This window comes from Synechococcus sp. WH 5701 (genome assembly GCF_000153045.1).
In the GTDB taxonomy this organism is placed as follows: domain Bacteria; phylum Cyanobacteriota; class Cyanobacteriia; order PCC-6307; family Cyanobiaceae; genus Regnicoccus_A; species Regnicoccus_A antarcticus.
In genome coordinates this window covers 662,216-717,824 of record NZ_CH724159.1, presented here as the reverse complement: position 1 = coordinate 717,824, position 55,609 = coordinate 662,216, and the positions used below count along the sequence as shown (strand labels likewise).

Below are 55,609 nucleotides of genomic sequence, written 5' to 3'. Positions count from 1 at the left end.
CTCGATGTCCCAGTCCTGGTGCTGCGACTCGAAGATCAGTTGGTGCTCATCCACCTGGCGGATCTGTGAGCGCATCGGATGGTCCGCGAGAGACCCACGGCTGCGCCGCAGCTGGTGACCGCAGAGGTAGGCCTCAAGGCTGCCCTCACGCTGGTACTGGGGCTTGCGGGCATAGAAGCCGAAATCCTGCTCGGGCGTCCAGCTGAAGCGGTAGGCCGCCTCTCCCTCCACCGGCTGCTCGTACGTTTCGATCCGCAGCAGGAGGTCGAGGCGCAAAGGCTCATCCTCGCCACGGAAAAAATAGAGGCGTCGTGAGCGCCAGAGGCCGAGGTTGCGCGAGAACCAGCGGCGCAGGTTGCTGTCCAGCTGGATGCGGCTTCCCTGGGGGTCCCGCTGCGACGGCCCTGACGGATCCAGCGGCACCCGTTCCGTGGATGGGGTCATGGGGGGAGGGAGGCTTTCAGTGGGACGGTTCACAGTCACGTCATAGCCAGCTCTCGGCCCAGCGTTCGACGCCATAGGGTGATGCCCACGATCTCGCCTGCCGCCAAGGTGCCTGAAGCGGGGAAAACCGACCCCGGCACGACTGCTCCCGGGCCCCTACCGGCCAGGAGACGGGCGCTCAAGCTGCTGCTGGTGGCGGCCCCGCACCATCTCGCTTCCGCAGATCTGGGTGGGGTGCTCAACTACCTCGAAACCTGTGACTGCGGTTTCGATGTGGCCCTGGAGCTGGCGAATCCGGCCCTGCGCCCTGAGCTGCTGGAGCTTCACCGGCTGGTGGCCACCCCGGCCCTGGTGAAACTGGAGCCACCCCCTCGCCAGGTGCTGGCGGGGAATGCGGTGCTGGATCAGCTGAAGGGCTGGCTTCCGCGCTGGCAGCAGCTGGAGATGGTCAGCGATCTGGGCATGAGCCTGCGGCCCGCCGAAATGGATGGCAGCCGCTCCCAACGGGAACTGCAGCTGGAAGATCAGGTGCTGGTGCTGCGTCAGGAGAACGAAACCCTGATCGAGCGCCTGAGGGTGCAGGAGCGGCTGCTGCGCATGGTGGCCCATGAACTGCGCACCCCCCTCACCGCCGCCAAGCTGGCCTTGCAGAGCCTGCAGCTCGGGCACATCAACAACACCCGCTGCCGGGATGTGCTCGACCGCCGCCTCGACGACATCGAGCATCTCTCCAAAGATCTGCTGGAGGTGGGCACCACCCGTTGGGAAGCGCTCTTCAACCCCCAGCGGCTGGACCTGGCGCCGGTGGCCGCGGAGGCGATCCTGGAGCTGGAGAAATTGTGGGTGGGGCGGACGCTGCGCCTGATCACCGACATCCCCGCCGACCTGCCGGATGTGTTCGCCGATCAGCGGCGCATGCGCCAGGTGCTTCTGAACCTGCTGGAGAACGCGTTGAAATACACCCCGGATAGTGGCGAGGTGACCCTCTCGCTGTTGCACCGCACCAGCCAATGGGTGCAGGTGAGTGTCTGCGATACAGGTCCGGGAATTCCCCGCGGCGAGCAGGAGCGGATCTTCCTGGAGCGGGTACGGCTTCCTCAGACCTCGGGAACCACCTCTGGCTTTGGGGTGGGCCTCTCCGTCTGTCGCCGCATCGTTGAAGTGCATGGTGGACGAATCTGGGTGGTCTCCGAGCCCGGTGAAGGAGCCTGCTTCCACTTCACCGTTCCGGTGTGGTCTGGGCAGAACTCCCCAAGCCAGGCTTCGCCTTGACGAAGGGACACTCCGACCCGTAGCGTCCAAGGATCGGAAGCGGCGCCTGAAAACGTTCCTATTCCGTGGCCTCGCCCCCATCGTCTAGAGGCCTAGGACACCTCCCTTTCACGGAGGCGACAGGGGTTCGAATCCCCTTGGGGGTATCACGACCAACCACAAGAACGCCAAGTTTCGCCACTTAAAGCTTGAGCAAGTCATACCCGTACAGCCAGACCTAACTAGCCAGATTTTCCGGGATTGCCTGATCCTGATAGCCTCTCTTTAAAATCACAATATCAAATAGTTGCAAAATCAATATCGAGTAAATGATTCTCACAATAATTTATTCAAAACGGTAATTTTGAAATTAATTGCATATTTATTTTGATTAGGCCCTCACCCTAGAGGCATGACAGGGATCAAGTATCGGCTGAATGGGGCGATCGACCCGGCCTTTGAGTGCCTGCAGAGGATCCAGTGAATGAACCCTGGCCTTCTGCGCTCAGGCCTGGCTGGCGCGGCGCAGAGCTTCCCGTTGCACGGCGCGCAGGTTGGCGGCCAGGTCTTCGCGCAGCCGCTGCTCAATCAGCCCGATCGGCATACCCTGGCGCCCCTGCACGGTGAGCTCGTAGAGCAGCCGGGACCCACCGGGTTCGCCGCTGACCTGCCAGGCCCCCTCAAAACGACGGAAATCTCCCTGGCGCATGCTGAAGCTGAGCAGGCCGTCGTCGTGATGCTCCCGCAGCTCCAGCTCGACGCGGGCACTGAAGCGCAGGCCGCAGAACTGCTGACAGCCCACCTGCTCGAGGCCCACGGTGCTCCCCCGGCGCCAGAGCAGGCGGGAGATGGAGAGGTTGGGGATGAAGCGGCTGAGGTTCTCGTAATCGGTGAGCACGGCCCAGATCTGCTGGGGGGGAAGCTCGAGACGCAGCTGAACTGCCAGGCGGCGCGCTCCCTGAGGCAGTCGCTCCATGTCCTGCTGGATCGTGTCCAGTGAACAGGCGTCCTGGCTGCTGAGCAGGCCCTGGATGGAAGGGGTCGTCAGAACCGAAAGTTGCGCCAAGTGAGGGGAAACGCCGGATTCGTGGCAAGCCGGATCAAACCAGCTGCGACCAAACCTAACCGCAACAATCGGTTGCCGGTGCGGAAAGGCCCACGGTCATGGGAGGGCAGAGCGTAGACATTGCCTATGATCGGCCCGGTTTTCCGGAGTTTGAGGGTTCATGCGCATCTCGACCGCAGCGCTTCGTCAGTCCGATGCCCGCATGTTCACCCTTGTGGTGCAGGGCCTCAAAGCGGCTGGCACGCGCACGGCCGAGCGTTGCTTCAGCATCCCTCTCTCTCAGATGCAGACCACCCTGCGCATGATCAATCAACAGGGTGGACGCCTTCTCTCGGTCACCCCAGCTGACCAGGCCTCGGCCGCCCCCACTCCCGCGCCCGCCCCGACCGCTGCCAACGCCGCCCCTGCTCCCGTGACCACCCCCGTCAAGCACGAAGCCCCTCCCGTCAATCTCTACAAGCCGAAGGATCCCTACGTCGGCACCGTGCTCGGAAACTATTCCCTGCTATCGGAAGGGGCGATTGGCCGCGTCAATCACATCACCTTCGATCTCTCCGAGGGCAACCTTCACTACGTGGAAGGTCAGAGCATCGGCATCATTCCCGACGGCGTTGATGCCAACGGCAAGCCCCACAAGCTCCGCCTCTATTCGATTGCCAGCACCCGCCATGGTGACAACCTCGAAGATAAGACCGTCTCTCTGTGCGTGCGTCAGCTCCAGTACGAGAAGGACGGGGAGACCATCAACGGGGTCTGCTCCACCTTCCTCTGCGACATTGAACCTGGCGCCAAGGTGAAGATCACCGGCCCGGTGGGCAAGGAAATGCTGCTTCCCCCCGACGAGGACGCCAATGTGATCATGCTGGCCACCGGCACCGGGATCGCGCCGATGCGGGCCTATCTGCGCCGCATGTTCGATCCAGGCGAGCGGGCCAAGAACCCCGGCTATCAGTTCCGGGGCAAGGCGTGGCTGATCATGGGTGTGCCCACCACCCCGAACCTTCTCTATGAGGAGGATTTACAGGGCTACCTGGCCGAATTCCCCGACAACTTCCGCTACACCAAGGCGATCAGCCGTGAACAGCAGAATCCCAGCGGCGGCCGGATGTACATCCAAGACCGTGTTGCCGAGCACGGCGATGAGATCTTCACCATGATCGAAGATTCGAAAACCCACGTGTACATGTGTGGCCTGCGGGGTATGGAGCCCGGCATCGATGAAGCCATGAGCAAGGCCGCCGAAAGCAAGGGCCTCAACTGGTCCGAACTTCGTCCCCAGCTCAAGAAAGCTGATCGCTGGCACGTGGAAACCTACTGAGCAGAGGTCCCAGGCCTGGGCCTGTTCCATTCCGCTTCAGCCCGCCTCCATGGCGGGCTTTTTTTTGCCGAAATCAGCACAGAGGGGACCCTCCCATGCCCTTTGCTGGGTGTTCCCCGCTTTCGTGGGTAAACCAGTGTCATCAGCCGCAACTCCATGACCGTCACGCTCACCAATCCTCTGAGGGTCGGACTGCGCCAGGAGCGCGTGGTTTCGCCCCAGTGCCTGGTGATTTTCGGAGCAAGCGGAGATCTCACCCACCGCAAGCTGGTGCCTGCACTCTTCGAGCTCTTCCGTCAACGGCGGCTCCCCACCGAGTTCGCCGTGCTGGGCTGTGCCCGGCGCCCGTGGAGCGATGAGGACTTCCGGGGCCACATGGCTGAAGGCCTCGGCGACCTGGTCAATGAGCACCGTGGGGCCTGGGAGCAATTCGCCTCCAGCCTGTTCTACGAGCCGGTGGATCTGCAGCAACCCGAGCACCTGGTGCGACTGGCCCAGCGGCTCGAGGTGATCGACTGCCAGCGGGCCACGCGCAGCAACCGCACCTTCTACCTCTCGGTGTCGCCCAAGTTCTACGGCAGTGGCTGCAGCGCCCTTGCCGCGGCCGGGCTGCTGAACGACCCCGAGCGCAGCCGGGTGGTGATCGAAAAGCCCTTCGGCCGAGACTACGGCAGTGCCCAGGAGCTCAACCGGATCGTGCAGGCCAGCGCCAAGGAGAGCCAGGTCTTCCGCATCGATCACTACCTCGGCAAGGAAACGGTTCAGAACATCCTCGTTCTCCGCTTCGCCAACACGATTTTCGAACCGATCTGGAACCGGAACTACATCGCCAGCGTCGAGATCACCGCGGCAGAAACCGTGGGTGTGGAGGAGCGGGCGGGTTACTACGAAAGCTCCGGCGCCCTGCGGGACATGGTGCAGAACCACCTCACCCAGATGCTGGCCCTCACCACGATGGAAGCCCCGGGGCACTTCGATCCGGAGGCGATCCGCAATGAGAAGGCCAAGGTGCTGCAATCGGCGCGGCTGGCCGATGAGCTGGAACCCTGGAACTGCTGTGTCCGCGGCCAGTACGGCCCCGGTGGCACCGCCAGCAGCCCCCTGGCCGGTTACCGCCAGGAACCCGGTGTGAATCCCAACAGCACCACGGAAACCTATGTAGCCATGAAGCTGTTCATCGACAACTGGCGCTGGCAGGGCGTGCCCTTCTATCTGCGTACCGGCAAACGCCTGCCCAAGCGCATGAGCGAGGTGGTGCTCACCTTCCGCGAGGCCCCGGTGCACCTGTTCGACGCCGCCGGCGGCAGTCCCACCGCCAACCAGCTGATCCTGCGCATCCAGCCCGATGAAGGGGCCGGTTTCCGCTTCGAAGTGAAGTCCCCGGGGTCGGGGATGCGCAGCCGTCCGGTCGACATGCACTTCTCCTACGACGAATCCTTCGGGGAACCGTCCGACGAGGGCTACGTGCGCCTGCTCGCCGACGCCATGCTGGGGGATCCCACTCTCTTCACCCGCGGAGATGAGGTGGAGGCCGCCTGGCGGCTGTACACCCCGTTGCTGGAGCTGATCGAGGACAGCCCCTGGCAGCTGCCCGTCCACCCCTACGAAGCCCGCACCTGGGGCCCCGCCGCCGCCGACAACCTCCTGGGCCGCGATGGCCTGATGTGGCGCCGTCCCTGAAGCGACCACCACTCCGATCTCCGCCCCGGGCATCGCCCCTCCCCTGACGCTCCAACCCCATGTCCCCTCAGCTCACACTTCAGGCCCCCGTAGCCCTGCCACCGCCTGAGCTCACCGACTACCTCGAGAAGCTCTGGAGCCAGGACCTCGAATCCTCCAGCGGGGCTTCCACGTTCACCCTGCTGGTGTGGCAACCGGCCTGGGTGGAGCAGCATCTGGTACGCACCGGCCGCCTCGACGGCCCGGTCACCGGAGTGGTGCGCAGCGAACTGCTGGAGGCCGCACGGGAGGCCGTGCCCGCCTGTGACCTGCCCCTGAGCATCTCCCCCCTCTCACCCAAGCTCGCCTGGGCCCTGGGTCAGCAGAGCGGCGACCATGCCATCGAAGATCTGCGCGGGCAGTACATCGATGCGGCGATCAGCGCCTACCAGCCACGCCGTCTGATCACCCTGGCTCCCACCCTCGACCACGGTCAACCCCTGGAAACCCTGGTGGCGGCCTACTGCCCCCTGCCAGGGGAAGGCACCACTGCCGCCTGCGGCGACGTGGTGGTGCTGAGGGGAGATTTCGGTGCGCTGCAGCAGGGTCTGCAGCTACTGAAGCCGCTCGTACCCAATGATCTGCCCTGCTGGGTGTGGTGGAACGGCTCCCTGGACGAGGCTCCAGAACTGCTGGAGGCCCTCGGCGCACCGGGCCGTCGCCTGGTGATCGACACGGCCCTCGGCACCCCGCGCCGTTGCCTGGACCTGCTGGAGAGCCGCGTGGGCAGCGGTCAGCCCGTGAACGACCTCAACTGGCTGCGGCAGCGCGCCTGGCGGGAATCGCTGGCCATGGTCTTCGATCCCCCCGGCCGTCGCGATGCTCTCAATCACGTGGTGCAGCTCGACATCGATGTGGAAGGAACCCATCCGGTGCAGGGGTTGCTGCTGGCCGCCTGGCTTGCCGATCGCCTGGGCTGGCACTGGGTGGAGAGCCGCGCCGCCGCCGACGAGGAGATCCGCGCCGAATTCGAGCGCAACGATGGGGTCACCGTCCAGTTCCATCTCACCCCCGTCCCCGTGGGTGTGCCCAGCAGCCACCCAGGCAGCGTGGTGGGTCTGCGCCTGATCTGCGAACCACCCGGCCGCCAGGCCCTCTGCGTGATCCTCTGCTCGGAATCCGGAGGCTGCATGCGCCTCGAAGCCGGGGGCATGGCCCGGATGGAGCTGGCCGAAGAAGTGGTTCCCATGGGCCACGCCACCGATGAATGGGAGATGGCCCGGCTCCTCGGGGGAGGCCACGACTCCACCAATCCCCTGCTGGCCGCCGCGGCCCCCCTGGCTGCCAAACTGCTGCCCGACGCCTGACGGCCTGGGGGCACGATGCCATGGCCTGCCTGATCGCCGCCCCCTGCAGCGGCAGTGGCAAGACCCTGCTCAGCCTCGCCATCAGCTCTCTGCTGCGCCGCAGCGGGGCCAGCGTTCAGGTCTTCAAGGTCGGTCCGGATTACCTCGACCCCCAGCTGCTCGGGCGGGTGAGCGGGCGGCCCTGCCGCAACCTCGACCGCCTGCTCTGCGGCGAGGAGTGGCTGCAGCGGGCGTTCCACTGGTGGGGCGGCCAGGCTGACCACTGCCTGGTGGAGGGGGTGATGGGCCTCTTCGATGGCCGGGGGCCGAGCGCCGACGGCAGCTCCGCGGAGGTGGCCACCCTGCTCGGGCTGCCGGTGGTGCTGGTGGTGGAGGCCAGCCGGCAGGCGGGCTCGCTGGCGGCCCTGGTGCGGGGTTTCCGCGATCACCAGCCGGGGCTGGAGCTGGCCGGGGTGGTGCTCAACGGCGTCAGCACCGAGCGCCACCGGGCTCTGCTGAGCGAGGCCCTCGCCTCGATCGCTATGCCCCTGCTCGGGGTGTTGCCACGCCACCCCGACCTGAGCCTGCCCTCCCGTCACCTCGGACTGCTGCCTCCCGATGAATTGCAGGGTTTCCAGGCCAGAAGCGAGGAGTGGGCCGCCCTGGCAGAGCGCAACCTGGATCTGGAGCGCCTGCTCCCCCTGCTGGCGCCACCGCCGCCCCTGACGATCTGCGAGGGGAGGACCCGCGATCCGATCCGCTGGTGCCTGGAGCGCTCCGCCCAGACCCCAGCAGACCTGGAGTGCGGCGGCAGCAGAGGGGACCTGCCGGTCGCGATCGCCGGCGACGCCGCCTTCCACTTCCGCTACCCGGAGGCCACGGAGCTGCTCACGGCTCTTGGGCTGACCCCCCTGCCCTGGCAGCCCCTGGCCGATCAACCCCTGCCCCGGGATTGTCGGGCGGTGATTCTGCCGGGGGGCTACCCCGAGCTGCACGCCGCCGAGCTGGCCGCCAGCCAGCGCAGCCAGAGCGACCTGAGGCGCGCCGCCGCCGCCGCCCTGCCGATCTACGCCGAGTGCGGCGGCCTGCTGCTGCTTGGCCAGCAGCTGGAGGATCCCCTGGGTGAGGCCCATGCCATGGCCGGCCTGTTGCCGTTCAGCGCCCGGCGCGGCTCATTGCAACTGGGCTATCGCCAGGCCACCCCCTTCGCCGACGGTCTCGTGACCCGCCGGGGTGAGGCGCTCGTCGGCCATGAATTTCACCGCTGGGAACTGAACGACACAGTCGTGGACGGCAGCGAACGGCTGTGGCAGCTTGAAGGCTGGGGTTGGGCACCGAGGCTGGAAGGATGGACGACACCGACACTGCACGCAAGCTGGCTGCACCTCCACTGGGCTGGATGTTCGGCGATCTGCCGGCGCCTGCGCGACGCGGCCGCCCTGGCGACTCCCTTCGCCGAAACTGCGGAGACCCCCGCGGACACAGCGGTGGCGGCGCCTCCGTGGAGCGTTGGCGCCTCATCGTGAATGGCCGGGTGCAGGGGGTGGGCTACCGGCAGGCCTGCTGCCAGCGGGCCCAGGCCCTTGGCCTGGGGGGCTGGGTGAGGAACCGCTCCGACGGCCGGGTGGAGCTGGAGGCGGAGGGATGCAGCCAGAAGCTGGAGCAGCTCAGGATCTGGTGTGAATCGGGACCTGCCGCCGCCCAGGTGAGCAGCGTCAGCGAGAGCGTGATTCCACTCGGGGGTCACGACTGGTTTGAGGTACGCCGCTGAGCCGCGATGACCCACCAACCTCCGTGAGCCCAGCTGCCGCTCCGAATGCTCCAGCCAGCCCTGAGCCGTGGTTGATCCGTCATGGCTCCACCTGGCACGGCCGGGAATGGGAGCAACCCGTCATCCTGCGCTGGAACGTCCCCTGCCGCACGCCAGCCCCATGACCGATGCCACGCTCTGGGCTGAGCTGTTCGCCTACGGCAGCGGCATCAGCCTCAGCCCGATCCACATCGGACTGCTGCTGCTGTTGCTGCTCGGGCCCGATCCCCTGCGCCGGGGGGGGCTGTTCCTGTTGAGCTGGATCCTCACCATCGCCACGATGATCGCCCTGATGCTGACCGTGGGCCACGGCCTGCTGCTGACCATGGAGAAGGGCAGCGACCACCGCACCGGCCTGGATCTGATCGGCGCCGGGGCTCTGCTGGCGCTGGGGATTAGGGATCTGCTGCCCACCAAGGCTGGCGGGGAAGAACCCGCCGGCTGGATTCGCCAGTTGGATCGCTTCTGCGCCCTGCCTCTGCCGCTGCTGATCGGCGTGAGTGTGGCGATCGAGTTGATCAGCCCCGACGACGTGGTGCTGATGGCCAAAGGCGCTTCCGCCCTGCTGGCCGCTGGCCTGGGCCGCGGCCAGGAGCTGCTGTTGGCTGGCTTCTTCACCCTGGCGGCCAGCCTGCTGCTGCTGCTGCCGGTCCTGGGGGTGGCCCTGGGCCGGCAGAGGGTGCTGCCGCTGCTGCAACGGGGCAAGCAGAGCCTCTACGCCAATGGCGAGCTGGTGATGGCACGATCAGCCTGGCCCTGGCGGCCTATCTGGCCTGGCAGGGCATCGAGGGGCTTCAGCTGGCTGAGGGGAGCTGGGGTCCTCGGCAAGGGCCTCCTGCCAGCAGCGGCGATCTGCCACATTGCCGGACCCGCCAGCCAGCCACACCCCGCGCCGCGCGCGGGTGACGGCCACGTAGACCAGCTGGCGGCGCAGGCGCAGATCGGACGGCCAGAAGACATCGGCATCGATGAACACCTCCCCGAACCCACTCCCCTGGGAGCGATGCACGGTGAGCACCGCGGCAGGGCCCAGGGAAGCGAAGGCATCACGCACCAGGAAGTAGCGGCGCCAGAGGGAGCGGCCCTTGTCCTGACCCGCCTCCCGGGCCTGACGCCGCAAGGTGGCGAGCACGGCCTCCAGCTGCTCCCGGGCAGTGGTTCCCACCGGCGGCAGCAGCCGCAAGCTCAGGGGGGTCTCACCGAAGGCCACCTCCACCAGCTGGGTGTCGATCACCGGGGCCTCCGCCACGCCGAACTCGGCCAGATCGCAGCGTTCCGGGGTCACATCCCGCACCAGCACCTCCCGGTTCGAGGCCAGCACCATGTCCGGTTCCTCGCCCCCATCGGCCCCCTGGCAGCAGGCCGGCGCCATCACCGCCATGCGGCTGAGCAGGACCTCGCCAGGCAGCACCGGCAACTGGTCGGCCATGGCGCCGTGGATGGCGCGGCGGGCCAGGGGCACCAGCCGCTCCAGCGAACGGTTGGTGTAGCAGAGGATGCGGGCCTGGTCGGGATCGTCGCTGGCGGCGGCTCGGCGCAGGGCCGCCTGGGCGGCCGCCAGCCAGGCGCCGCGCTCCAACACAGCCACATCCCCCTGGGCCGTCTGCCGCTGGGGCCCCACCGGAGGCAGACGGCAGGGAAGCTGCTCCTGACGCAGGGCGGTGGCCAGGCGCAGGACCGGGCCCTGGTGGCGAACCACCTCAGTGAGATCGGCGCGGCAGGCCCGCTGCAGTGCAAACACCGGGCTGCTCGCTTCCCCCACCGGCGGCAACTGGCCCGGATCACCCACGAACACCAGCCTGGTGCCGTAGGGATGGGCCCCCTGCAGGCTGAAGCGCAGCAGGCTGCCATCCACCATCGAGGCCTCATCGATCAGCACCAGCCCGAGGTGCTCCAGGGCCAGGGCGGTCTGATCGGTCTCCTCGCAGACCTCGCGCCCCCCCTGGCGGCGTAATTTCAGGCGCAGCAGCCGGTGCAGGGTGGAGGGGTGCCAGGTGGGCCGCAGACCCGCCAACTCCAGATACCCCCGCAGCACCCCCACGGCCTTGTGGGTCGGGGCCACCGCGGTCCAGCAGAGGCCCCTGGCTTCGGCCGCGGCGAGAAAGACCATCGACAGGAAGGTCTTGCCGGTGCCGGCATAGCCGCTGAGCACGAAAGGCTGATCCCGGGCGGGTCGCGCCAGCCATTCCGTGAAGGAGTCAACGGCACGCTGCTGGGAGGTGGTGAGCTGAGGCGGGCCAGCGGGCGCGCTGTCGCTCAGGCCAGGGGCAGCCAACCCCACCCCTGGGCAATGTGCAGCGGTGATCCGGCCAGGGCCAGCCCTGTCAGGGCGATCGCCGGGCCGATCAGGCTGCCGGCCAGCACCTCCGAGCGGGTGTGGCCGAGGCTCTCCTTGAGCTGAGCAAGCGGCTCGGGGGTCCAGAGGGAGCCGGGCAGGGCGTTGAGGCGGGCGGCCTGGAGGCCCGCTGCCCGGCGCACCCCGCTCGCGTCATACATCACGATGAAAGCGATGGTGCAGGAGAAAGCAAAGAGGGGATCGGCAAAACCCAGCTCCCAGCCGATGCCGGCGCAGGCCCCGGTGACCAGGGCCGAGTGGCTGGAGGGCATGCCCCCGGTTTCGAACAGCACAGCCGGCCGCCAGCGGCCATGCTCCACCAGCTCCACCAGCAACTTGCCGAGCTGGGCCAGACCGCAGGCAATCAGAGCCCAGGCCAGCACGCCGTTGTCGAGCAACTGAATCAGGGGGCCATCCGTGAGGGGAGAACCGATCATCGGTCGCGGCTGGTGATGTAGTCGGCCAGGGCCAGCAGAGGCTGGGCACTGGCCTGCCAGGGCTGGAGGGCGGCCTTGGCCTCCGCCACCAGAGCGTCGGCCCGTTGCCTTGATTCCTCCAGGCCCAGCAGCTTCGGGTAGGTGGTTTTGTCAGCGGTGAGGTCCTTGCCTGCGGTCTTGCCCAGCACCTCGCTGCTGGCGGTCACATCCAGAATGTCGTCAATGATCTGAAAGGCCAGGCCGATGCCCCGGGAATAGGTGCGCAGGCCCTGCAGCAGGGGCTCCGGGGCTCCGGCGATCATGGCCCCGGTGAGGACGCAGGCCTGCAGCAGGGCACCGGTCTTGTGCAGATGGATGTACTCCAGGGTGGCGAGGTCCACATCCTTACCTTCTGACTCGAGGTCGACCACCTGTCCTCCCACGAGCCCAGGGGCTCCGGCGGCGAGGGACAGCTCACCCACCACCTGCAGCAGGCGCTCGGCCGGCACGCCTGGACTGCGCAGGGCCACCATCTCGAAGGCCCGGGTCAGCAGGGCGTCGCCGGCAAGGATCGCCTGGGCATCGCCGTAGACCTTGTGGTTGGTGGGACGCCCCCGGCGCAGGTCGTCGTTGTCCATGGCGGGGAGATCGTCGTGGATCAACGACATCGTGTGGATCATCTCCAGCGCGACGGCCGTGGGCAGGGCCAGAGCCACCTCTCCGCCGGCCAGTTCACAGGCCGCCAGGCAGAGGATCGGGCGCAGGCGCTTGCCACCGGCCAGCAGCGAGTAGCGCATGGCCTCCCGCAGCGACTCGGGTCGCTCAGGTCCGAGGGCCGCCTCGAGCGCCAGCTCAACCTGCCCCCGAGCCGACTCCAGGTAGGCGGCGAAATCAAACTCCGTGCTCACCGCCACGGCCATGGTTACCAGCGCGCTGGCGGGGATTCTCTCAGGCCATCGGTCCAGAGGTGGCTCAGGGCAGCAGATCCGCCAATGGATTGTCAACAGAGCCTGGGCCTGGATCACCCCCCTCCGTATGCGTCCACCAGCTCACCACGGTGTTCACCAGCAGCATCGTCACCGTCATCGGCCCCACACCACCGGGCACCGGCGTGATGGCGCTGGCCAGCGGCTCCACTTCCTCGAAACGCACATCACCGCAGAGGCCCCCGTCCAGGCGGTGGATGCCCACGTCCACCACCACCGCTCCAGGGCTCACATGCTCGGCGCCCACCAGGCGCGGCCGTCCGGCAGCCACCACCAGGATCTCCGCCTGGCGGGTGAGGGCAGCCAGCTCACGGGTGCGGGAATGGGCCACGCTCACAGTGGCATCGGCGGCCTGCAGCATCAGGGCCATCGGCTGGCCCACGAGAATGCTGCGGCCCACCACCACGGCCCGGCGGCCGGCGGGATCGATCCCATGGCGGGCCAGCAGGGCCATCACCCCGGCCGGTGTGCAGCTGCGCGGCCCCGGCTCGCCCTTGAGCAGCCGGCCGAGGTTGAGGGTGTGCAGCCCATCGGCGTCCTTGGCCGGATCGATCGCCGCCAGCAGCGGAGCTTCCTTGAGCCCGGCTGGCAAGGGCAATTGCAGCAGGATTCCATCCACCGCCGGGTCATTGTTGAGCTCCGTGATCGCGGCCAGCAGCTCCGCCGGTGCGATGTCGGCGCCAAGGTGCTTCACCAGGCTGTGGATGCCCACCCGGGCGCAGGCCTTGGCCTTGTTGGCCACGTAGACGCCACTGGCGGGATCGTCACCCACTCGAAGCACCGCCAGGCCGGGCGGGCGGCCTGCCCGCTCAAGCCGCCCGCTGATGACGCCGCGCAGGCGATTCTCCAGCTCCGCCGCGAGTTGGCGGCCGTCGAGGCGAAGGGCCATCGGTTGATGTTTGCGGTCAACCCCAGCATGCAGCGGAGCGCGCGCAGGCGCCCTGGCTAGCGTTGTGCTTCAAGCGACGATGAAGGTGCTGCGACGGGGTCGCCTCAAGAACATCTGGAGGCGGCTGCTGCGGCAGGAACGCCCATGCCAGGCCCTCTGCTCATGGGGCCGGCTGGACTGGGCGGCGATCCTGCTGGCCTGTGCCTTGGTGGCCGTGATCTCCAGCTGGCCCTGGCTGGTGGAGCCGAGCCTGCGGCCGGGCATTGCAGCACCGATCAGCGTCAGCGCCCCTGAGGACGCCACCGTCATCAACAGCGAAGCCCTGGAGCAGCGTCGCTCCCAGCTGGGGACACGCACCCATGTGCAGGTGGTGGATCTTGAGGCCAACCAGATGCTGCAGGAGCGGCTGGAGCGGCAGCTGCAAGAACTGGATCAGGTGTCGCGTAGCAGTCAGACCCGGGTTGGGCCGCTCAACCTCAGCCCCCAGGAGCAAGCCTGGCTGGTGGGGCGAGAGGCCAAGGATCTCAACAGCTGGAAGCTGGCCCTGCGCAAGGCCCAGCAGCGCATGCTCAGCCAGGGAATCGTGGGCAACCTTGCCAAGCGCCAGCTGGAGCAGGCGGCCCGCCTCCAGCTCTCGCCGATGGAGGAGCCTGGACTGAGCCTGGGGGCCCGCCTGCTGGCCACCAACCTCCAGGGGCGCACCAACCTGCGCACCGACCCGCTGATGAGCCAGCAACTGATCGAGGAGCTGCTCAACCAGCAGGGTATTCCCCGCATCGTGGTCAAGAAAGGGGATCTGATCGCCCGCCAGGGGGAACCGATCAGCCCTCAGGCCTACGACGTGCTCGATTACTTCGGGCTGGTGAACCGCCGACCACTGCTGTGGGCCTGGATGGGGTACTTCATCGAAGCCCTGGCCGGCTGCCTGGTGATGGTGCTGATCCTGAGGCGCTGGCGCTGCAGCCTGGAGCCCCGTCATGCCCTGCTCGCCCTGGCGATGCTGGCGGTGGTGCAGGGCTTCAAACTCTGGCTCGGCAACGCAGCCAGCCCCCTGGCCTTGCTGGTGCCCCCGACGCTGCTGCTGGCCCAGGCCCTGGGAACGCCGGCCGGCCTGGGCTGGCTGGCGGTGGCCAGCCTGCTCTGGCCCCAGCCGCTGGATGATTTCAGCGAAGTGCGTCTGCTGGTGGCGGCCCTGGTGGCGGTGGCGGCGGCGGTGCTGGCCGGCCGCCAGCGCAGCCGGGCCCAGCTGGTGCAGCTAGCGATCCTGCTGCCGATCGGCGCCCTGGTGCTGCAGTGGCTGGTACTGCAGAGCGTGGCCCTCTGGCATGGGCGCACCCGGGTGCCCCCGAGCGGCACCGAACTGGCCGCTGAGGCCCTGCTGATGGGGGGCCTGTTGATGGGGGGCCTGCTGCTCGGCCCGCTGGTGGAGAGCTTCTTCGGGCTGCTGACGCGCGCTCGCCTGCTGGAGATGGCCGATCTGGAGAGGCCCCTGTTGCGCCGCTTGTCCACAGAGGCCCCGGGCACCTTCGAGCACACCCTGATGATCTGCGGTCTTGCTGAGGAGGGCGCCCGGGCGATCGGCGCCGACGTGGACCTGATCCGCACGGGCTCGCTCTACCACGATGTGGGCAAACTGCATGCGCCCCAGTGGTTCATCGAAAACCAGTCCGAGGGACCCAACCCCCACGACGAGCTCGACGATCCCTTCGGCAGCGCCAAGGTTCTGCAGGCGCATGTGGATGAGGGGCTCAAACTGGCCCGGAAATACCGCCTGCCCCGCCCCCTCGAAGACTTCATTCCCGAGCACCAGGGAACCTTGCGGATGGGCTACTTCTTCCACCAGGCACGCGAACGCGACCCATCCACTCCGGAAGCCGCCTTTCGCTACCGCGGCCCCACTCCCCAGAGTCGGGAAACAGCGATCCTGATGCTTGCCGATGGCTGCGAAGCGGCCCTGCGCTCGCTACCTCCAGGCACCTCGGAGCAGGAGGCCGCGGCGATGGTCCGACGCCTGATCGATGCCCGGCGCCTTGATGGCCAGCTGCGCGACAGCGGCATCAGCCGCGGCGAACTGGAGCTGGTGATCCGCTCCTTCGTGAAGGTGTGGCGGCGCATGCGCCACCGCCGCATTCCTTACCCGATTCCGGCCCGCAAGGCCTACAGCGCCTGAGGCTGCGCCAGGGGCCCGTAGAGGTCGGTGCGCCGGTCAGAGAGGTAGGTGGTGCCCTCTGGGTGGCTGGGCCCGTAGTCCCCCGGCCGGCAGTCGGCGATCAGCAGGGTGGGCTCATCGCTGGCCGCCAGCAGCAGCGAGCCATCAGGCGCCGCCACCACACTGTTACCCAGGTAGGCCCCCCTGACCTGCTCGCCAACGCTCTCCTCGCCGCAGCGGTTGGCATAGGCCACGAAGCACTGGCTCGAGAAGGCATGGGCCGGCAGCAGGGTGCGCGACACATCCGGATAGGGGCGGTCGGTGCGCCGCCCGTCGGAGAGCAGCATCCAGGTGTCAGCGGCGGTGGGGATCAGCACCAGCCGGGCACCGGCCAGCACCAGCAGCCGTGTGAGCTCAGGAAATTCACCCTCGTAGCAGTTGAGCAGGCCCAGGGGCAGGCCGTTCACCCGCTGCACCGTGTAAGCAGGACCCTCCTCCGGCTCCCTGTAGCCGGCCGTCCAGAGCAGTGCCTCGTCGGGTCCCCAGAGGTGCGTCTTGCGGTAGTTCCGCAGCAGGGTGCCGTCCTGATCGAACAGGGCGATGGCGTCGTAGAGACACTCACAGCCCGCCACCACGGCCCGCTCGGGATAGGGGCAGGCAATCGCCACACCGTGGCGGCGGGCCGCAGCCGCCACCCGCCTGAGGCTGGGGCCGTCATGGGGCTCAGCCAGGCGCCAGGCTGCTTCGTGGCTGAGTGCATAGCCGGAGAGATACAGCTCCGGGAAGGCCAGCAACTGCACCTGATTGCTGGCGGCCAGGGCGGTAACGGCTTCAAGTCGTTCCAGGTTCTCGATCACTGCCTCGGGGGTGCCGGCCGACCCTGCCCCCTGCCAGAGGCCCAGCCGCACTCCCTCCCCCCAGGCCGGCGGCTCGCTGCGCACCGCGCTGCGGATGAGGGGATCGATCAAGGCCAGTGGTCGTTCCATGGCAGAAGAGCTGGCGGGCCCAGCCTGTAAGCGTCTCCCCAGCGTGAAGCCCTGGTGGGCAACCGAGCTGTTGACGGCTTGCTTCAGCCCTGGGACAGCAGGGTGCCCAGCCGGAAGTGGAGGGTGAGCTGGTGGTCATGGGCCCTGAAGCGCCAGAAGCGCACCAGGGGAGAGCGATAGGGTCCCTCAAGGCAGGACGGCCCATGGTTTCTTCTCCAGCACAACCCCTGGCGGCCCTTGGCCCCCACGGCAAACTCGGCGTGATGGTCTGCGGTCATGGCAGCCGCAACCGCCTGGCTGTTGGCGAGTTCGCCCAGCTGGCCGAGGGGCTGCGCACCCGTCTGCCGGGGGTGCCCGTCGACTACGGCTACCTGGAATTTGCCCGCCCGATCCTGCGGGATGGCCTGGACAATCTGCGGGCCCAGGGGGTGGAGCATGTGCTGGCGGTACCGGGAATGCTGTTCGCGGCCGGTCATGCCAAGAACGACATCCCCTCGGTGCTCAACACCTACGCGGCCGAAACCGGCCTGCGCATCGACTACGGCCGGGAGCTGGGGATCGACCGCAAGATGATCCAGGCCGCCGCCGCCCGGATCAGCGCCTGCCTGGAGCAGGCCGCCCCCTCCGTCCCGCTGCACGACACCCTGCTGGTGGTGGTGGGACGAGGCTCATCTGATCCCGATGCCAACTCCAACGTCAGCAAGGTGACGCGGATGCTGGTGGAGGGCATGGGCTTCGGCTGGGGGGAGACCCTGTATTCAGGCGTCACCTTCCCACTGGTGGAGCCTGGCCTGCGCCATGCCATCAAGCTGGGCTTCCGCCGCATCGTCGTCTTCCCCTATTTCCTGTTCTCGGGAGTGCTGGTGAGCCGGATCCAGCAGCACAGCCAGCGGGTGGCGGCCGATCACCCCGAGATCGAGTTCCTCTCGGCCAGCTACCTGGGGGATCACCCCCTGGTGCTTGACACCTTCCGCGAGCGGGTGGAGGAGGTGGTCCGGGGGGACACGCAGATGAACTGCTCCCTGTGCAAATACCGGGACCAGGTGCTGGGCTTCGAGAGCGAGGTGGGGGCTCCCCAGCGCAGCCACCACCACCACGTGGAGGGTCTGGTGGAGAGCTGCACCCTCTGCGAACGGGAGTGCACCGGCGCCTGCCAGCCCGACGGGGTACCGATTCCCATGGGCCACAGCCACGGGCATGACGACCACTCCCACAGCCACGGTCCAGGCCACGCGCACACCCACGCGCCCTATCCCCAGGCGGACCATCCCCTCGGCCCCCGCAGCCTCGGCTCGGCAGGCTCACCTGTCTCGATCCCAGCCGAGTCGCAGGAGACACGCCAGGCATAAGCCCTGCTGATGCATCAACGATTTCCCCAGGTCGATGGGGTTTTCCCCAGGTCGAGAGGGGTTTTTCCACAGGTTTAGGGGCCTAACAGGCCGCCACGGCGTTGGCCCTGGGGATTCCGCCCTTCCCCAGGGCCAGAACTTGACAGCCCGCCGCCAGCCCTTTGCGCCCCCTGCCCGGGTCCTCGCCAAGGGGTGCCAGACCGCTCAAGGGCTGGCTGTCTCAGCCTTGGGCCGGGTGGATTCGACGCCGCCTGACCGTTTTGACGGCACCCCCCTCTTCGTGGCTTTCTGGTTCCACCCAAGAGGATCCACGCCCATGCATCACGATGGCCAAGAGCCCCGGGGCAGCGCTGACATCAGCCTGGAAGCGGAGATCCCCGAAGACCTCTTCAACGGCATGCACGAGTTCATGCGCAGCCACCCTCACTGGGATCAGTACCGCCTGATCACCTCCGCCCTGGCCGGCTTCCTGTTCCAGAACGGCTGCAGCGACCGCTGCGTGACCCAGCACTACCTCGATGGCTTGTTCATGAAGGCCGGCTCCAGCTGAGCGCCGGCAGCGGCGCAAAAAAGAGCGCAAAAAAAAGCGGAAGCTGCCGCTCCCGCCGTTTCTCCCTTGCCCGACCCGTTGAAAGGTCGCCTGCAGATTGTGCGGCCTGTGATCCAGCCAGGTTGTGGTCGTCGACACCAGTTGCCCCCGCTGGTGTGCAGCCGCTCACATGCCCGAGCGGTGCAGCTCCGCCGCCGCTCGCTCGCAGGCCCGCCAGGTGATCGCCATTTCGGTCAGGGTCGGGCTCTGCCAGCCGGCACTGGGCCAGCAGGATCCGTCGGTCACCAGCAGGTTCGGCGCCTGCCAGTGGCGGTTCCAGGAATCAAGCACCCCGTTCTCCGGGCTTGAAGCCATGCGAGCGCCGCCCAGCTCGTGGATGTAATAACCGGGCGGGGCTGCCGTGGGGGCGAGCGCCACGCCGCGGCGAACCAGTGGTTCAGCCAGGGGGAACAGGAACAGGTCCTGGAGGGGGTGGATCTCCCCTCCGCCAGCAGCCACCACCTGCTCCATCCGATCCTGCATGTGGGCGATCATCTGCAACTCGTTCTCGCCCCAGTGGCAGTCAATGTGGGCGGCCGGCAGCCCCCAGGCATCGCTGATGGAGGAACTGAGCGTGAGCCGGTTCCCGGCCCGGGGCAGCACCTCACCGTGACCGATCAGGAACCCCACCGCCTCGCGGCGGTGGCGCTTGAGGGGTTCGGGCGGATCGAAGCGCTGCACCCCCACCCAGAGGCCATAGCCACGCAGGAAGGGCAGATCACCGCGGCCCTCGAGGTTCACCGTGTTGGGGATGAAGGCACTGCCAGCCCCGGAGAGCTCCGCCGCCTCAGCCGGTGGCGGCTGATCGGGCAGGGCGAAGAAGCGGCTGCTGGAGATGTGATCCATCAGGTAGCGCCCCAGGCAGCCCGAGCCATCAGGCAGGCCCCGGCTCTGATGCGAGTCGCCGGAGTGAAGCAGGATCCGCACGCTCTCGAGGGTGGAGGCGCAGAGCACCACCAGCCGGGCCCGGGCGCGGTGGCGAACGCCGCTGAGACGATCGAGGAAGACGACCCCATCAGCGAGGCCGCCCCCGCCGATCTCCACATGGCTCACCACCGCATCGCTGCGCAGGCTCACCCTGCCGCTTTCGAGAGCATGGGCCAGGGCAGCGCCCTGGGAGCAGGAGCGGGGCCAGGGGCTGCTGGCCGTGCGCCGCTGCAGCCGGAAGCCGCGCGAGTGGATCAGGGGCAGACCCAGCTCGCGGGCGATCGCGCCACCCAGATGCTCCTCGGCGGGAGTGAACGGCAGGGGAGGCAGGTACTGGCCGTCAGGAAGCTGGGGCAGGCCGTCGCGCTGGCCATGCACCCTGAGCATGCGCTCGAGGCGGTCGTAGTAGGGGGCGAGATCCTCCCCGGCGATCGGCCAGGGCAGGCCATGGCCATCCCGCTCGGCCGCCTTGAACTCGTGGTCCGAGAGGCGCAGGGTGATGCCGCCCCAGGTGAGACTCTTGCCGCCCACCTGCCGGCCTCGGCTCCACAGGAAAGGCCGCTGCTCTGGAGTGGTGTACGGATTCTTGATCTCATCGACGTAGAGATCGGGGTTGGCCTTCCAGTACCCCGGGTGCTGGCTCTGCAGCTTCTGGCGACCGCTGCTGAGGTTGGCCAGCCGGCGCAGGCTATTGCCTGGCTCCCGGCCGAAGGCTTTCGCCGGGCTCAGATCGGGGCCCGCCTCCAGCACCAGCACCCGCAGGCCCGCCTTCGCCAGCACCATGGCGGCCACTCCGCCCGTGGCTCCTGAGCCCACCACCACCGCGTCGTAGGTGATCGAGGGATCGAAGCGGGGGGACGCGGCGAGGCCAGACGACATCCGTGGGCTTCCCAGCCGGCAGCAGAGGGCGAGGCTAGGGCAGGGCTTCAGGGGAGGGCGGCCATCAAAAAACCCGACCATCAAAAGATGATCGGGCTCTGTGATTTGGTGGCGGGGAGGAGATTTGAACTCCTGACCTTCGGGTTATGAGCCCGACGAGCTACCAGACTGCTCTACCCCGCGGCGCCCAATGGAGAGTACCAGCCCGAGGTGCCTGCCAGCAAACCGCAGCCCTCAGGCTGTGGCGGCATCGAAGCGCAACTCGCCACTCACCGCCAGCTCGAGTCCCTCCCCGGGCACCAGGAACTGCCGCTTGAGGTCTTCAAGGGTGATCGGGGTGAGCCAGTCGAGCTGCTCGAGCAGGTGGAGAGCCACCGCGTGCTTGGCCCGGCTGGCGCCGTCCTCCACTTTGATCGCCAGTCCCAGCCCCTCGCCCATGCGGCTGATGCACTGGATGCCCTCGGCGCCGCCCTTGCTGATCACCATGCCGTGACCCCGGGCCATCAGCTCGGTGTCGAAGCGGCCTTCGCCGGCCACCAGCTCCGGGTGGGCGAGCATCGCCCGGCTGAGCCGCTCCAGATCCGCATGCTCGGAGGAGCCGAGGTGGGCGAAGAGCAGGGCCATCTGGGCCAGGGGCAGCTGCAGGGTGGGCGCACCGCAGTCGTCGCGGGCGGTGACCAGCTCAGCCCCCGGCAGCCCCAGCAGCTCCCCGACCCGGCGCAGCATCTGCTGCTGCAGGGGATGGTCCACGTGGAGATAGCTCTCCAGAGGCCAGTGCAGACGCCGGCAAGTGGTGAGAAAAGCCGCGTGCTTTCCGGAACAGTTGTGCTGAAGAGGACTGTCGGCCCCTGCCGGGGTGGGGCATTGCAGCTGCTCGGCTTCGATGTCGGCGCTCCAGAGCAGCTTGAAGGCCTCGCGGGCGTGGGCGGCGGTGCCGGTGTGGGAGGCGCAGGCGATGGCCAGTCCGCGGTCACCACTGCCAGTCTGATCAGCGGCGCCGCTGCTCACAAAAACCATGGCCTGGAAAGGCTTCAGCGCCGAGCGCACGAAGCTGAGCTGCTGAGGGTCGCCGGCGCGCATCAGCACCCGGCCGCGCTTGTCGCAGACCGCCGCATGGACGCGATGGAGCGACTCCGCGATGCCGTTGCGCAGCAGGCGCACCTCCAGGGGAGGAACCCCGGGGCGCTGTGGGCTGCCAAAGCTGGAGGACAGGGTCATCGGGGAGGGGAAGGGACCGCGGGTGGAGCGCTCAAAGAGCCTGGCAGAGGCCAGCACCCCCCAGAAGCAACAGCAGGGCGAGGCTGAGGGCCTGCCGCAGCCTCACCAGCACCGGCCGCACCTGATGGCGGGCCACCAGCAGATCCTGCTGACGCCAGGCCAGGGGCTTCTCCCACACCTGGCCGTCGTACCACCCGGATTCCTCGTACTCCACCCGCTCGGAGATCAGGCGACGGTTGACGTAGGTCCAGCCCAACCACTGACGCGTCAGCAACAGCAGGGACGGCAGCACGGCCGCCACCGCGGCCGTGGCGGCCAGGCGCAGAGGGTCGTGGCGCAGGGGCCAGCTGCCGGAGCTGATCAAGACGGTGAGTGGCAAGGCCAGAAGCCAGCTGATCAGCAGGGGCCGCCTCAGGCCCGCATTGGTGAGCGCCGGCCAGGCGAAGAACCATGAAGCGCACAGCTGCCGGTATTCCTCGAGGGGACGCTGCTCGGGCGGGACCGGGCATGGACTCTCCGAACAGGCCTGATCCATGGCAGTCACAGGAAAGTCACCGGGCGGTCGCTGGGCTGGTGCGGAACTGTCCCAGAGGGACAACTCATTGGGGAAGTGCCGGCTCCGAGCTTAGGAATGGCTCATGTTCACCGTGCCCCCAGAAGGACTCCAGGTCGTAGTAGCGGCGCTCAGCCGGTGTGAGCACATGCACGATCAGCTCGCCGTAGTCGAGCAGCACCCAGCGGCCTTCGCTCTGGCCCTCCTTGCGCAGGGGCAGGCGATCGGCCTCCAGCTCAAGCCGGTCCTCCACCGAGCGGGCGATGGCCCGCACCTGAACATCGGAGAGGCCGGAGCAGATCACAAACCAGTCGGCCAGGGACGAGACCTCCTCAACCCGGATCAGGCAGATCTCCACGGCTTTGCGGTCGTCACAGGCCTCGGCGGCCAGCAGGGCCAGGGCCCGGCTGTCAGTGGAGGAGACCAAGGCTGGGCTGGGGGCTGACTCAGCCATAGACGTTCTCACTGGTCACAGATTGGCGGCTTCCCTGCTGCTGAGCCATTTCAGCTCTGGCACGGCCGGCACTCTTGCGCAGAGCCTCGAGGCGGTCGTCGTAAAAGGAGCGACGACGCTTCTTACGAGTCTGCTCAAGCAGTTCCTTGAGGGCGCCGCCCAGGCTCTTGTAAGCGTTGGGGAGGGTGTAGCCAAAGCGGCAGGCCAGAGAAATGGCTCGCTCGTCGGCAGCGATGGCGTCCTGCAGGCGCTTCTCGTTGTTGTTCTTGAGATAGAGGCGGTAGCCGGCGAAGCCGGAGAGCCCCAGGGCCATCATCAGCAGCAGCCCGTCCTGCACCCAGAGCTCGCCGATGGCGCCTCCGAGGCCGATGGCCAGGGCCGCCATCTCCCAACCGTCGCGGGGAACGGCATCGTTCTGGATGCGACCCACCTCATGCCAGAAGAGCAGGTTGCGGTGGTCGAGGGCGAAGGGCTCCCATTTGAGCAGGTCCACCTGGACCTCCACCTCATCACGGCCGATCTCCTCGATCGTGATCAGCGGGGGATCGGCGGAGGCGGCCGCTTCGACAAACACCCAGCTCTGCATCTCCGGAGGGAGGAGCCCCTTCAGGCGCTGGAGTTCGCTCATGGAGCCACGATCGCTGATCACAAGATCCTCACGTTAGCGAGAACACAGCCCTCCACCGCCCGGGTCAGTGGTGGGGCCGTGAGAGGCTGGCCTCGTTTGGCAGTTCAATCGCCGCCCATGCCCCGCCGGTCGGATCTGCGTCGCATCCTTCTGCTGGGCTCGGGACCGATCGTGATCGGCCAGGCCTGCGAATTCGACTATTCGGGAACCCAGGCCTGCAAGGCCCTGCGTGACGAGGGGTACGAGGTGGTGCTGGTGAACTCCAACCCAGCCTCGATCATGACCGATCCGGAGATGGCGGATCGCACCTACATCGAGCCCCTCACCCCCGACGTGGTGCGGCAGGTGATTGAACTGGAGCGCCCCGACGCCCTGCTGCCCACCATGGGCGGCCAGACGGCCCTCAACCTGGCCGTGGCCCTGGCGGAGGACGGCACCCTCGAGCGTTTCGGCGTGGAGCTGATCGGCGCCAACCTCCAGGCGATCCAGAAGGCCGAGGACCGGCGCCTGTTCAAGGAGGCCATGGAGCGGATCGGGGTAGCCGTTTGCCCGTCCGGCATCGCCTCCTCCCTGGAGGAAGCCGAGCGCGTGGGTGAAGAGATCGGCACCTATCCCCGCATCATCCGGCCGGCCTTCACCCTGGGAGGCTCAGGCGGCGGGATCGCTTACAACCCCGAGGAATTCCAGGCCTTCTGCAAGAGCGGTCTCGAGGCCAGCCCGGTCAGCCAGATCCTGATCGAGCAGTCGCTGATCGGCTGGAAGGAATTCGAGCTGGAGGTGATGCGTGATCTCGCCGACAACGTGGTGATCATCTGCAGCATCGAGAACCTCGACCCGATGGGGGTGCACACGGGTGACTCGATCACCGTGGCCCCAGCCCAGACCCTCACCGACCGGGAGTACCAGCGCCTGCGCGACCAGTCGATCGCGATCATCCGCGAGATCGGCGTGGAGACCGGCGGCAGCAACATCCAGTTCGCGATCAACCCCGCCAACGGCGACGTGGTGGTGATCGAGATGAACCCGAGGGTGAGTCGATCGTCGGCCCTGGCGTCCAAGGCCACCGGCTTCCCGATCGCCAAGATCGCCGCCCGCCTGGCCGTGGGCTACACCCTCGACGAAATCCTCAACGACATCACCGGCGCCACACCGGCCTGCTTCGAGCCCACGATCGACTACGTGGTGACCAAGATTCCGCGCTTCGCCTTCGAGAAGTTCCAGGGCTCACCGGCGGTGCTAACCACCTCGATGAAATCGGTGGGCGAGGCGATGGCGATCGGCCGCTGCTTCGAGGAATCGTTCCAGAAAGCGCTTCGCTCCCTGGAAACCGGCCATGCCGGCTGGGGCTGCGACCGCCCCGACAAGCCCCTGGAGCCCAGCGACCTGGAGCGGATGCTGCGCACCCCCTCTCCGGATCGCATCTTCGCGGTGCGCGCCGCGATGGTGGCGGGCCGCAGCGACGAGGAGATCCACCAGCTCAGCGCCATCGATCCGTGGTTCCTCGCCAAGCTCCGGCGACTGATCGAGGCCGAGGAGCGGCTGCTGCGGGGACGGACTCTCGAGCAACTCTCAGCGGCGGATCTGCTGGAGCTGAAGCAACTGGGCTTCTCCGACCGCCAGATCGCCTGGACCAGCGGCAGCGATGAGCTGAGCGTGCGCCGCACCCGCCAGGGCCTCGGGGTGAACGCGGTGTTCAAAACCGTGGACACCTGCGCAGCGGAATTCGCCTCCACCACCCCTTACCACTACTCGACCTACGAACGGCCGCTGGAGCGCCTCGACAATGCAGGCCGAGCGATCCGCCTGGCCCAGGAGGATGAGGTGCGGCCCGAGAGCCGACGCAAGGTGATGATCCTCGGGGGCGGGCCCAACCGCATCGGCCAGGGCATCGAGTTCGACTACTGCTGCTGCCACGCCTCCTTCGCCCTGCGGGCTGATGGCTTCGCCACGGTGATGGTGAACAGCAACCCGGAAACGGTTTCGACCGACTACGACACCAGCGACCGTCTCTACTTCGAGCCGCTCACCCTCGAAGACGTGCTCAACGTGATCGAGGCGGAGAAACCCGAGGGGGTGATCGTTCAGTTCGGCGGCCAGACCCCGCTCAAGCTCGCCCTGCCGCTCCTGCGCTGGCTGGCGGGACCGGAGGGCCAGGTCACCGGCACCCGCCTCTGGGGCACCTCACCGGAGTCGATTGATCAGGCCGAAGACCGGGAGCAGTTCGAGGCGATCCTGCGTCAGCTCAACATCCGCCAGCCGCGCAACGGCCTGGCCCGCAGCGAGGCCGAGGCCCGCGCCGTGGCCGATCGGGTCGGCTATCCGGTGGTGGTGCGCCCCAGCTACGTGCTCGGGGGCCGCGCCATGGAGGTGGTCTTCGATGAGGCTGAACTCAACCGCTACATGGTGGAGGCCGTGCAGGTGGAGCCCGACCACCCGGTGCTGATCGATCAATATCTCGAGAACGCCATCGAGGTGGATGTCGATGCCCTCGCCGATCGGCAGGGCATGGTGGTGATCGGCGGCCTGATGGAACACATCGAGCCTGCCGGCATCCACTCAGGGGATTCGGCCTGCGCCCTGCCGGCGGTGTCGCTTTCGCAGCAGGCCCTGGCCACGATCCGCCAGTGGACCGAAGCCCTGGCCCTGGCCCTTGATGTGAGCGGCCTGATCAACCTTCAGTTCGCCGTGCAGGCCGAGCGGGTGTTCATCATCGAGGCCAATCCGCGCGCCTCTCGCACAGTGCCCTTCGTGGCCAAGGCCACCGGAGTCCCTCTGGCGAAGATCGCCAGCCTGCTGATGGCCGGCCACAGCCTCAGCGAGCTGGGTCTGATCAGTGAGCCCAAACCGCCCCTGCAGAACGTCAAGGAAGCGGTGCTGCCCTTCAAGCGCTTCCCCGGCTCCGACACCTTGCTCGGGCCGGAAATGCGCTCCACCGGGGAAGTCATGGGCAGTGGCGCCAGCTTCGGCATGGCCTATGCCAAGGCCGAGATCGCCGCCGGTGAAGCCTTGCCCATCAGCGGCACCGTCTTTCTCTCCACCCACGACCGCGACAAACCCTCCCTGGTGCCCGTCGCCGAGCGCCTCTCGGAGTTGGGCCTGGCCCTGATCGCCACCACCGGCACCGCCGCGGTGCTGCGGGAGGCGGGCCTGGAGGTGGAGTCGATCCTGAAGGTGCATGAAGGCCGCCCCAACATCGAGGACGCGATCCGCTCCGGCCGCATCCAGCTGATCGTGAACACGCCGATCGGCCGTCAGGCCACACACGACGACAAATACCTGCGCCGCGCGGCCCTCGACTACGCCGTGCCCACGGTCACCACCCTGGCCGGTGCCCGTGCGGCGGTGGAAGCCATCGCCACACTTCAGAGCCAGGAGCTCACCGTGGCCGCGCTCCAGGACATCCACCCCCGTCCCGCTCGTTAGGGTTGAGGGCCTCCTTCGCCCTCGGATCCTTGACCGGCACCGCCACCCCCATCAGCGCCAGCGTCAACCCGGCCGCCAACGCCTCGATCGCCCCGGGCAGCGACATCCGCGAGCTGTTCCGCGCCTCCTACGAGAACCGCTACACCTGGGAGCCGGGCTTCGGTGGCTACCAGGGCCGCTGCGTCTGGGAGCAGGGAGATCAGCGGGTGGAAGGTCAGTTCCGCGTGGGCGCCGATCTCAAGGCCAGCGTGGAGGGCATCGAGGACGAGGAGATCACCAAGGCGATCGGCTCTCAGCTCTGGGAAGTGTGCATCCACCGGGTGCGCCGCAGCTTCGAGCAGACCCACGGCGCCAACACCTTCAGCGCCGGCGACACCGACGCCGTGGGCCTCGAGGTGATCGTGGGCGGCAAGAACGCCGGCGACCGCTACCGCATCAAGGATTCGGTGGTCACGATGGTGCACCGCCAGATCCACGGCACTGTGGTGACGATCTTCACCGGCAGTACCACCGACACCGGTGCCGGCTACCTCAGCCACACCTACAGCAGCCAGTACAGCGATCCGGCCACGGGCGAGGCCCGCGGTGGAAAGAGCTCCTTCACCGACACCTTTGTGCCTCTGGCCGGTGAGGGCCCCTGGGTGCTGAGTGAGCGGGTGATCAGCAGCGAGGATCCCGAAGCGCCGGGGGGGAGCAGTGTGCAGACCTTCCGCTTCGAGGCCCTCGAGCCGCTGCCACAGACCTCCGGGGACTGACACGGGCTTCGCTCAGACCCCGTCCGGCAGGGCGGGGATGCTCTTGAGCCGTTCGTTCAGCTGGAACGCCATCGACTGGCGGCCCACGGCCAGCACCTTGAGGGTGTCTTCGTAGAGGCGCAGCTGGGCATCGGCCACTTGCATGCCCCGCACCAGTTCCTTGACGTCGTCGGGAAGAGCATTGAGTTCGTAGCGCTTGCCCTCGAAGGTGAGAACGGGGGGTTGGTTGGGAGAGGCCGTCAAGGTCAACACTGTGTCGTCGGGGGGCAGGTTAGGCCGCCCCCGGCGGGCTCTCGGCGCCCGGGGCGGCCAGCGACGTGCCGGCTGGCGGCAGCTTGGCCGGGGCTGGGCGGCGAATCCGCTTGAAGAAGAACATCAGCAGCGGGCCCACCTGGGCCGCCTCCACCATTTCCCAACCCTCCTTGCCGAGCAGGTTCATGAAGAACTGCAGTTGCTCTGCCGGGTGACGGGGGGTCTGGGAGGCGCCGTAGAACTCGGGAAACTCCCGGGCGATGAATTCCGGACTGAGGATCCCCTGCAGCTTCTGGCTGGCGGCCTGGGGATCAGGCGGTTGGGGCGGGGAGGTGTTCTCCACGTTGATGTGGATCACCCGGTACTCCCACTGGGGCATTTCAGCCATGGTCGCTCGAGCGTGGAACTGAACGGCGGAAACTGGAGCGTGGCATCAACGCTGACAGCTCAGGCTGCCACCCGGATCAACTGACGGTCGCACAGCTCGCGGTAGCGGCCGGGACGCGCCATGAGCTGATCATGGCTGCCGCGCTCGATGATGCCGCCACCTTCGAGCACCAGGATCTGGTCGGCCCCCTGCACTGTGGAGAGCCGGTGGGCGATCACCAGCACGGTGCGGCCGGCCATCGCCTGCTTCAGGCCCTGCTGCACCGCCTCTTCCGCCTCGGCGTCGAGGGCGCTGGTGGCCTCATCCAGCAGCAGCACCGCGGGATCACCGAGCACTGCCCGGGCGATGGCGATGCGCTGGAGCTGGCCGCCGGAAAAATTACTGCCCCGCTCCTCGATTCGGGAGTGATAACCCTCGGGGAGGGCCTCGATGAAGTCGGCCGCATTGGCCAAGCGCGCCGCCTGACGCACATGCTCGTCGCTGGCGGGACGGCCGAAGCGGATCGCCTCGGCAACACTGCCGGAGAACACCCGGCTCTGCTGGGGCACCAGGGCCACGGCCCGGCGCAGGTCGGCGGCCCGCAGGCCCGCGAGGTCCTGGCCATCGAGCAGCACACGCCCACTCTGCGCAGTGTTGAAGCGCAACAGCAACGAAAACAGGGTGCTCTTGCCAGCACCCGAGGGGCCCACCAGGGCCACCAACTGTCCGGGCTCCGCGCACAGATCGAGATCGCGGAGCACAGGCTGTTCCGGGTCGTAACCAAACCAGACATGCTCCAGCCGAAGGGCCCCGCGCACCGGCCCCAGGGGCTGGGCCCCGGGGCTGTCGGGGATCTCCATCGGCTCGCGCTCGATCTCTCGCAGGCGGTTGAGGGACGCCTGCCCCTGCTGGAACTCGTTGTAATTGGTGGTGAGGTGCGAGATCGGATCGATCAGCATCAGCAGGGCAGCCACATAGGAGCTGAAGCCCTGACTGTCGAGCCCACCGGCCTGGATGCGTGCCGCCCCGATCAGAAGTACCGAGAGGATGCCGGCTGCTTCGATGAAGCCCACCACCGGATGCTGCAGGGCCAGCAGCCGCAGGGTGCGATAACGGGCGCGACGGTGCAGATCGATTTCCTGCTCGAAGCGGTTCTGCAGCCAGGCCTCGGCCGCGAAGGCCCGCACCAGGGGCAGACCACCGATGGCTTCGGCCAGCAACCCCGCCAGCTCGCTCACCTGCTTCTGGCTGCGCTCAGCCGCTCCCATCACCCGGGCGCCGAACCCGCTGACCATCACCGCCACCAAAGGGGCCAGGAGCAGGGTGGCGAGGGAGAGCTTCCAGTCCAGGAAGACCATGTAGCCGAACACCACCACCAGCTGCAGCAGGCTCGGGGTGGTGTCCTGAATTGTCTTGTAGATCACCTCACCAACCCGGTCGGCGTCTTCGGTGAGGCGATAGGTGAGATCACCGGCCGAGAGCTTCTCCAGGGCCGAGAACTCCAGCCGTTGCAGGCGGGCAAACAGCTGACTGCGCAGGGCCTGACTCACCTGCAGCGCTGGCGAGGCCAGCAGGGTGTCCTGGCCGAACTGGGCCAGCTTCTGCACCAGAAACACCGCCAGGGCCAGGGAGATCGCCCGTAGCACCCGAGGGAAATCGCCCGCACCGATGGCCGGAATCAGCTGGCCAGCCAGGGCGGCGAGCAGGGGCCAGCAGGCCACGAACACGAGCATGCACAGGCCGCCGGCCACCAGCCGGCGGCTGTGAGGCTTCAGCAGCGGCAGCAGCCCACGAAAGCCGGCCGATGGGGGTGCGAGCATCGGCGAACCCTATCAGCGCCGATTCGGCCCTTCGTCTGTTGCGGCTTGATCAATTCCTCAAGTTCCAGGGCCTGGTGGCAACCGGCGGTGAAGCCAAGGTGCGGGTGCAGGGCGGAGAAGTCAGGGTCAACGGAGCGGTGGAGTGTCGCCGCGGCCGTCAGCTGCTGCCCGGAGACACGGTGGAGCTCGCGCGAATGAAACTGGTGGTCCCCGCCGAGACCTAGGTTGTCAGGCAGTTCCGGGCGAGGACGATCCTGTGCGTAAGGCGGTGATTGCAGGGAACTGGAAGATGCACATGACCTGCGCCGAGGCCCGGGCCTATGCCTCCGCCTTCCTGCCTCTTCTGGGAAACCTGCCCAGTGATCGGGAGGTGGTGCTGGCCCCACCGTTCACCGCCATCGCCGCCCTGAGTGAGGCCCTCGAGGGCAGTGCTGTGAAGATCGCCTCGCAGAACGTGCACTGGGACGACGTGGGGGCCTACACCGGCATGATCTCGGCGCCGATGCTGCTGGAGCATGGCGTCAGCCACGCGATCGTGGGCCACAGCGAGCCGCGCAAGTACTACAGCGAAACCGACGAGCAGATCAATCTGAGGGCGCGCACGGCCCAGAAGTCGGGAATGATCCCGATTCTGTGCGTGGGCGAGAGCGATTCCCAGCGGGAGGCAGGCGAGGCCGAGCGGGTGATCCGCCGCCAGGTGGACCAGGGCCTCGAAGGCCTCGATCCCACCCAGTTGGTGGTGGCTTACGAACCGATCTGGGCGATCGGCACCGGCAAAACCTGCGGCGCCGAAGAGGCCAACCGCCTCTGCGCCCTGATCCGTGGCTGGGTGGGCTACGAGGATGTGGTGATCCAGTACGGCGGCTCGGTCAAGGCGGAGAACATCGACCTGCTGATGGCCCAGCCCGACATCGACGGGGTGCTGGTGGGAGGAGCCTCACTGGATCCCACCGGTTTCGCGCGAATCGCCCGCTACCAGGTGCCAGTGGCCGCCTGAGCCCGCTGTGGGCCAGCCAGGGGCTCAACACTGCGCGCTCAGAACACCTCGATCGGTGCCGCCAGGGAGTGATCGGAAGCCTCACTGCAGGATTCCTCACCGGAGGCCACCTGTACGCGCACGCTGCGGGCACGGCGAGCCGACTCACCGCAGCTGCGAGGAGTGGGGAAGAGCTTGCCGGGGTTGGCTCGGCCCTCGGGATCGAAGGCGTTGCGCACCAGCTGCATCGTGCCCAGGTCGTCGGGGGAGAACATCCAATCCATGTAGCAGCGCTTGTCGGCGCCCACCCCATGCTCGCCGGTGATGCTGCCGCCGGCGTCGATGCAGAGTCGCAGGATGTCGGCGCCGAGGGCCTGAACCCGCTCCTGCACGTCGATCTGGCTGACGTCGTAGAGGATCAGCGGGTGCAGATTGCCGTCGCCGGCATGGAAGACGTTCGCCACCGGCAGGGAGTAGCGGCGGCTGAGCTCCTCAATCGCCGCCAGCACCTGCGGCAGGGCACTGCGGGGAACGACCCCGTCCTGGACGTAATACGTGGGGGTGATCCGGCCCACGGCCGCGAAGGCCGACTTGCGGCCCTTCCAGAGCAGGGCTCGATCGGCCTCGGATTCGGCCTGGCGCAGGGAACGGGCGCCGGCCTGGCAGCAGAGCTCCATCGCCCGCTCCGCCGCGGCGCTCACTTCCTCCAGGCGGCCATCGAGCTCGATCAGCAGCACCGCCGCCGCATCGCGGGGGTACTCATCGCAGCCGAAGAGGTCGTCAACGGCGTTGATCGTGAAGTTGTCCATGATCTCCATCCCCGCCGGCAGCACCCCCGCTTCGGTGACACGGCGCACGGCCTCACCGGCCGCTTCCATTGAGGGGAAATCAGCCAGCAGCACCTGCACCGTCTGGGGCTGAGGCAGCAGCCGCAGGGTAATGGCGGTGGCGATGCCGAGGGTGCCCTCGCTGCCGATGAAGACTCCGCGCAGATCCAGGCCGGGCATTTCCGCCAGGCTGCCCCCCAGGCGGGTGACCCGGCCATCGGGGAGCACCACCTCCAGCTCCAGCACGTGATTGCTGGTGACGCCGTACTTGAGGCAGTGCACCCCACCGGCGTTCTCGGCCACGTTGCCGCCGATGCTGCAGACCACCTGGCTGGAGGGATCGGGGGCGTAGTAAAAGCCATCGCCGGCCACGGCGCGGGTGACCCAGCTGTTGATCACTCCCGGCTGCACGGTGATGCGCTGGTTCTCGAGATCAAGAGCCAGCACCGAGCGCATGCGGCTGGTCACCACCAGCAGCGACTCCTGTTCGGCTACGGCACCCCCGGAAAGGCCGGTGCCGCTGCCCCGGGCCACGAAGGGCACCCCCTCCTCCTGGCAGAGACGCAACACCGCTGCCACCTGTTCCGTGGTTTCGGGCAACACCACCAGGGGTGGCTCATGCCGCTGCAGGGTCAGGCCATCGCTGTCATAAGTGAGCAGCTCCGGGCGACGGGCCACCACCGCCCTGGCGGGCAGCAACTGACGCAGTCGCCGCTCGATCCGCCCCCAGGGCAGGGTCAGGGCAGGCGGCTCGGCCAAGGGGTCAGCCAACAACAACGGGCAGCACCTTGACGATAGCGAGCTAGGCGGGTGGGCACCCTCCAGGAGCCCTGGGCCGGGAAAACTCGTTGCGAAGTCTTGCGCAACCGGGAGGTCCGTTGGAGTCTGAAGGCGTGTTCCGCTGGCATTGCCGGTGCTTCTGCTGACGCGAACGGCAGTCCGTTGGGCGAGGATGCACCATGGTCGGGTGGTGCCACGGCAGTCCTCAGGGTCGGCCCCAGCTCCTCACCCCCTTCAACGTTCGCGGATCACGCCTTGACTTCGGCCCCTGTTTCGGTTCCTGCCCTGAACACATCCCGTTCCCAGGACCTCTTCAGTGCCGCACAGACCCTGATGCCCGGTGGGGTCAGTTCACCGGTGCGGGCGTTTCGCTCGGTGGGCGGTGACCCGATCGTCTTCGACAGGGTCAAGGGCGCCTACGCCTGGGACGTGGATGGCAACCGCTACATCGATTACATCGGCAGCTGGGGGCCGGCGATCTGTGGTCACGCCCGCCCCGAGGTGATCGCCGCCCTGCATGAGGCCCTCGACAAGGGCACCAGCTTCGGTGCCCCCTGCGCCCTGGAGAACACCCTGGCGGAGATGGTGATCGAGGCGGTCCCCAGCGTGGAGATGGTGCGCTTCGTGAATTCCGGCACCGAAGCCTGCATGTCGGTGCTGCGGCTGATGCGGGCCTTCACCGGCCGCGACAAGCTGATCAAGTTCGAGGGCTGCTACCACGGCCACGCCGACATGTTCCTGGTGAAGGCAGGCTCGGGCGTGGCCACGCTCGGACTGCCGGATTCCCCAGGGGTGCCGCGCAGCACCACCACCAACACTCTGACCGCCCCTTACAACGACCTGGAGGCGGTGAAGCAGCTCTTCGCCGACAACCCCGGCGAAATCGCCGGGGTGATCCTTGAGCCCGTGGTGGGCAACGCCGGCTTCATCACACCCGAGCCGGGATTCCTCGAGGGCCTGCGCGAACTGACCACCGAGCACGGCGCCCTGCTCACCTTCGATGAGGTGATGACGGGCTTCCGCATCAGCTATGGCGGCGCCCAGGCCCGCTTCGGCATCACCCCCGATCTCACAACCCTGGGGAAGGTGATCGGCGGCGGCCTGCCGGTGGGCGCCTATGGCGGCAGGGCCGAGATCATGGCGATGGTGGCACCGGCCGGGCCGATGTACCAGGCCGGCACCCTCAGCGGCAATCCTCTGGCGATGACCGCGGGCATCAAGACTCTGGAGCTGCTGAAGCAGCCCGGCACCTACGAACGGCTGGAGGCGATCACCAAGCGCCTCAGCGATGGCATCCTGGCGGCAGGTCGCGAGGCCGGCCTGCCGATCTGCGGCGGCTCCATCAGCGCCATGTTCGGCTTCTTCCTCTGTGAGGGGCCGGTGCGCAACTTCGAAGAAGCCAAGGCCACCGACAGCCAGCGTTTCGGCCGGCTGCACCGGGCCATGCTCGAGCGCGGTGTCTACCTGGCCCCCAGTGCCTTCGAGGCGGGGTTCACCTCCCTGGCCCACAGCGACGCCGACATCGAAGCCACCCTCAGGGCCTTCCGCGACTGCTTCGCCGCCATCGCCTGATGCAGGCAGGCCAGCGCTTCCGGATCGCGGCCGCCCTGGGGGCCGCTCTGGCCGTGGGGTCCGCTCTGGTGGCCTGCGGCCCCCGCGCCGAAGACCAGCTGCTGCAGCTCAAGGGTGGTGTCCCCGTCGGGGCGGTGCTCTCGCTCACCAGCAATGCCAATGCCTACGGGCAGGATCAGCAGATCGGCCTGAAGCTCGCTCAGACCTGGTTCCAGCAACGCCAGAGCACCAACCCTCAGGGTGGCCTGGAGCTGAACCTGCGCCTCGAGGACGGCGGCGGCGATGAGGCCACCGCCAGCCAGGCCTTCAACCTGCTGATCGATGCCGGGATGGTGGCCCTGATCGGTCCGACCCTCTCCCAGCAGGCCTTCGCGGCCGACCCGATCGCCCAGCGGCGCGGCGTGCCGGTGGTGGCCCCCTCCAACACCGCCACTGGCATTCCCCAGATCGGCAGCTTCATCAGCCGGGTGTCGGCCCCCAGCACCGAGATTGCTCCCCTTTCAATCGCCAAGGCCCTGCAGCTGACCCCTTCGATCCGGCGGGCGGCGGTGTTCTACGCCCAGGACGACGCCTACAGCACCTCCGAGACCGCCATCTTCCAGAAGGCCCTCACCGACAAGGGGCTCAAACCCGTGACGGTGCAGCGCACCCAGCTCAATGACCAGGATTTTCAGAACCAGATCACAGCCACCCTGCGCGAGACGCCCGATCTGATCGTGATCTCGGCCCAGGCGGTGGATGGGGGCAACCTGATCCGTCAGCTGCGGGAGCTGGGCTACAGGGGCGCGATCGTGGTGGGCAATGGCATGAACACTCCGAACATCTATCCGATCTGCCAGGCCTACTGCGAGGGAATCCTGATCGCCCAGGCCTACAGCCCCGAGCTCGACACGCCCGTGAACCGCGATTTTGTGGCCTTGTATCAAAAGGCCAAAGGCGGAGCGATCCCCCCCCAACTCACGGCCCAGGCCTTCACGGCCTATCAGGTGGTGGCCGAAGCGTTGCAGCGGCTGAACCAACGCCAGCCGCTGGACAAGGTTCCCCTGGGGGAGGCACGCAAGGCTCTGATGGCCGAACTGCTCTCTGGCCGCTACGACACCCCCCTGGGCGAGATTAGCTTCAGCCCCGATGGTGAGGTGGTGCAGCAAAGCTTCCACGTGGCCCAGGTGAGAATGCAGCCCGGCGGCCGCAACGGCCGTTTCGCACTGCTGCCCTGAACCCAGCGTGGTTCATCTCCTGCAGATTCTGATCAACGGACTGGCCTCGGGGGCGGTCTATGCCCTCTTCGCCCTCGGCTACACCCTGGTGTTCTCGGTGCTTGGGGTGATCAACTTCGCCCATGGGGCGATGTTCACGATCGGGGGTTACCTCACTTACCTGCTGATCGGTGGCGCGGTGGGGGCCAATGGGCTGCTGGCGGGCTGGCAACTGCCCATTGCCCTGCCGTTCTGGCTGGCCCTGGCCCTGGCCGGAGCCGGCTCCGCCCTGGTGGGCCTGGGGGTGGAGGCGGTGGCCTTCCGCCCCCTGCGCCAGCGCAACGCCGAACCGTTGCTCTACCTGATCTCCAGCCTGGGTGCTGGGGTGGTGCTGGTGAACCTCGTGCAGCTGCTGATGGGAGCTGAGAGCTACTCGATTCCTGCCTCCACCCTGGCGGCCCTGCCGCCGGCGCTGAGCCTGGGCGGCGCCCAGATCCGCACCGTGCAATTGCTTCTGCTGCTGGTTGCCGCCCTGTTGCTGGTCCTGCTCACTCTCTGGCTGGAGGGCAGCCGCAACGGCAAGGCCCTGCAGGCGGTGGCGGAGGATCCCACCACCGCCCGCCTGCTCGGGATCGATTCCGGCGCCATGATCCGCCTGGCCTTCGCACTGAGCGGGTTCCTGGCTGGCGTGGCCGGCGGGCTGGTGGGACTGAGCGTGAGCATCGCCGGGCCTTACTTCGGCATCGGCTACGGGCTCAAGGGTCTGGGGGTGCTGGTGCTGGGCGGGCTGGGCAGCGTGCCGGGGGCGGTGCTCGGCGGCCTGATCGTGGGGCTGGCTGAAGCGCTGGTGCCCTCGGAGCTCTCCGGCTACAAGGACGGTGTGGCCTTTGCGATCCTGTTTCTGGTGCTGCTGCTCCGGCCCCAGGGATTGCTCGGCAAACCCCTGGCGAGCAAGGTGTGAGCGATCTCTCCCTTCTGGTGCAGATGGGCTTCGGCGCCCTGCTGGCCCTCTCGGTCTACCTGCCGCTGCGCTGCGGTCAGCTCTCACTCGCCACACCGGGCTTCTATGTCATCGGCGGTTATGTGGCCGCCCTGCTCTCCACCCGCTGGCCCGCCCTCTGGGGCGATGGGGCCGGCTACCCCCTGACCTCCCTGGCCCTGGAGCTGCTGCTGGCGGCCCTGGTGGCAGCGGCTGTGGCCCTGGTGCTCGGGCGACCCGTGCTGCAGCTGCGCGGCATTTACCTGGCCATCGCCACCATCGCCCTGGTGGAGATCCTGCGGGTGCTGAACCTGAACCTGGAGTGGAGTGGCGGAGCCGTGGGCATCTTCGGCATTCCCCAGCCCTTCGCCGGCCCAGGGGGCTATGCCCTGGCCACCGGGGTCCTGCTGGCGCTGGTCTGCTGGCTCTGTGCCCGGCTGGAGGCCATGCGGCTGGGACGGGCGATGGCGGCCATCCGCGATGACGAACTGGCAGCCCGCTGCATGGGCATTCCCACCGCCGATGTGAAACTCACCGCCTTCGTGCTCAGCGCCGTGATCGCCGCCCTCACCGGTGTGCTGGCCGCCCACTTCCTCAACACCTGGAACGCCCGTCAGGGCAGCTTCGATGCCAGCGTCACCACCCTGGCGTTCGTAGTCTTCGGGGGCTCCCGGATCTGGCTGGGGCCTGTGCTGGGGGGCCTGGTGATCACGGCCTTGCCAGAACTGCTGCGGCCGGTGGGGGATCTGCGCCTGATCCTCTTCGGCCTCGTGATCCTGGTGGGGCCGATCCTCTTTCCCCAGGGCCTGGTCACCCCGGAGCGCTTCGCCAGGCTCCGGGACGCGCTGCGACGACCCTGATGCCGGCCGCCTCAGCCCAAGGAACGGCTGCAGCTCCCCTGCTGGTCCTGGAGGAGGTGAGCTGCCGCTTCGGCGGCCTGCTCGCCCTTGATCGGGTGTCCCTTCAGGTGCAGCCGGGCGAGATCTTCGGTCTGATCGGCCCCAACGGAGCCGGCAAGACCACCCTGTTCAACCTGATCTCCGGTGTGGGCAGGCCCACGGCGGGGTCGATCCGCTGGGGTGAGGGAGCGATCGACGGACTGCCCCCCGACCAGATCAACCGGCTGGGGATCGGCCGCACCTTCCAGAACCTGCGCCTGTTCCAGCGGCTGAGCTGCCTGGAGAATGTGCTGATCGGCCTGCACCACAGCGCGCGCTCCCCACTGCACGCGGCCCTGCTGGGGGGACGATCGTTTCGTCAGCGCCAGGGGGAGTTGCGCCAGCAGGCACTGGAGCTGCTGGAGCTGGTGGATCTGACTTCTGCGGCCAGGCTGCCGGCCGGCAGCCTGGCCTATGGGTCGCAGCGGCGGCTGGAGATCGCCCGCGCCCTGGCCACTGCCCCGCGCCTGCTGCTGCTGGATGAACCAGCCGCCGGCATGAACCCGATCGAGAAGGAGGAGCTCTCGGCCCTGATCCGGAGCCTGCGCTTCCGCTTCGATCTCAGCGTGCTGGTGATTGAGCACCATGTGCCGCTGATGATGCGCCTCTGCGACCGGCTGGCGGTGCTGAATTTCGGCCGGCGGATCGCCCTGGGCACGCCTGAGAGCGTGCGCCATGACCCGGCGGTGATCGAGGCCTATCTGGGGGTGAGCCCTTGAGCGCCAACGCCGCCCCGCCGCTGCTGGCCCTGAGGGATGTCTCGGTGCGCTATGGGGCGATCAGCGCCCTGAGCGGCGTCGATCTGCACATCCACGAGGGGGAGCTGGTGGCCCTGCTGGGCTCCAACGGTGCCGGCAAGAGCACCACTCTGCGGGCGATTTCGCGGCTGGTGAAGCCGGAGGCGGGGCGGATCGAATGGAACGGCCGCTCCCTGGCCAGGACCGCCACCGAGGGAACGGTGCGGCTCGGGATCGGTCACTGCCCGGAGGGGCGGCGGGTGCTGGCCCGCCAGACCGTGGCGGTGAACCTGGAGCTCGGGACCTACCTGCGCCGCGATCGGCGCGGGATCGAGCAGGATCTTCAGCGCTGTTACGAGCTCTTTCCCCGCCTGCGCGAGCGCCGCTCGCAACCGGCCGGCAGCCTCTCGGGCGGCGAGCAGCAGATGCTGGCGATCGCCCGCTCGCTGATGGGACGTCCGCGGCTGCTGCTGCTGGATGAACCCAGCCTGGGGCTGGCACCGATGCTGGTGGCCGAGGTGATGGCAATCCTGCAGCAGCTTCATCGCGAGGGCCTCACGATCCTGCTGGTGGAGCAGAACGCCCAGGCGGCCCTGGCCATCGCTGACCGGGGGGTGGTGCTCCAGGCCGGCAGCGTCAGCCTCAGCGGCAGCGCCGCCGAGCTGCTGGCCCATGAGGACCTCAGGACCACCTACCTGGGAGCTGAGGAGCCAGGCGATGGCTGATCTGATCCGGCGGCTGCTGATCAGCCGCTGGAGCCTGCTGCTGCCCTTCACCCTGCTGACGCTGCTCTCCGTTGCCTTTCCCGCCCAGGAGCGGATCCCGGTGCTGCTGAGCTTCGGGCTCCACGGGCTTGGGCTGGTGCCCCTGGGGCGAATGATCGCCGTGCTGGTGGACGCCCTGGCCCAGCGGCTGGGAAACCGGCTCGGGGGTCTGGTGGGGGTGGCTCTGGGCAACCTGGTGGAGCTGGTGGTCTCGTTCACCGCCCTGAACAGCGGCCTCTACCCCCTGGTGGTCACCAGCCTGGCGGGAGCGGTGATCACCAACTGCCTGCTGGTGCTCGGGCTCAGCACCCTGGTGGCCAGCCGCCGGGTGATCGCGGTGCCGATCCACGCTCACAGCACCCAGCTGCAGACCCAGCAGCTGCTGATCAGCACCATTCTGCTTTCGGTGCCTTCGATCTTCCTGCTTCATCAGGGAGAGGGAATCTCCGCGGGCTCGGACCGCTTCGAAGGCTTCGCCCTCTATTCAGCCCTGGTGGCGGCCCTGGTGCTGGGGTACTACCTGCTCTCCTTCGTCTATCAGCTCGGCACCCACCGTCGGTTGTTTGCCGGAGTCGAGGCGAGCGGTGGAATCCAGATGGTCAGCGCGCATGGCCGGCAACGAGCCTCGCTGGCCACGATCCTGGTGCTGATCGCCCTGGTCAGCCTGCTGCTGGTGGGGGTATCGGAGGCCCTTGTGAGCTCCCTGGAGCAACTGGTGGCCCAGCTCGATCTGAATCCCCTGTTCGTGGGACTGGTGCTGCTGCCCCTGTTCGGCAGCTTCGCGGAAGCCGTGGTAGCCGTCCAGGCGGGCCGCAACGGCACCATGGATCTGGCCATGAGCAGCACGGTGGAATCCAGCCTGCAGCTGCTGCTGTTCGTGCTGCCGGTACTGGTCCTCTCGGGGATGGTGATGGAGCGCTACCTGCATCTGGCGTTCCCTCCGGTGGCCCTGGCCTGCCTGGGCTGCACGGTGCTGATGGTCGACTGGATCAGCAAGGACCGCCAGCTCAGCTGGTACGAAGGGCTGCAGCTTCTGCTCCTGTATGCCAGCTTCGCGATCGGGGCTCTGCTGCTGCCGGCAGCCCCTTGAGCGGCGCTCTCAGCCCAGCATCAATCCCCCCTCCTGGCGCAGGCACTCCTGGGTGCTGCGCAGGTCGTAAAGCAGCTCCTCGAGGGTGAGCCTGGCCAGCTCCCGCTCCAGGGCCAGCTGCAGCCGCCGCTCCAGGGCCAGGGCCACCTGCTCCCCCGCCTGCTCCGATGGCGCCGTCACGGCTGGAGGCTGGGAGGGGTCTGCCTCCACCGCCTGAAGCACCTCCAACAGGGGGATGGCGGCGGCGGTGCGCTGAAGCCTGTAGCCGCCATGGCGACCCCGGCGGGCCTCCACCAGCTTAGCGCGGCGCAGCTGCAGCAGCACCTGCTCGAGCATCGGCTCGGGGATCGCCAGGCTGGCGGCCAGGTCGGGCCCCGAGCGCCAGCTCTCGGGCTCCAGCGCCAGTTCCAGTAACGCCTGGATCGCCTGCAGGCCCCGGCGCTTGAGCATCACGGCCTGGGAGGGAGCATCGGCCTAGGCGCCGGGGACGGCCAGCCGCTCGAGCACGTGTTCAAGGGTGTAACCGAACAGCACCGGATCGGGATCACGGGCATCGATGTCGGCGAGACCCAGCTCGGCCCAGCGCCGGTCGACCCGGGCCTCCTGCTCAGCCGTGCGCCGCAATGGTTCGCCCCAGTCGTGGCGCTTCTCGGGGCCGATCTTGGTGGTGGCATCGATCGCCAGACGGCCACCGAGCCCGAGCCGCTCGCTGGCGAAATCCAGGGTGTCGAAGGGGGTGTCCTCGAGCACGAACAGATCCCGCTGGGGATCCACCTGGGCGCTGATCGCCCAGATCACCTGGCGCGGATCGCGGATGTTGATCGTCTTGTCGACCACCACCACGAACTTGGTGTAGGTGAACTGGGGCAGGGCACTCCAGAAGGCCATCGCCGCCCGCTTGGCCTGGCCGGGGTAGGCCTTGTCGATGGCAATCACCGCCAGCTTGTAACTGAGGCCCTCCATCGGCAGGAAGAAATCGACGATCTCCGGCACCTGCTGGCGCAGGATCGGCGTATAGATCCGGTTGAGGGCGATCGCCAGCATCGCCTCCTCCTTGGGCGGGCGGCCGCTGAAGGTGGTGAGAAAGACCGGGTCACGCCGCTGGGTGACGCAGTGGAAGCGCACCAGGGGGGAATCCTCCAGGCCGCCATAGAAGCCCATGTGATCGCCGAAGGGGCCATCGGGGAGCACCTCGCCCGGCGCGATCGTGCCCTCCAGCACCACCTCGCTGTGGCTGGGCACCTCCAGGTTGAGCGTCTTGCACTTCGCCAGGCGCACCCCCTCTCCGGCATAGATGCCGGCGAACAGCCACTCGCTCAGCTGCACGGGAATCGGGGTGGCGGCGGCCATCACCAGCAGGGGGTGCACGCCGATCGCCACCGCCACCTCCAGGGGCTTGCCCAGGGCCGCGGCTTTGCGCAGGTGGCGGGCGCCGCCGCGCACGCTCAGCCAGTGCACAGTCATCGTGTTCACCGACTGGCGCTGCAGGCGGTACACGCCCACGTTGGGCACCCCCGTTTCCGGGTCCTTGGTGATCACCAGGCCAAGGGTGACCACGCCGCCGGCATCACCAGGCCAGGGGCGCAGCAGCGGCAGGGCATCGAGATTCACCTGCTCGCCCTTGAACACCTGCTGGTGGCAGGGGGGAAGCAGGTCGAGGTCGGGGCGGGCCTTGACGACATCCCAGAGCACCCCGCCGAAACGGACCGCCTCGCGCAGGCCCTTGGGGGGGCGGGGTTGCTGCAGCAGGGCCAGGCGCTCCCCCAGGTCTTCCAGCTGCTCGGCCCGCTCCAGGCCCATGCTCCAGACCACCCGCTCCACCGTGCCCAGCAGGTTGACCGCCACCGGCATCGAACTGCCGATCACGTTCTCGAACAGCAGGCCGGGTCCACCGCGGGCCAGCACCCGGTCGGCGATGGCCGCCAGCTCCAGGTCGGGATCCACCGGCGCAGTGATTCGCCGCAGCTGGCCGCGCTGTTCCAGCAGCGCCAGAAAACCGCGCAGGTCTCGGGTGGTGCTCCGCGGCAACACTGCCTGCATCGGTTCAGATCCGTTGCTGCCTACTGTGGCGCACCCTCCCCGCCTGCCGTGCCGTGCTGATCCATACCTTCCACACCTCCGAATGCGTGCCGGAAGCGGGAGGTGCCGAAGGCGGCAGCCCCGATGCAGCGGTGGTGATCGATGTGCTGCGGGCCACCACCACCATGGCCTGGGCCCTGGAGAACGGCGCCGAGGCGATCCAGGCCTTCGCCGACCTCGAGGCCCTCAAGACCAGCGCCGCGGCCTGGCCCTCCGAGCGCCGTCTCACCGCCGGTGAGCGCGGTGGGGCCAGGGTGGAGGGCTTCGATCTGGGCAACTCGCCCCTGGGCGTGACCCCGGAGCTGGTGGCAGGCAAGCGCATCTTCATGAGCACCACCAACGGCACCCGCTCCCTCGATCGGGTGCGGGATCTGCCCTTGCTCCTCACCGCCTGCCTGCCGAACCGCACTGCGGTGGCCAAGCGGCTGATCGAGCGGGGTGTCGAGAACGTCTGGATCGTGGGCAGCGGCTGGGAGGGTGCCTATTCGCTGGAGGACAGTCTGGCGGCGGGTGCCGTGGGCGCCGCGTTGTTCGAGCTGGCCCCTGCCGCGGGGATCAACGTGACGGCGGGCAACGACGAGATGGTGGCGGCCCTGGCCCTCTGGCAGCAGTGGCGGCACGACCCCGAGGGCTGCCTGCGCACCGCCAGCCACGGCCAACGGCTGGAGAGGCTCGGCAACCACGACGCCGATTTCCAGTGCTGTGCCGCGCTCGACACCCTCACGATCGTGCCCATGCAAGCCGAACCCGGGGTGCTCAAGGCCAGCTGAGACCAGCCCGTGAGGGGGCCGTGCAGGCCGGAACCCTGCCGGACCTCCCCCTAAAGTTCCGCCGACCTGGCACTTCCCTCCGGTGACGAGCTTTCTGGCTGCCGCAGTGCAACTCACCAGCACGCCCGATCCGGACGCCAACTTCGCCGCAGCCGAAGAGCAGATCGAGCTCGCCACCCGGCGCGGCGCCGAGCTGGTGGGCCTTCCGGAGAACTTCGCCTTCATGGGCGACGACAACCGCCGCCTGGAGCTGGCCCCCAGCCTGGCGGACCGCTGCAGCCGCTTCCTCGTCACCATGGCGCGGCGTTACCAGGTGACCCTCCTCGGCGGTGGTTTTCCCGTGCCCGCCGGCGAGCGGGTCACCTACAACCGGGCGGAACTGGTGGGCCGCGACGGCCAGCTGCTCGCCCGCTACGACAAGATCCATCTCTTCGATGTGGATCTGCCCGACGGCAACACCTACAGGGAATCGGAAACCGTGCGATCCGGCACCGCCCTGCCGCCCGTGGTCGATGCCCCCGGCCTCTGCCGGATCGGCCTCTCGATCTGTTACGACGTTCGCTTCCCTGAGCTCTACCGCCACCTGGCCGGTGCCGGCGCTGAGTTGATCATGATTCCGGCTGCCTTCACCGCCTTCACCGGCAAGGACCACTGGCAGGTGCTGCTGCAGGCTCGGGCAATCGAGAACACCGCCTACGTCCTGGCTCCGGCCCAGACGGGCCTGCACTACGGACGCCGCCAGAGCCACGGCCACGCTCTGGTGATCGATCCCTGGGGCACGGTCCTGGCCGATGCCGGCATTGGTGTCGGGCTTGCGGTGGCCCCCGTCGACCCTGACCATGGCCAGCGGGTCCGTGCCCAGATGCCGAGCCTCAACCACCGTCGTCCTTCGCTGTTCTGATCCTGAGCAAGCCACGCCTACCCCGTCTCGGCCCGCTGAGCACCGTTCTCCTCGGTGGAGTGCTTCAGGCCGCCCTGCTACTGGCCGCTTTGCCGGCACGGGCGGCCAGTGCCCTGGCGGCCTGGCGCATCAACAGTGATGGGGTGCTGGAGCTGCGCACCTCCCCGTCGATTTCCCTGCAGGCCTTCTTCGAGGCCGGCCGGGGCAACACCGGGCCCAGGGTGTGGGTGGATCTGCCGGGAGCCCCCAGCCGCACCCGCAGCATCCGCGGCAACGGCGTCCTGCGGGAGGTCCGCATCGGCAAGCCGGATCCCAGCACCACCCGGCTGGTGCTCGAGTTCCAGCCGGGCACCCAGCTCGATCCCAGACGATTGAGGTTGGTGGGCACGGCCAGGGACCGCTGGAAGCTCGAATTCGAGGGTCTTCCCAATCGAAGCCTGCGCACCATGGGTGAGGGGGATGTGAACGCCGTCTCCGTGCCGTGGCGGTCGAATCCGGGCTTCACCCCCGGCTACCGCAGGACACCCCTCTCCTCAGCCGGACTTCCCGATGTGCCCCGCGGACGTTACCGGGTGGTGATCGATCCGGGCCACGGGGGCCCCGACCCCGGGGCGGTGGGCATCGGTGGGTTGCGCGAAACCGATGTGGTGCTCGACATCAGCCTGCAGGTGGCGCGGCTGCTCCAGGCCAAGGGGGTCCAGGTGTTGCTCACCCGCACCTCGGAAATCGACGTGGACCTGCCGCCGCGGGTGTCCCTGGCCAACAGCAGCAGGGCGAATGCCTTCGTGAGCATCCACGCCAACGCCCTCAGCATGGCCCGGCCGGATGTCAACGGGATCGAAACCTTCTACTTCCAGAGTTCACTCTCCAGAGCTCTGGCGGCCGCCATCCAGTCGGAAGTGCTCGCGGTGTCACCGGGGAGTCCTGATCGGGGGGTCCGTACGGGACGGTTCTTCGTGATCCGCCGCACGGTGATGCCCGCCGCCCTGGTGGAAACCGGGTTCGTCACCGGCGACATCGACTCCCCCCGCCTGGCCACCGCCTCCCACCGTCAGCGGCTGGCCCAGGCGATCAGCAGCGGTATTCTCCGTTATCTGGCAGGGGGCTGATGGAGCAGCGTATCGGCCTGCTGGACAGCGGATTGGGCGGGCTGACGGTGTTGCGGCGGATGCTTGAGCATCATCCCGACCTCCCCTTCGTGTACCTGGGAGACACCGCCCGTGTGCCCTACGGCCATCGCTCCCCCAACGAGATCCGCCGGATCGCCGCAGAGGTGGTGGGCTGGTTGCGGGAGCAGCAGGTGGATGCGGTGCTGATGGCCTGCAACACCACCAATGCCCTGGCCTTCGACATCGCCGAGGCCGAAGCCGGTGAAGGCGTGCCTGTGTTCGGGCTGATCGACTGCGTGGCCAGCCAACTGCAGTGCCAGCGGGTGGGGGTGCTCGCCACTCCCGCCACGGCCAGCAGTGGGGCCTATGGACGGGCCCTTCGCCAGGCCGATCCCTCCTGCCATGTGATCGAGATCGGCTGTCCGGCTTTCGTGCCCCTGATCGAAGACGGCAATTTCGCCGATCCACGCCTGCGTGCCGCGGCGATCGCTTACCTGGAGCCGCTGCTGGCGGAGCGGGTGGAGGCGATCGTGCTGGGCTGCACCCATTACCCCCTGTTGGAGGAGCTGCTGCGTGAGCTGCTTCCTCCTGAGGTGGTGCTGGTGGATCCAGCTCAGGCCGCGGTGGCTCAGCTGGGCCACCGGCTGGGCAAGTCACCCGTCTACCAGGCCCCCTGCTGCGGTCTTCATCCCCGGGAGGTGCCTGTGGAGCGTGGGCGATTCTGCGTCACGGGCGATGCCGAGGCCTTTGCGCTGGCCGCAGCCCCCTGGCTGGGCTGGCAACCCCTGGTGGAGCAGGTCTGCCTGCGTTCGTCGGTGGGAGCCTTCTAGGATCTGCTCACCGGGCGGGAGACATGGCCACCGTTGCAGAGCTGCTCCAGCCGGTCGAGAACGACCTGGAAACCCTGCTGAGCGATCTGCGCAGTCTGATCGGAGCAGGGCACCCCATTCTTCAGGCAGCAGCCGAGCACCTGTTCAGCGCTGGAGGCAAACGGATTCGCCCCGGCATCGTGCTGCTGCTCTCCCGCGCCCTCTCCCCCGACGGTGAACTCTCCAGCCGCCACAGGCGCCTGGCGGAGATCACCGAGATGATCCATACCGCCTCGCTCGTTCACGATGACGTGGTGGATGAGGCCTCCACCCGCCGCGGAGTGGACACGGTGCACAGCCGCTTCAACAACCGACTGGCGGTGCTCGCCGGCGATTTCCTCTTTGCCCAGGCCAGCTGGCACCTGGCCAACCTCGACGACCTCGCGGTCGTCAAGCTGCTCTCACGCGTGATCATGGACCTGGCCGATGGCGAGGTGCGGCAGGGCCTCTACCGCTATGACACCGGCCAGAGCTTCGAGACCTACCTCGACAAGAGCTACTGCAAGACGGCCTCTCTGATCGCCAACAGCGCCAAGGCGTCCGGCGTGCTCAGCGGCCTCGCTGACGACCGCCTCGAAGACCTCTACCGCTTTGGGCGCCAGCTCGGCCTTGCCTTCCAGGTGGTCGATGACATTCTCGACTTCACCGGCAGCGACCAACAGCTGGGCAAGCCCGCCGCCAGCGATCTGGCCACCGGCTACCTCACGGCTCCGGTGCTCTATGCCCTGGAGGAACGTCCTGCCCTGGCGGGGTTGATTGAGCGTGAACTCTGTGAGCCCGACGATCTCGCCCAGGCCCTGGCCTTGGTGCGGGGCTGCGAGGCGATCCCCCGCTCGAGGGCCCTGGCCGAAGGGTTTGCCCGCGAGGCCGGTGAGGCCCTGCAGTGGCTCAGTCCCTCCGACTCGCGCACTGCCCTGCTCGGCCTGCCCGAGTTCGTGCTCAGCCGGCTCTATTAACGACGAAGCCTCGGCCGCCGCTCGCCCGGCTGATTGGCCACCAGCAGCAGACCCGCGATGATCGCCAGGTTCTTCAGCAGCTGGATGCGCTCGGCGGTGTCGCCCAGCTCGTTGTGGAAGATCAGGCTGGTGGGCACGAGGAAGACCAGCAGCAGCACCGCGCCCAGGCGCTGACGCCAACCCAGGATCAGCAGGGCCGATCCCAACGCCAGCAGGGCCATGGCCAGCACCAACAGCAGAGGGGCCAGGGGAAGACCTTTGGCGGCGATCTTGTCGGCCACCGCGGCAAAGTTCGTGAGTTTTCCCACCAGGGCATGCACGAACACCAGGGCGAGCAGAACCCGGGCCAACCCCTCGATCCAGGGGGTGGCCCGGGGGCGTTGCCCAGAGCGGGAGAGGCGCAGCGGGGGCCTGGAGCTCCTCATCGTGAATGGTGCATCGGCCTGCAGTCTGCTGGGACCAGATTGGGTCTCGTGATGGCACAGTGCAAGGGCACGGCAGGATCCACGCCATGGTCGGCCTTTCGTTGCTGCGTCCCGCGATGGTCCTGTCGCCCCTGGCCGCTGGCCTGGGCACCGTTTTGCTGCTCGCTCAGGCTTCCAGCGCCGAACCAGCGATCCGGGCGGAGTATCTCTGCAGCGGCTCTGGAGAAACGCTGCAGGCCACGGCCCTGTTCTTCCCCGAAGACCCACGGCAGGTGGTGCTGATCGTGGAGGGCCAAGCGGTGCGCTTGCCCCAGGCCCGCTCCGCCAGTGGCGCCCGCTACAGCTCCCTGGGCCAGGAGTTCTGGGTGAAGGGCCGGGAAGCCAGCTGGATCCGCACCCCCGCACAAGCGGAGCAACCGCTGACCTGTGTGGTCGTTCCCCCAGCCCGTTGAGCTCCTCCTGCGAGCACAACCTGACTGGGCAGGGAAAATGATGCAGCAGAGGCATCCGACGCCATCGGAGCTTCCCTTCATGATGGAGTGATCCATCGACCGCAACCCCAGCGTGAGCGAGCGCGCGTCCCACCCAGCGGAGCCCGGAGACTCGGCAGCCAAAGCCGACTCCTCCGCCTGTGAGCGGCTACCCATCCTGGTGAGCCTGGGCCGGGCGCTCGCTGAAGCCCGTGAGGCCCAGGGCATCCCGCTGGCCGTGCTGGCGGAGCAGAACTATCTCTCCGCTGACCGGCTCGAAGCCCTGGAATCAGGCGACCACACGCGGCTGCCCGAGCGGATCTACCTGATCGCCCAGGCCAGACGGGTGGCCACCAGCCTCGGCCTTGACGCCGACCAGCTGACCGAGCCCCTGCTGGACATCCACCTGCCTGGAGTGAAACGCACAGCCGCACCCACCGCGGCTCCCGTGGCCAGGGTGAGCCTGGCGGCTCCTGCCATGGCCCCCCGGGACCCCAGCAGCGCCGCCCAGCTTCAGCCAACCCGAAAGCGCCGACAGGTCGGGATGACCTGGCTGCTGGCAGGCGGTGCCGGTGTGCTGGCCCTGGTGGCCGGCCTGGCCTTCGGCTGGAAGCCCAGCCAACCCGCCGCCAGCAACCTGACGAGCCCACCCGTGGGCGCCGAGGCCAGCGAAGCCATCAGCCCTGCCAGCCAAACAAGCGAGCCAGCCAATACCGGCAAGCCCAGTCAGGGGAGCCTTCAGCTCAGCAGCCGGGAACCCAGTTGGCTGGAAGTGCGCAATGGCGAGGGCAAGGAACTGTTCCGGGGCCTGTTCACCGGCACCGGCAACTTTTCCCTGGGGGCAGGGCTTGAGGTGATGGCGGGCCGCCCGGATCTGATCACAGTGACCACAGCCTCAGGCGAGTCCCAGACCCTGGGCACGATCGAGCAGATCAGCTGGCAGCGGTTCTCCAGCAGCGGAGAGCGCCAACCTCCCACGAGCAGCTCCAGCCGCTGAAGCGACCAGAGGCAGACTGGTCAACACCTCCAGGAGCATCCCGATCGAGCGCGTCTGCGAACCCGAACTGATGGATGGGGTCGAGCAGGCCCGGGCCTACGCCGAGGCCGATTTCAGTGCCACCGACCAGGCCATGGTGGAGCGCATCGCCGTCTGTTTCGGCTCTCAGCTGGGGGAGCGGATCGTCGATCTGGGCTGCGGCCCCGGCAACATCACCTTTCGCCTGGCGAGCCGCTACCCCTCCAGCCAGGTGGTGGGGGTGGATGGCTCCGGCGCGATGCTGGCCATCGCCATCGCCCGCCTGGATCAGAAACGCCAGCATCAGCCACAGCAGGGTTCCCTGCCCTGCGGATCCGTGAGCTTCGAGCAGGCCCTGCTCCCCTCATCTCGGCTGCAGGGGGGCTATGACGCCGTGGTGAGCAACAGCCTTTTGCATCATCTCCACGATCCCCAGGCTCTCTGGAGCACGGTGCACCAGCTGGCGGCCCCCGGGGCCGCGATCTACATCAAGGATCTGCGTCGTCCCGCCAATCAGACCGCCCTTGAGCGACTGGTGACCACCCATGCGGCCGGGGCCCCAGCCGTGCTCCAGCACGACTACCGCCAGTCCCTGCAGGCCGCCTTCACGGCCCCGGAGGTGGAGGAGCAACTGCGTCAGGCTGGCCTCGAGCAGCTGCTGGTGAGGGAACTCGAGGATCGCTATCTGGAGATCATGGGACGACAATCGGCCTGAGCCGACCGTCAACCTTCCCACTACCCTCCCCCAAGTGATGTTCAAGACAGAAGCCCATGTTTCGCCCTGATCGCGGTTGGGTGTCGTTGCGGCATCAGGCCTTGCTCCTGCTTGGAATCGCCCTGATCCAGCCCCTGATCGGCCCTGGAATCGCCCTTGCCGAGGAGGAGACCACCGGCAACGCGGAAGAGGGGCCTTCCAGCACAGAAGGGAAAGAGACCGCCGAGGCCCCCTCTCCCTGGAGCGCCACAGCGGAGATCTACGGTTTTTTCCCTCTTCGCACCACCGGCAGCACCACCGTCAAGGGGCTGACCGCCGATGTGGACCTCGATCTCGAGCAGGTGCTGCGCCCGCTGACCATGGCGGCCTATGTGCGCGGCAGCGTCGAGTACAAGCGGCTGGGGCTGCTCACCGACCTGAGTTACGTGTCGGTGCGCGGGGAGGACGCCACCACATCCCCCTTAGGGAGGAGGAAACTGAGCGCGACGCTCAACAACATCCAGGGGATCTATGACGTGGCCCTTCGCTATCGCTTCGGTGACAGGGAACAGGCCATCGCCAAGGGCGGCAGCTTCAGCGTGATCCCCTATGCCGGCGTGCGTTTCGTCGACATGCGCTACGACCTGAGTGCCCAGTTCGACGGACCGAATCTGAGCCTCTCCCGCTCCAGGAGCTTCGGCGGCACCGTGACCCAGCCATTGCTGGGAACCCAGGCCAGCGTGTTTCTCTCGCCACGCTTGCGCCTGTTCGCCCGCGGTGATCTCGGCGGCTTCGGCGTCAACAACTCCGACGACTATTCAGCCAATGCCCAGGTAGGGGTTGGTTATGCGGTGGGCAACAACACCCAGCTCAATCTCTCCTGGCGCTACCTGCATCTGGGAGGCACCAACGATCAATCCCCGGAGAATGCCTATGACATCAACCAGAATGGAGTGGAGATGGGGGTGAAATTCTTTTTCTGAGTTGAGCCAAGGCAGGCCTTCCAGCCATGCGCCAGCCGATCCAAGCGAAGCGCTCAACCATGGCCTGGTTACCGCTGCTGCTTTACGTGGTGCTCAAGGGGCTCAACGCCACCGCCTTGAAAGGGCTGCAGGCCTTCGGGGCGACTCACCCGATCGGCGGCGAGAACCCGATCAGCTTCTGCAACGTCTTCTTCGTGGCCCAGCTGATCGTGGGCCTCACGGTGTTGCTGCCCGGACGGGCCCAGCTGCCGCAGGTACTGGCCAAGCTGGAGGGGCGCGATCGCCGTCTGCTGGCGCTGGACACGGTGCTCGGGCTGTTCCTGGGACCCGTGGCCTTCTACTTTGCCCTGGAGTCCCTTTCGGTGATCAGCCAGACCCTGCTGTTCGCCTTGGTGCTGCCGCTGTCGGCACTGCTGGCCAGGCGCCTGCTGGGGGAAACGCTGCCGCGGGGGTTCTGGCTGAGCTTCGGGCTGATCGTGCTCGGGCTGCTGCTTCCCCAGCTGGCAATGGCCGGCATGGGCGGACCGATGGATGAACTGCTGGGGGTGGTCTGGGCGCTGGTGGGGGTGGTCGCCTTCGCGGGGGCCGGGGTGAGCGGCCGTGCCATCGCCCAGCGCGGCTGGCCGGCGGCCCTCACGGTGGGGCTCACCACCACGGTCTCAGCCCTGGTGTTCGGCGCCCTGGCCCTGATCCTGTTCGGACCCTCCCATTTCCACCTGCTCAACGCCGCGTGGGTGGTGGGAGTGATCGTGATCTATGGACTCGGGCTGTCCCTGGGCAGTGAACTGGCCCTGCGCCAGGCCTACCGCCACTGGAGTGTGGCCCAGGTGTCGTTGTGGGGATCGCTGACGATCGTGGTGGCCGTGATCAGCGCAGCCCTGGTGCTGGGGGAGGCCATCCACCCCATCACGGTCATCGGGCTGCTGCTGGTGCTGCTGGGCACCAGGATGGGTGCCACGGTTGACAGGGCTTGACGTGACAAGACGCAGCGCAGGGGCAGGGGCTTCACTCGGTCTTGCCCTGGGGGCCCTGCTGGCGATCACGGTCAGCCCGCTGCCGGCCGAGACCAGGCAAGCGGGTGAGCCAGCCTCCGAGCTGCCGCGACCATCGCCCCTGGAGGGGAGTGCCTGGCTGCTGGAGTCGATCCCGGGACAGAGAACGTTGGTGACCCCAGCTCCGACCCTGCGCCTGGAGAAGGGCCGCATCAGTGGCAGCGACGGCTGCAACCGCTATTCCGCTTCCGTGCAGGTAAGGGGCTCCCTCTTCCGGGTGAGCGAACAGGGCCCCTCCACCCAGATGGCCTGCCCCGAAAAGCAGATGCGTCAGGCCCAGGCCTTCAGGGCAGCCCTCACGGCGGCCAGGGGCTACAACCTCCGAAACGGCCAGCTGGAGCTGATGGCCGCCAATGGCACTCCAGTGGTCCGCTTCCGGCCCCAGCCCCAGGAGATCGCCGGCGCCCTCTGGATCGTCACCGGGCTCAACAACGGCAAGCAGGCGGTGGTGAGCACCCTGACGGGGACCACCCTCAGCCTGGAGCTCAGCGCGCGCGGGCGTCTGGCGGGAACGGCTGGATGCAACCGCTACACCGCAACGGCGGTGCTCGGCCAGGGAACGATCCAGGTGGGGCCGCCGGCGGCAACCCGCAGGATCTGCGTGCGGCCCCGGGGAGTGATGGAGCAGGAGATCCAGTTTCTGAGCGCCCTTGAATCTGCCAGCACATGGCAGATCGAGGCGAATCGTCTGGAGCTGCGGCGGCCCGATGGGGCCCTGGCGGTCATCCTTCGCCGCGCCGACGGCAGATGATCAGCAGGGCTGCGGCGCTGGGGCTGGGGCTTGCTCTGGGGCTCGTTGGCGTGCAGCCCGCAGGGGCCTCCCCAGGCTCCATAGAGACCACCACAACAGCGGCCCTGATTCAGCTTGGGGGACCGCCCCTGGCGTCTGGGCGCAGCAGCGGCCAGGTGAACATCCCCCTCGAACGGGCCAGCGGCGGTGACACCCCCGTGCTCAGCCTCCAGAGCGGCGGCGGCATGGTGCGGTTGATGCTCGACACCGGGGCCTCCACCACCCTGGTGAGCCCCGAGCTGGTGCGCCGGTTGAACCTCGAGAGCCAGCTCGTGGATCCGAAGACCTTCGCGCTCGCCGGTGCCGGTGAGGCCTGTCCAGACCTCAAGCCCCAGCGGGTGAAACTGCCCGAACTGGTGATCGCCTCTGATGGTGAACGGCTCCAGCTCAGCGGCATGGAGGCGCTGGTGCTGCCGGTGGCTGGATTGCCCCCGGGGGTCGACGGTGTTCTGGGGGCCCCGCAGCTGCGCCAGCAGCCGCTCTGGATCGACCCCCACGGCCAGCGCCTGAGCCTGGGACCGCTGGCCCTCGCCGATGCCGAGCGATTTCGACGGGGAGACCATGCCGGGGACGTCACCACCCTGCCGCTGGTCTGGCGCCAAGGGGTGCCGCTGCTGCCCCTGGGCACACCGGCGGGCTCGGCCCTCGCCCTGGCCGACACTGGCGCCGAAGGGCTGTTCATCACGACGGCCCTGGCGGCTCGGCTGCAGCCGCTGGCAGCAGCCAGGGCTCTGCGGCTCGCGGGGTTCTGCGGCGAGCAGAGGGCCCGCCGCCAGCCCCTCTCGGGCCTGGCGCTGCCAGGAGGCGATCCAGGCCAGCCTGTCGAGGCCATCGTGACCGCCAACCCAATCTTCGCGAGCCTGCGGGTGGAGGCGATCGTGGGGCAGGAGCTGTTGCGCCGTCGGGCCCAGCTCTGGCGACTGGACGCGGTGCCTGCGACGCTGAGCCTCTGGCCCTAGGGCAGCGCCGATGCCGCAAGGATTCCCGTTCACCGCCCCCCTGTCCCACGCCTGGCGCCGGCTGGGGCGCCAGATCAGGGGGCTGCTGCAGCGCTCGGGAACCCTGAACGGCCAGCCCCTGAACAAGGCCAGCCTGCTGGTGATCGTGCTGGTCGATCTGGTGTTGCTGGTCAACATCTTCAGCGGCATGGCCGCCATCGCCGAGTGGCCCCTGAGCCCGCAGCAGGCCTTTCCCTGTCAGGCCGAGTGGAGCCTCTACCGGGAGGGCAACAACGACCGGCTGGAGCGGGACCTGGCGATCCTGCGCCGGGCCATTCCGCGCCGTGCACCGGGGGAACCGCAGGCTTCAGCCCCCGAACCTGGCGTCCGCGCCGGGGCCCTCGAGGCCAGCCGTGACCACCTCGGCCGGGTTGCGCCCATCTGTCTGGACTTCGCCGGCCATCAGGACCTCATCGCCGCCCAGCCGGAGCTGCGCCAGCGGCAGAGGGAGCTGGATGTGGCCGAAACCGAGATCACCACCCTGGAGCAGGGCAACGCCGCGATCCGCTCCCAGTACGACTCCAGCCTGCTGGAGCAGATCGCCGGTCAGCCGGCCTCCAAGGCCATCCAGGAGGTGCCGGCCTCGCAGGCCCGGCGGCGGATCGAAGCCAACAACGCCCGCATCGGTGCCCTGCGGGCCGAGGTGGTGACGCTCAGCCAGCAGCTGCTGGAGGCCAGCGAGAGCCAGTCCTTCCTGACGTTCCTGAACCGCAGCGGCGGCTACGAGGCGATGGAGCGGGCCTTCGCGAGGGCCCAGTTCTGGGCCCCCAGCCAGCGCCTGCTGCTGCAGGGCCTCTTCCTGATGCCGCTGGTGCTGCTGAGCCTGCTGATCCATCGCCACGCCCTGCGCAGGGGGCACGGCCTGCTGGCGCTGGTGAGCTGGCACCTGCTGGTGATTTCCCTGATCCCGCTGCTGCTGAAGCTGGCTGAAGCGGCCCAGATAGGGCTGATCTTCGAGCTGCTGCTGGCGGTGGTGCGGGCCATCGCAGGCAATCTGCGCTTCCTGGTGAGCTACCTCTACCTGCTGGCGGTGCCACTGGTGGGCTTCGCCCTGATCAAGCTGCTGCAGGCCCTGGTGTTCAACCCGAGGCTGCAGGCGGCGGAGCGGGTGCAGCGCGGCCGCTGTCTGCACTGCGCCCGCAAGCTCCCCAGCGGTGGCCGCCACTGCCCGCATTGCGGCTATGCCCAGTTCCGCGAGTGCGTCCACTGCCACGAGCCCACCCACCGGCACCTTCCCTATTGCAGCCGCTGCGGCGCCGCCCAGCTGGAGGTGGCACCCTCCCCGCCATGACATCCACCTCCCCCCAGCGGCCACGGCAGCGGCGAGGCTCCTGGCGGCTGCTCCCTTTCCTGCTGCTCCTGACCCTGACGGTGTCGTTGCTGCTGGCTCCCGCGCTGGCCGGCGCACCCGCCCCCGGCAGCAGTTACGCCCTGGCCCAGGCCGCGCCCTTCAACCGGCCCAGCCACTACCCGCTCAGCCAGCGCCCCGATTCACGCCTGTACCAGCCACACGCCGACTGGATCGGCCGGCTGATCCTGCCCAGCGTCACTGAAACCAGCCGGGAGCCCGGCGACTGGGTCTGGGTCGAGATCGAGCACGCTCCGCCCACGGCCCAGGGGCTGGAGGGACAGGTGCTGCACCTGGAGTGGGCTCAGCGGCCGGCCCTGCGGGAGCTGGTGGAGCGGGTGAGCACCGATGTGCGCTTCGCTGCAGCGGCGCAGGAGATCGAGGGGCAGGGCAACCTCCTGCCCCGGCGCCTGGATGGGCGCCTGCGGGTGGGACCGCTGCAATCGCTGGCGGGGGCACGCCCAAACGACGATCTGATCGTGCAGTTGGAGGAGGTGGAGCTGGAGCCGGGGGCGGATGGCTCCACCCGACTGAGCATCGGCCGGCCACCGCTGCAGATCAGCGGCCGCTATGTGGGGCCTCCTGAAAAAGCTATTGCTCGGGCCAGCCTCTGATCCAGAGATGCCTGCGCCGTGATCATCTCAGCATGTAGCCAAACTCAGTCCCGATGAAATGAGCAGCGTGGGACGCCTCTCAGAGGCGATACATGCCATTAGCAAGCCTTGGAGTATGGCAATCAATACAACAAGAAGCTCCAGGAGCTTCTCGAGGTTCATGACCAACAGATTTATGGCGATGGTGCAACCTGAGGTCTCGGCCAGCTTCTCACGAACGAGCCCAAGCCCGAAACGGCGCTTCCCTTGGCCGAACTTCCCCTCTACACCGTTGCGCCGCCTCTGATCATCTAGAGCGATCTTCTTCTCTGCAGCGACGAGATCAGGATCATTTTTTGGCCTGCCAAGACGCGGCCCGCTCAAGCGAATTCCATGCCTCATGCAAAAGGCGCGGTTGGATCGTGTGCGATAGATCTGATCAGCACAGACAACCTTTGGATAAAAGCCATGGCGACGGTGAAAAGTGCGTACCTGGGATTTTAGGTCTTCTCCTTCGTTGTAGGGATCCCAGCTGAGACGATCCAGGAATGCAAATCCATCGCCACTGACCGAGATCGAGATCTTGGCACCAAATTCAACATTATTTCTAGTCTTGCCACGAACGATTGGCCTGATGTGGGGTTGTGTCAAACTGACGATTCGATCCTGAATACTTCTGGTGTCTGAGTGATACAGGATCTTTTGCTGCCTCACCAGCTCACTGATCACCAACAGCTTGCGATACCAATGGCGACCAGCCGCCAAAACTCTTGCACCGCAGGCGATCAGAGCATCGATACTGGACAGGTTTCGAGCCAGATGCCGGAGC

At 67.8% G+C, this 55,609-nt stretch carries 54 protein-coding genes, 2 tRNA genes and 1 pseudogene (1 of these 57 only partly in view); 36 read left to right on the top strand and 21 right to left on the bottom strand.

The annotated features are described in order from the left end of the window. A protein-coding gene (locus WH5701_RS04545) for a hypothetical protein (protein ID WP_050751377.1) crosses the window boundary here: on the bottom strand, positions 1–444 show its 5' portion. It extends 138 nt beyond the left edge of the window; the window shows 444 of its 582 coding nt (coding positions 1–444); the start codon lies at positions 442–444; the stop codon falls past the left edge of the window. Positions 445–525: 81 nt separating this feature from the next. On the opposite strand from WH5701_RS04545, the gene WH5701_RS04540 reads away from it, so the two are divergent. Then, positions 526–1,716: a histidine kinase gene (locus tag WH5701_RS04540; RefSeq protein ID WP_083781818.1), complete on the top strand. Its 1,191-nt coding sequence runs from the start codon at positions 526–528 to the stop codon at positions 1,714–1,716. 73 nt (positions 1,717–1,789) lie between these two features. Beyond that, a tRNA-Glu gene (locus WH5701_RS04535) sits at positions 1,790–1,862 on the top strand. Between the two features lie 338 nt (positions 1,863–2,200). On the opposite strand, the gene WH5701_RS04530 is transcribed toward WH5701_RS04535, so the two are convergent. After that, positions 2,201–2,761 carry an SRPBCC family protein gene (locus WH5701_RS04530; protein WP_006170830.1) on the bottom strand — a complete coding sequence of 187 codons (561 nt, stop codon included), beginning with the start codon at positions 2,759–2,761 and terminating at the stop codon, positions 2,201–2,203. A gap of 160 nt (positions 2,762–2,921) precedes the next feature. Here WH5701_RS04530 and WH5701_RS04525 point away from each other — a divergent pair, with 160 nt between their 5' ends. The 6 genes and pseudogenes from WH5701_RS04525 to WH5701_RS18325 form a co-directional block, all read left to right on the top strand. Then, positions 2,922–4,079, top strand: coding sequence for a phycobilisome linker polypeptide (locus WH5701_RS04525; protein WP_006170829.1), 1,158 nt, complete (start codon positions 2,922–2,924; stop codon positions 4,077–4,079). 156 nt (positions 4,080–4,235) lie between these two features. Then, positions 4,236–5,759 (top strand): glucose-6-phosphate dehydrogenase, encoded by a 1,524-nt coding sequence (zwf, locus tag WH5701_RS04520; protein WP_006170827.1) that lies wholly within the window; start codon positions 4,236–4,238, stop codon positions 5,757–5,759. Between the two features lie 59 nt (positions 5,760–5,818). Beyond that, complete coding sequence (locus WH5701_RS04515) at positions 5,819–7,105, top strand: glucose-6-phosphate dehydrogenase assembly protein OpcA (protein WP_006170825.1); 1,287 nt, start codon at positions 5,819–5,821, stop codon at positions 7,103–7,105. A 20-nt stretch (positions 7,106–7,125) separates the two neighbouring features. Beyond that, positions 7,126–8,610, top strand: a complete 1,485-nt coding sequence (locus WH5701_RS04510) for a cobyrinate a,c-diamide synthase (protein ID WP_006170823.1) — start codon at positions 7,126–7,128, stop codon at positions 8,608–8,610. Continuing rightward, the gene (locus WH5701_RS04505; RefSeq protein ID WP_006170821.1) at positions 8,586–8,855 is read left to right on the top strand and encodes an acylphosphatase; all 270 of its coding nucleotides are present in this window, start codon (positions 8,586–8,588) and stop codon (positions 8,853–8,855) included. The genes WH5701_RS04510 and WH5701_RS04505 overlap by 25 nt, the downstream gene beginning before the upstream one ends. 106 nt (positions 8,856–8,961) lie before the next feature. Next, positions 8,962–9,576 (top strand): annotated as a pseudogene (locus tag WH5701_RS18325) (GAP family protein); the annotation flags it as partial. A gap of 63 nt (positions 9,577–9,639) precedes the next feature. On the opposite strand, the gene WH5701_RS04495 reads toward WH5701_RS18325, so the two are convergent. Genes WH5701_RS04495 through folD form a run of 4 tightly spaced genes read right to left on the bottom strand, consistent with a single transcriptional unit; the run spans position 9,640 to position 13,520 of the window. Beyond that, the gene (locus tag WH5701_RS04495) at positions 9,640–11,175 is read right to left on the bottom strand and encodes an AAA family ATPase (RefSeq protein WP_006170818.1); all 1,536 of its coding nucleotides are present in this window, start codon (positions 11,173–11,175) and stop codon (positions 9,640–9,642) included. Further along, a complete protein-coding gene (locus tag WH5701_RS04490) occupies positions 11,151–11,666 on the bottom strand; it encodes a divergent PAP2 family protein (RefSeq protein WP_006170817.1) in 516 nt (171 codons plus the stop codon). The genes WH5701_RS04495 and WH5701_RS04490 overlap by 25 nt, the downstream gene beginning before the upstream one ends. Continuing rightward, the gene (gene crtE / locus WH5701_RS04485) at positions 11,663–12,565 is read right to left on the bottom strand and encodes a geranylgeranyl diphosphate synthase CrtE (protein WP_006170816.1); all 903 of its coding nucleotides are present in this window, start codon (positions 12,563–12,565) and stop codon (positions 11,663–11,665) included. Before crtE ends, WH5701_RS04490 begins: the two co-directional genes overlap by 4 nt. Positions 12,566–12,617: 52 nt before the next feature. Further along, positions 12,618–13,520: a bifunctional methylenetetrahydrofolate dehydrogenase/methenyltetrahydrofolate cyclohydrolase FolD gene (folD, locus tag WH5701_RS04480; protein WP_006170815.1), complete on the bottom strand. Its 903-nt coding sequence runs from the start codon at positions 13,518–13,520 to the stop codon at positions 12,618–12,620. Positions 13,521–13,599: 79 nt separating this feature from the next. On the opposite strand from folD, the gene WH5701_RS04475 reads away from it, so the two are divergent. Next, entirely contained in the window at positions 13,600–15,690 is a 2,091-nt protein-coding gene (locus WH5701_RS04475) for an HDIG domain-containing metalloprotein (RefSeq protein WP_006170814.1), read from the top strand. On the opposite strand, the gene WH5701_RS04470 is transcribed toward WH5701_RS04475, so the two are convergent. Then, entirely contained in the window at positions 15,678–16,655 is a 978-nt protein-coding gene (locus tag WH5701_RS04470; RefSeq protein ID WP_006170812.1) for a carbon-nitrogen hydrolase family protein, read from the bottom strand. The two genes, WH5701_RS04475 and WH5701_RS04470, sit on opposite strands and share 13 nt — an antisense overlap. 203 nt (positions 16,656–16,858) lie before the next feature. On the opposite strand from WH5701_RS04470, the gene WH5701_RS04465 reads away from it, so the two are divergent. Then, positions 16,859–18,004 carry a sirohydrochlorin chelatase gene (locus WH5701_RS04465; protein WP_006170810.1) on the top strand — a complete coding sequence of 382 codons (1,146 nt, stop codon included), beginning with the start codon at positions 16,859–16,861 and terminating at the stop codon, positions 18,002–18,004. A gap of 316 nt (positions 18,005–18,320) precedes the next feature. Continuing rightward, positions 18,321–18,554 carry a DUF2811 domain-containing protein gene (locus tag WH5701_RS04460; protein WP_006170809.1) on the top strand — a complete coding sequence of 78 codons (234 nt, stop codon included), beginning with the start codon at positions 18,321–18,323 and terminating at the stop codon, positions 18,552–18,554. A gap of 165 nt (positions 18,555–18,719) precedes the next feature. On the opposite strand, the gene WH5701_RS04455 is transcribed toward WH5701_RS04460, so the two are convergent. The 6 genes from WH5701_RS04455 to WH5701_RS04430 form a co-directional block, all read right to left on the bottom strand. Beyond that, entirely contained in the window at positions 18,720–20,399 is a 1,680-nt protein-coding gene (locus WH5701_RS04455; protein ID WP_156776545.1) for a GMC oxidoreductase, read from the bottom strand. Between the two features lie 106 nt (positions 20,400–20,505). Next, a tRNA-Met gene (locus WH5701_RS04450) sits at positions 20,506–20,582 on the bottom strand. A gap of 51 nt (positions 20,583–20,633) precedes the next feature. After that, entirely contained in the window at positions 20,634–21,617 is a 984-nt protein-coding gene (locus WH5701_RS04445; RefSeq protein ID WP_037980276.1) for an asparaginase, read from the bottom strand. A 31-nt stretch (positions 21,618–21,648) separates the two neighbouring features. Further along, a complete protein-coding gene (locus WH5701_RS04440; protein WP_006170804.1) occupies positions 21,649–22,152 on the bottom strand; it encodes a CGLD27 family protein in 504 nt (167 codons plus the stop codon). Positions 22,153–22,216: 64 nt separating this feature from the next. After that, the gene (rsfS, locus tag WH5701_RS04435; protein ID WP_006170803.1) at positions 22,217–22,624 is read right to left on the bottom strand and encodes a ribosome silencing factor; all 408 of its coding nucleotides are present in this window, start codon (positions 22,622–22,624) and stop codon (positions 22,217–22,219) included. Then, positions 22,617–23,252 (bottom strand): DUF3318 domain-containing protein, encoded by a 636-nt coding sequence (locus tag WH5701_RS04430; protein ID WP_006170802.1) that lies wholly within the window; start codon positions 23,250–23,252, stop codon positions 22,617–22,619. Before WH5701_RS04430 ends, rsfS begins: the two co-directional genes overlap by 8 nt. A 117-nt stretch (positions 23,253–23,369) precedes the next feature. On the opposite strand from WH5701_RS04430, the gene carB reads away from it, so the two are divergent. Beyond that, entirely contained in the window at positions 23,370–26,675 is a 3,306-nt protein-coding gene (gene carB / locus WH5701_RS04425) for a carbamoyl-phosphate synthase large subunit (RefSeq protein ID WP_006170801.1), read from the top strand. Between the two features lie 29 nt (positions 26,676–26,704). Beyond that, positions 26,705–27,430, top strand: a complete 726-nt coding sequence (locus WH5701_RS04420; RefSeq protein ID WP_300972786.1) for a DUF3386 domain-containing protein — start codon at positions 26,705–26,707, stop codon at positions 27,428–27,430. 12 nt (positions 27,431–27,442) lie between these two features. Here the strand turns inward: WH5701_RS04420 and WH5701_RS04415 are convergent, their stop codons facing one another. The 3 genes from WH5701_RS04415 to WH5701_RS04405 are packed head-to-tail and all read right to left on the bottom strand — an operon-like array spanning position 27,443 to position 29,869. Next, entirely contained in the window at positions 27,443–27,673 is a 231-nt protein-coding gene (locus WH5701_RS04415) for a DUF6447 family protein (RefSeq protein WP_006170799.1), read from the bottom strand. A 28-nt stretch (positions 27,674–27,701) separates the two neighbouring features. Next, positions 27,702–28,070 (bottom strand): hypothetical protein, encoded by a 369-nt coding sequence (locus tag WH5701_RS04410; RefSeq protein WP_156776544.1) that lies wholly within the window; start codon positions 28,068–28,070, stop codon positions 27,702–27,704. A 59-nt stretch (positions 28,071–28,129) separates the two neighbouring features. Then, entirely contained in the window at positions 28,130–29,869 is a 1,740-nt protein-coding gene (locus tag WH5701_RS04405) for an ABC transporter ATP-binding protein (protein ID WP_006170797.1), read from the bottom strand. 38 nt (positions 29,870–29,907) lie between these two features. Here WH5701_RS04405 and WH5701_RS04400 point away from each other — a divergent pair, with 38 nt between their 5' ends. Both WH5701_RS04400 and tpiA read left to right on the top strand, forming a co-directional pair. Then, a complete protein-coding gene (locus WH5701_RS04400; RefSeq protein WP_006170795.1) occupies positions 29,908–30,093 on the top strand; it encodes an RNA-binding S4 domain-containing protein in 186 nt (61 codons plus the stop codon). A 32-nt stretch (positions 30,094–30,125) separates the two neighbouring features. Next, on the top strand, positions 30,126–30,866 hold the full coding sequence (gene tpiA / locus WH5701_RS04395) for a triose-phosphate isomerase (RefSeq protein WP_037979603.1): 741 nt from the start codon (positions 30,126–30,128) through the stop codon (positions 30,864–30,866). 38 nt (positions 30,867–30,904) lie between these two features. Here the strand turns inward: tpiA and WH5701_RS04390 are convergent, their stop codons facing one another. After that, positions 30,905–32,431 carry an FAD-linked oxidase C-terminal domain-containing protein gene (locus WH5701_RS04390; RefSeq protein WP_006170792.1) on the bottom strand — a complete coding sequence of 509 codons (1,527 nt, stop codon included), beginning with the start codon at positions 32,429–32,431 and terminating at the stop codon, positions 30,905–30,907. A gap of 306 nt (positions 32,432–32,737) precedes the next feature. Here WH5701_RS04390 and hemL point away from each other — a divergent pair, with 306 nt between their 5' ends. The 7 genes from hemL to WH5701_RS04355 are packed head-to-tail and all read left to right on the top strand — an operon-like array spanning position 32,738 to position 39,728. Continuing rightward, positions 32,738–34,024, top strand: coding sequence for a glutamate-1-semialdehyde 2,1-aminomutase (gene hemL, locus WH5701_RS04385; RefSeq protein ID WP_050751442.1), 1,287 nt, complete (start codon positions 32,738–32,740; stop codon positions 34,022–34,024). Then, positions 34,024–35,241 (top strand): ABC transporter substrate-binding protein, encoded by a 1,218-nt coding sequence (locus WH5701_RS04380; protein ID WP_006170790.1) that lies wholly within the window; start codon positions 34,024–34,026, stop codon positions 35,239–35,241. The genes hemL and WH5701_RS04380 overlap by 1 nt, the downstream gene beginning before the upstream one ends. A gap of 7 nt (positions 35,242–35,248) precedes the next feature. Next, complete coding sequence (locus WH5701_RS04375) at positions 35,249–36,181, top strand: branched-chain amino acid ABC transporter permease (protein WP_006170789.1); 933 nt, start codon at positions 35,249–35,251, stop codon at positions 36,179–36,181. After that, the gene (locus tag WH5701_RS04370; RefSeq protein ID WP_006170788.1) at positions 36,178–37,059 is read left to right on the top strand and encodes a branched-chain amino acid ABC transporter permease; all 882 of its coding nucleotides are present in this window, start codon (positions 36,178–36,180) and stop codon (positions 37,057–37,059) included. The genes WH5701_RS04375 and WH5701_RS04370 overlap by 4 nt, the downstream gene beginning before the upstream one ends. After that, entirely contained in the window at positions 37,059–37,856 is a 798-nt protein-coding gene (locus WH5701_RS04365; RefSeq protein ID WP_006170787.1) for an ABC transporter ATP-binding protein, read from the top strand. The genes WH5701_RS04370 and WH5701_RS04365 overlap by 1 nt, the downstream gene beginning before the upstream one ends. Continuing rightward, positions 37,853–38,599 carry an ABC transporter ATP-binding protein gene (locus WH5701_RS04360; RefSeq protein ID WP_006170786.1) on the top strand — a complete coding sequence of 249 codons (747 nt, stop codon included), beginning with the start codon at positions 37,853–37,855 and terminating at the stop codon, positions 38,597–38,599. The genes WH5701_RS04365 and WH5701_RS04360 overlap by 4 nt, the downstream gene beginning before the upstream one ends. After that, positions 38,592–39,728, top strand: a complete 1,137-nt coding sequence (locus tag WH5701_RS04355; RefSeq protein WP_006170784.1) for a hypothetical protein — start codon at positions 38,592–38,594, stop codon at positions 39,726–39,728. The genes WH5701_RS04360 and WH5701_RS04355 overlap by 8 nt, the downstream gene beginning before the upstream one ends. Before the next feature lie 9 nt (positions 39,729–39,737). Here the strand turns inward: WH5701_RS04355 and WH5701_RS04350 are convergent, their stop codons facing one another. Together WH5701_RS04350 and WH5701_RS04345 are read right to left on the bottom strand one after the other, a co-directional pair. Continuing rightward, positions 39,738–40,178: an Rrf2 family transcriptional regulator gene (locus WH5701_RS04350; protein ID WP_006170782.1), complete on the bottom strand. Its 441-nt coding sequence runs from the start codon at positions 40,176–40,178 to the stop codon at positions 39,738–39,740. A 24-nt stretch (positions 40,179–40,202) separates the two neighbouring features. Beyond that, entirely contained in the window at positions 40,203–41,768 is a 1,566-nt protein-coding gene (locus WH5701_RS04345) for a UbiD family decarboxylase (protein WP_006170781.1), read from the bottom strand. 53 nt (positions 41,769–41,821) lie between these two features. Between WH5701_RS04345 and WH5701_RS04340 the strand changes: the two genes are divergently transcribed. The 5 genes from WH5701_RS04340 to sds all read left to right on the top strand — a co-directional run bounded on the left by WH5701_RS04340 (position 41,822) and on the right by sds (position 46,412). Beyond that, a complete protein-coding gene (locus WH5701_RS04340; protein ID WP_006170779.1) occupies positions 41,822–42,577 on the top strand; it encodes a 2-phosphosulfolactate phosphatase family protein in 756 nt (251 codons plus the stop codon). Between the two features lie 82 nt (positions 42,578–42,659). Next, positions 42,660–43,478 (top strand): carbon-nitrogen hydrolase family protein, encoded by an 819-nt coding sequence (locus tag WH5701_RS04335; RefSeq protein ID WP_006170778.1) that lies wholly within the window; start codon positions 42,660–42,662, stop codon positions 43,476–43,478. Between the two features lie 59 nt (positions 43,479–43,537). Then, positions 43,538–44,587, top strand: coding sequence for an N-acetylmuramoyl-L-alanine amidase (locus WH5701_RS04330; protein ID WP_006170776.1), 1,050 nt, complete (start codon positions 43,538–43,540; stop codon positions 44,585–44,587). Continuing rightward, positions 44,587–45,417 carry a glutamate racemase gene (gene murI, locus WH5701_RS04325; protein WP_006170775.1) on the top strand — a complete coding sequence of 277 codons (831 nt, stop codon included), beginning with the start codon at positions 44,587–44,589 and terminating at the stop codon, positions 45,415–45,417. The genes WH5701_RS04330 and murI overlap by 1 nt, the downstream gene beginning before the upstream one ends. A gap of 23 nt (positions 45,418–45,440) precedes the next feature. Beyond that, positions 45,441–46,412 carry a solanesyl diphosphate synthase gene (gene sds / locus WH5701_RS04320; protein ID WP_006170773.1) on the top strand — a complete coding sequence of 324 codons (972 nt, stop codon included), beginning with the start codon at positions 45,441–45,443 and terminating at the stop codon, positions 46,410–46,412. On the opposite strand, the gene WH5701_RS04315 is transcribed toward sds, so the two are convergent. Beyond that, positions 46,409–46,837: a DoxX family protein gene (locus WH5701_RS04315; protein WP_006170771.1), complete on the bottom strand. Its 429-nt coding sequence runs from the start codon at positions 46,835–46,837 to the stop codon at positions 46,409–46,411. The two genes, sds and WH5701_RS04315, sit on opposite strands and share 4 nt — an antisense overlap. An 86-nt stretch (positions 46,838–46,923) precedes the next feature. Here WH5701_RS04315 and WH5701_RS04310 point away from each other — a divergent pair, with 86 nt between their 5' ends. The 9 genes from WH5701_RS04310 to WH5701_RS04270 all read left to right on the top strand — a co-directional run bounded on the left by WH5701_RS04310 (position 46,924) and on the right by WH5701_RS04270 (position 54,801). Further along, a complete protein-coding gene (locus WH5701_RS04310) occupies positions 46,924–47,289 on the top strand; it encodes an MliC family protein (protein WP_006170769.1) in 366 nt (121 codons plus the stop codon). 112 nt (positions 47,290–47,401) lie between these two features. After that, a complete protein-coding gene (locus WH5701_RS04305) occupies positions 47,402–48,304 on the top strand; it encodes a helix-turn-helix domain-containing protein (protein WP_006170767.1) in 903 nt (300 codons plus the stop codon). 70 nt (positions 48,305–48,374) lie between these two features. Next, the gene (locus WH5701_RS04300) at positions 48,375–49,037 is read left to right on the top strand and encodes a trans-aconitate 2-methyltransferase (RefSeq protein WP_006170765.1); all 663 of its coding nucleotides are present in this window, start codon (positions 48,375–48,377) and stop codon (positions 49,035–49,037) included. Between the two features lie 56 nt (positions 49,038–49,093). Next, positions 49,094–49,999: a hypothetical protein gene (locus WH5701_RS04295; protein WP_232201780.1), complete on the top strand. Its 906-nt coding sequence runs from the start codon at positions 49,094–49,096 to the stop codon at positions 49,997–49,999. Between the two features lie 26 nt (positions 50,000–50,025). Continuing rightward, positions 50,026–50,973, top strand: a complete 948-nt coding sequence (locus tag WH5701_RS04290; RefSeq protein ID WP_006170761.1) for a DMT family transporter — start codon at positions 50,026–50,028, stop codon at positions 50,971–50,973. 1 nt (position 50,974) lies between these two features. Then, positions 50,975–51,802 (top strand): META domain-containing protein, encoded by an 828-nt coding sequence (locus WH5701_RS04285; protein WP_006170759.1) that lies wholly within the window; start codon positions 50,975–50,977, stop codon positions 51,800–51,802. After that, positions 51,799–52,800: a retropepsin-like aspartic protease gene (locus WH5701_RS04280; RefSeq protein ID WP_006170757.1), complete on the top strand. Its 1,002-nt coding sequence runs from the start codon at positions 51,799–51,801 to the stop codon at positions 52,798–52,800. The genes WH5701_RS04285 and WH5701_RS04280 overlap by 4 nt, the downstream gene beginning before the upstream one ends. A gap of 10 nt (positions 52,801–52,810) precedes the next feature. Further along, positions 52,811–54,130, top strand: a complete 1,320-nt coding sequence (locus tag WH5701_RS04275; protein ID WP_006170756.1) for a zinc ribbon domain-containing protein — start codon at positions 52,811–52,813, stop codon at positions 54,128–54,130. Next, the gene (locus WH5701_RS04270) at positions 54,127–54,801 is read left to right on the top strand and encodes a hypothetical protein (protein WP_156776542.1); all 675 of its coding nucleotides are present in this window, start codon (positions 54,127–54,129) and stop codon (positions 54,799–54,801) included. The genes WH5701_RS04275 and WH5701_RS04270 overlap by 4 nt, the downstream gene beginning before the upstream one ends. Before the next feature lie 27 nt (positions 54,802–54,828). On the opposite strand, the gene WH5701_RS18320 is transcribed toward WH5701_RS04270, so the two are convergent. Further along, the coding region (locus WH5701_RS18320; RefSeq protein ID WP_232201779.1) for a transposase at positions 54,829–55,609 on the bottom strand (781 nt) is incomplete at its 5' end.

Coding starts and splice junctions, on each gene's coding strand:
- WH5701_RS04300 (WP_006170765.1), top strand. CDS start 48,375: ATGGATGGGGTCGAGCAGGCCCGGGCCTACGCCGAGGCCGATTTCAGT.
- WH5701_RS04490 (WP_006170817.1), bottom strand. CDS start 11,666: ATGATCGGTTCTCCCCTCACGGATGGCCCCCTGATTCAGTTGCTCGAC.
- WH5701_RS04270 (WP_156776542.1), top strand. CDS start 54,127: ATGACATCCACCTCCCCCCAGCGGCCACGGCAGCGGCGAGGCTCCTGG.
- WH5701_RS04460 (WP_006170809.1), top strand. CDS start 18,321: ATGCATCACGATGGCCAAGAGCCCCGGGGCAGCGCTGACATCAGCCTG.
- WH5701_RS04470 (WP_006170812.1), bottom strand. CDS start 16,655: ATGGAACGACCACTGGCCTTGATCGATCCCCTCATCCGCAGCGCGGTG.
- WH5701_RS04345 (WP_006170781.1), bottom strand. CDS start 41,768: ATGCAGGCAGTGTTGCCGCGGAGCACCACCCGAGACCTGCGCGGTTTT.
- rsfS (WP_006170803.1), bottom strand. CDS start 22,624: ATGGCTGAGTCAGCCCCCAGCCCAGCCTTGGTCTCCTCCACTGACAGC.
- zwf (WP_006170827.1), top strand. CDS start 4,236: ATGACCGTCACGCTCACCAATCCTCTGAGGGTCGGACTGCGCCAGGAG.
- WH5701_RS04410 (WP_156776544.1), bottom strand. CDS start 28,070: ATGGCTGAAATGCCCCAGTGGGAGTACCGGGTGATCCACATCAACGTG.
- WH5701_RS04445 (WP_037980276.1), bottom strand. CDS start 21,617: ATGACCCTGTCCTCCAGCTTTGGCAGCCCACAGCGCCCCGGGGTTCCT.
- WH5701_RS04295 (WP_232201780.1), top strand. CDS start 49,094: ATGTTTCGCCCTGATCGCGGTTGGGTGTCGTTGCGGCATCAGGCCTTG.
- WH5701_RS04280 (WP_006170757.1), top strand. CDS start 51,799: ATGATCAGCAGGGCTGCGGCGCTGGGGCTGGGGCTTGCTCTGGGGCTC.
- WH5701_RS04365 (WP_006170787.1), top strand. CDS start 37,059: ATGCCGGCCGCCTCAGCCCAAGGAACGGCTGCAGCTCCCCTGCTGGTC.
- WH5701_RS04355 (WP_006170784.1), top strand. CDS start 38,592: ATGGCTGATCTGATCCGGCGGCTGCTGATCAGCCGCTGGAGCCTGCTG.
- sds (WP_006170773.1), top strand. CDS start 45,441: ATGGCCACCGTTGCAGAGCTGCTCCAGCCGGTCGAGAACGACCTGGAA.
- WH5701_RS04315 (WP_006170771.1), bottom strand. CDS start 46,837: ATGAGGAGCTCCAGGCCCCCGCTGCGCCTCTCCCGCTCTGGGCAACGC.
- WH5701_RS04475 (WP_006170814.1), top strand. CDS start 13,600: ATGAAGGTGCTGCGACGGGGTCGCCTCAAGAACATCTGGAGGCGGCTG.
- WH5701_RS04510 (WP_006170823.1), top strand. CDS start 7,126: ATGGCCTGCCTGATCGCCGCCCCCTGCAGCGGCAGTGGCAAGACCCTG.
- WH5701_RS04440 (WP_006170804.1), bottom strand. CDS start 22,152: ATGGATCAGGCCTGTTCGGAGAGTCCATGCCCGGTCCCGCCCGAGCAG.
- WH5701_RS04455 (WP_156776545.1), bottom strand. CDS start 20,399: ATGTCGTCTGGCCTCGCCGCGTCCCCCCGCTTCGATCCCTCGATCACC.
- WH5701_RS04380 (WP_006170790.1), top strand. CDS start 34,024: ATGCAGGCAGGCCAGCGCTTCCGGATCGCGGCCGCCCTGGGGGCCGCT.
- WH5701_RS04290 (WP_006170761.1), top strand. CDS start 50,026: ATGCGCCAGCCGATCCAAGCGAAGCGCTCAACCATGGCCTGGTTACCG.
- WH5701_RS04465 (WP_006170810.1), top strand. CDS start 16,859: ATGGTTTCTTCTCCAGCACAACCCCTGGCGGCCCTTGGCCCCCACGGC.
- WH5701_RS04350 (WP_006170782.1), bottom strand. CDS start 40,178: ATGCTCAAGCGCCGGGGCCTGCAGGCGATCCAGGCGTTACTGGAACTG.
- carB (WP_006170801.1), top strand. CDS start 23,370: ATGCCCCGCCGGTCGGATCTGCGTCGCATCCTTCTGCTGGGCTCGGGA.
- murI (WP_006170775.1), top strand. CDS start 44,587: ATGGAGCAGCGTATCGGCCTGCTGGACAGCGGATTGGGCGGGCTGACG.
- folD (WP_006170815.1), bottom strand. CDS start 13,520: ATGGCCCTTCGCCTCGACGGCCGCCAACTCGCGGCGGAGCTGGAGAAT.
- WH5701_RS04515 (WP_006170825.1), top strand. CDS start 5,819: ATGTCCCCTCAGCTCACACTTCAGGCCCCCGTAGCCCTGCCACCGCCT.
- crtE (WP_006170816.1), bottom strand. CDS start 12,565: ATGGCCGTGGCGGTGAGCACGGAGTTTGATTTCGCCGCCTACCTGGAG.
- WH5701_RS04430 (WP_006170802.1), bottom strand. CDS start 23,252: ATGAGCGAACTCCAGCGCCTGAAGGGGCTCCTCCCTCCGGAGATGCAG.
- WH5701_RS04275 (WP_006170756.1), top strand. CDS start 52,811: ATGCCGCAAGGATTCCCGTTCACCGCCCCCCTGTCCCACGCCTGGCGC.
- WH5701_RS04540 (WP_083781818.1), top strand. CDS start 526: ATGCCCACGATCTCGCCTGCCGCCAAGGTGCCTGAAGCGGGGAAAACC.
- WH5701_RS04310 (WP_006170769.1), top strand. CDS start 46,924: ATGGTCGGCCTTTCGTTGCTGCGTCCCGCGATGGTCCTGTCGCCCCTG.
- WH5701_RS04525 (WP_006170829.1), top strand. CDS start 2,922: ATGCGCATCTCGACCGCAGCGCTTCGTCAGTCCGATGCCCGCATGTTC.
- WH5701_RS04405 (WP_006170797.1), bottom strand. CDS start 29,869: ATGCTCGCACCCCCATCGGCCGGCTTTCGTGGGCTGCTGCCGCTGCTG.